Source organism: Mesorhizobium sp. AA23 (genome assembly GCF_001672435.1).
Taxonomy (GTDB): Bacteria; Pseudomonadota; Alphaproteobacteria; order Rhizobiales; family Rhizobiaceae; genus Mesorhizobium.
In genome coordinates this window covers 456761-514431 of record NZ_LYTP01000028.1, presented here as the reverse complement: position 1 = coordinate 514431, position 57671 = coordinate 456761, and the positions used below count along the sequence as shown (strand labels likewise).

49 protein-coding genes, 1 tRNA gene and 1 pseudogene (1 of these 51 cut by a window edge) are annotated in these 57671 nt (G+C 61.5%); 20 read left to right on the top strand and 31 right to left on the bottom strand.

Going from position 1 to position 57671, the window contains the following annotated elements; translation table 11 throughout:
- The 4 genes from A9K66_RS22170 to A9K66_RS22155 all read right to left on the bottom strand — a co-directional run.
- Positions 1 to 2061, bottom strand: partial view of a glycogen/starch/alpha-glucan phosphorylase gene (locus A9K66_RS22170; RefSeq protein WP_067327920.1) — the 5' portion only. 402 nt of this gene lie to the left of the window's left edge; 2061 of the gene's 2463 nt are visible here — the first part of the coding sequence; the start codon lies at positions 2059 to 2061; the stop codon falls past the left edge of the window.
- Between the two features lie 149 nt (positions 2062 to 2210).
- On the bottom strand, positions 2211 to 2993 hold the full coding sequence (locus A9K66_RS22165) for an ATP-binding cassette domain-containing protein (protein ID WP_066997791.1): 783 nt from the start codon (positions 2991 to 2993) through the stop codon (positions 2211 to 2213).
- Between the two features lie 2 nt (positions 2994 to 2995).
- On the bottom strand, positions 2996 to 4060 hold the full coding sequence (locus A9K66_RS22160) for an ABC transporter permease (protein WP_066997793.1): 1065 nt from the start codon (positions 4058 to 4060) through the stop codon (positions 2996 to 2998).
- 161 nt (positions 4061 to 4221) lie between these two features.
- Positions 4222 to 5256 (bottom strand): sugar ABC transporter substrate-binding protein, encoded by a 1035-nt coding sequence (locus A9K66_RS22155; protein ID WP_066998169.1) that lies wholly within the window; start codon positions 5254 to 5256, stop codon positions 4222 to 4224.
- 212 nt (positions 5257 to 5468) lie between these two features.
- Here A9K66_RS22155 and A9K66_RS22150 point away from each other — a divergent pair, with 212 nt between their 5' ends.
- From A9K66_RS22150 to A9K66_RS22135, 4 genes are all read left to right on the top strand, one after another.
- The gene (locus A9K66_RS22150) at positions 5469 to 6695 is read left to right on the top strand and encodes an ROK family transcriptional regulator (RefSeq protein WP_067327919.1); all 1227 of its coding nucleotides are present in this window, start codon (positions 5469 to 5471) and stop codon (positions 6693 to 6695) included.
- A 2-nt stretch (positions 6696 to 6697) separates the two neighbouring features.
- Entirely contained in the window at positions 6698 to 7144 is a 447-nt protein-coding gene (locus A9K66_RS22145) for an RbsD/FucU domain-containing protein (protein ID WP_067327918.1), read from the top strand.
- A complete protein-coding gene (locus tag A9K66_RS22140) occupies positions 7141 to 8064 on the top strand; it encodes a carbohydrate kinase (protein WP_067327917.1) in 924 nt (307 codons plus the stop codon). Before A9K66_RS22145 ends, A9K66_RS22140 begins: the two co-directional genes overlap by 4 nt.
- A gap of 251 nt (positions 8065 to 8315) precedes the next feature.
- The gene (locus tag A9K66_RS22135) at positions 8316 to 9458 is read left to right on the top strand and encodes a DegT/DnrJ/EryC1/StrS aminotransferase family protein (protein ID WP_067327916.1); all 1143 of its coding nucleotides are present in this window, start codon (positions 8316 to 8318) and stop codon (positions 9456 to 9458) included.
- A gap of 21 nt (positions 9459 to 9479) precedes the next feature.
- Here the strand turns inward: A9K66_RS22135 and cysQ are convergent, their stop codons facing one another.
- The 3 genes from cysQ to cysD are packed head-to-tail and all read right to left on the bottom strand — an operon-like array spanning position 9480 to position 13121.
- Positions 9480 to 10265: a 3'(2'),5'-bisphosphate nucleotidase CysQ gene (cysQ, locus tag A9K66_RS22130; protein ID WP_067328031.1), complete on the bottom strand. Its 786-nt coding sequence runs from the start codon at positions 10263 to 10265 to the stop codon at positions 9480 to 9482.
- A 10-nt stretch (positions 10266 to 10275) separates the two neighbouring features.
- Positions 10276 to 12213: a sulfate adenylyltransferase subunit CysN gene (gene cysN / locus A9K66_RS22125; protein ID WP_067327915.1), complete on the bottom strand. Its 1938-nt coding sequence runs from the start codon at positions 12211 to 12213 to the stop codon at positions 10276 to 10278.
- A 2-nt stretch (positions 12214 to 12215) separates the two neighbouring features.
- On the bottom strand, positions 12216 to 13121 hold the full coding sequence (cysD, locus tag A9K66_RS22120; RefSeq protein ID WP_066997810.1) for a sulfate adenylyltransferase subunit CysD: 906 nt from the start codon (positions 13119 to 13121) through the stop codon (positions 12216 to 12218).
- 455 nt (positions 13122 to 13576) lie between these two features.
- Here cysD and A9K66_RS22115 point away from each other — a divergent pair, with 455 nt between their 5' ends.
- Both A9K66_RS22115 and A9K66_RS22110 read left to right on the top strand, forming a co-directional pair.
- On the top strand, positions 13577 to 14866 hold the full coding sequence (locus A9K66_RS22115; protein WP_067327914.1) for an O-antigen ligase: 1290 nt from the start codon (positions 13577 to 13579) through the stop codon (positions 14864 to 14866).
- Positions 14863 to 15798, top strand: coding sequence for an NAD-dependent epimerase/dehydratase family protein (locus A9K66_RS22110; protein WP_067328030.1), 936 nt, complete (start codon positions 14863 to 14865; stop codon positions 15796 to 15798). Before A9K66_RS22115 ends, A9K66_RS22110 begins: the two co-directional genes overlap by 4 nt.
- Here the strand turns inward: A9K66_RS22110 and A9K66_RS22105 are convergent.
- The 12 genes from A9K66_RS22105 to A9K66_RS22050 form a co-directional block, all read right to left on the bottom strand.
- Positions 15786 to 16280, bottom strand: a complete 495-nt coding sequence (locus A9K66_RS22105) for a sugar transferase (RefSeq protein WP_067328028.1) — start codon at positions 16278 to 16280, stop codon at positions 15786 to 15788. The genes A9K66_RS22110 and A9K66_RS22105 overlap by 13 nt on opposite strands.
- Before the next feature lie 45 nt (positions 16281 to 16325).
- Positions 16326 to 17237 carry a glycosyltransferase family 2 protein gene (locus tag A9K66_RS22100; protein ID WP_245307638.1) on the bottom strand — a complete coding sequence of 304 codons (912 nt, stop codon included), beginning with the start codon at positions 17235 to 17237 and terminating at the stop codon, positions 16326 to 16328.
- 86 nt (positions 17238 to 17323) lie between these two features.
- Positions 17324 to 19360 (bottom strand): nucleoside-diphosphate sugar epimerase/dehydratase, encoded by a 2037-nt coding sequence (locus tag A9K66_RS22095; RefSeq protein WP_067327913.1) that lies wholly within the window; start codon positions 19358 to 19360, stop codon positions 17324 to 17326.
- A gap of 298 nt (positions 19361 to 19658) precedes the next feature.
- Positions 19659 to 21449, bottom strand: coding sequence for a sulfotransferase (locus A9K66_RS29770; RefSeq protein ID WP_082954014.1), 1791 nt, complete (start codon positions 21447 to 21449; stop codon positions 19659 to 19661).
- Positions 21450 to 21454: 5 nt separating this feature from the next.
- On the bottom strand, positions 21455 to 22942 hold the full coding sequence (locus A9K66_RS22085; protein ID WP_067327911.1) for an ABC transporter ATP-binding protein: 1488 nt from the start codon (positions 22940 to 22942) through the stop codon (positions 21455 to 21457).
- Positions 22932 to 23720, bottom strand: coding sequence for an ABC transporter permease (locus tag A9K66_RS22080; RefSeq protein WP_245307637.1), 789 nt, complete (start codon positions 23718 to 23720; stop codon positions 22932 to 22934). The genes A9K66_RS22085 and A9K66_RS22080 overlap by 11 nt, the downstream gene beginning before the upstream one ends.
- Before the next feature lie 106 nt (positions 23721 to 23826).
- The gene (locus A9K66_RS22075) at positions 23827 to 27495 is read right to left on the bottom strand and encodes a rhamnan synthesis F family protein (protein ID WP_067327909.1); all 3669 of its coding nucleotides are present in this window, start codon (positions 27493 to 27495) and stop codon (positions 23827 to 23829) included.
- On the bottom strand, positions 27492 to 28394 hold the full coding sequence (gene rfbD, locus A9K66_RS22070; protein WP_067327908.1) for a dTDP-4-dehydrorhamnose reductase: 903 nt from the start codon (positions 28392 to 28394) through the stop codon (positions 27492 to 27494). Before rfbD ends, A9K66_RS22075 begins: the two co-directional genes overlap by 4 nt.
- A complete protein-coding gene (gene rfbB / locus A9K66_RS22065; protein ID WP_245307636.1) occupies positions 28391 to 29557 on the bottom strand; it encodes a dTDP-glucose 4,6-dehydratase in 1167 nt (388 codons plus the stop codon). The genes rfbD and rfbB overlap by 4 nt, the downstream gene beginning before the upstream one ends.
- 14 nt (positions 29558 to 29571) lie before the next feature.
- Positions 29572 to 30126: a dTDP-4-dehydrorhamnose 3,5-epimerase gene (gene rfbC, locus A9K66_RS22060; protein ID WP_067327907.1), complete on the bottom strand. Its 555-nt coding sequence runs from the start codon at positions 30124 to 30126 to the stop codon at positions 29572 to 29574.
- A complete protein-coding gene (gene rfbA / locus A9K66_RS22055; protein ID WP_067327906.1) occupies positions 30119 to 31009 on the bottom strand; it encodes a glucose-1-phosphate thymidylyltransferase RfbA in 891 nt (296 codons plus the stop codon). The genes rfbC and rfbA overlap by 8 nt, the downstream gene beginning before the upstream one ends.
- 214 nt (positions 31010 to 31223) lie before the next feature.
- Positions 31224 to 31814: a biotin transporter BioY gene (locus A9K66_RS22050; RefSeq protein ID WP_067327905.1), complete on the bottom strand. Its 591-nt coding sequence runs from the start codon at positions 31812 to 31814 to the stop codon at positions 31224 to 31226.
- 201 nt (positions 31815 to 32015) lie between these two features.
- On the opposite strand from A9K66_RS22050, the gene A9K66_RS22045 reads away from it, so the two are divergent.
- Entirely contained in the window at positions 32016 to 32924 is a 909-nt protein-coding gene (locus A9K66_RS22045; protein WP_067327904.1) for an MBL fold metallo-hydrolase, read from the top strand.
- A gap of 1 nt (position 32925) precedes the next feature.
- On the opposite strand, the gene A9K66_RS22040 is transcribed toward A9K66_RS22045, so the two are convergent.
- Together A9K66_RS22040 and A9K66_RS22035 are read right to left on the bottom strand one after the other, a co-directional pair.
- Entirely contained in the window at positions 32926 to 33711 is a 786-nt protein-coding gene (locus tag A9K66_RS22040) for a DUF1499 domain-containing protein (RefSeq protein WP_067328027.1), read from the bottom strand.
- Between the two features lie 79 nt (positions 33712 to 33790).
- Positions 33791 to 35419, bottom strand: a complete 1629-nt coding sequence (locus A9K66_RS22035) for a fatty-acid--CoA ligase (RefSeq protein WP_067327903.1) — start codon at positions 35417 to 35419, stop codon at positions 33791 to 33793.
- Between the two features lie 196 nt (positions 35420 to 35615).
- Between A9K66_RS22035 and A9K66_RS22030 the strand changes: the two genes are divergently transcribed.
- Together A9K66_RS22030 and A9K66_RS22025 are read left to right on the top strand one after the other, a co-directional pair.
- Complete coding sequence (locus A9K66_RS22030) at positions 35616 to 35972, top strand: hypothetical protein (RefSeq protein WP_067327902.1); 357 nt, start codon at positions 35616 to 35618, stop codon at positions 35970 to 35972.
- Between the two features lie 159 nt (positions 35973 to 36131).
- Positions 36132 to 36522, top strand: a pseudogene (locus A9K66_RS22025) (DUF427 domain-containing protein).
- A 77-nt stretch (positions 36523 to 36599) separates the two neighbouring features.
- On the opposite strand, the gene A9K66_RS22020 reads toward A9K66_RS22025, so the two are convergent.
- The 3 genes from A9K66_RS22020 to ppdK all read right to left on the bottom strand — a co-directional run bounded on the left by A9K66_RS22020 (position 36600) and on the right by ppdK (position 41407).
- Complete coding sequence (locus A9K66_RS22020; protein ID WP_067327901.1) at positions 36600 to 37346, bottom strand: polysaccharide deacetylase family protein; 747 nt, start codon at positions 37344 to 37346, stop codon at positions 36600 to 36602.
- Between the two features lie 152 nt (positions 37347 to 37498).
- The gene (locus tag A9K66_RS22015; RefSeq protein ID WP_245307635.1) at positions 37499 to 38677 is read right to left on the bottom strand and encodes a glycosyltransferase family 9 protein; all 1179 of its coding nucleotides are present in this window, start codon (positions 38675 to 38677) and stop codon (positions 37499 to 37501) included.
- Positions 38678 to 38722: 45 nt separating this feature from the next.
- Positions 38723 to 41407: a pyruvate, phosphate dikinase gene (ppdK, locus tag A9K66_RS22010; protein WP_067327900.1), complete on the bottom strand. Its 2685-nt coding sequence runs from the start codon at positions 41405 to 41407 to the stop codon at positions 38723 to 38725.
- Between the two features lie 218 nt (positions 41408 to 41625).
- Here ppdK and A9K66_RS22005 point away from each other — a divergent pair, with 218 nt between their 5' ends.
- From A9K66_RS22005 to A9K66_RS21990, 4 genes are all read left to right on the top strand, one after another.
- Positions 41626 to 41970: a VOC family protein gene (locus A9K66_RS22005; protein ID WP_067327899.1), complete on the top strand. Its 345-nt coding sequence runs from the start codon at positions 41626 to 41628 to the stop codon at positions 41968 to 41970.
- A 171-nt stretch (positions 41971 to 42141) separates the two neighbouring features.
- A tRNA-Gln gene (locus tag A9K66_RS22000) sits at positions 42142 to 42216 on the top strand.
- A 255-nt stretch (positions 42217 to 42471) separates the two neighbouring features.
- Positions 42472 to 42978, top strand: coding sequence for a hypothetical protein (locus A9K66_RS31290; RefSeq protein WP_067327898.1), 507 nt, complete (start codon positions 42472 to 42474; stop codon positions 42976 to 42978).
- A 97-nt stretch (positions 42979 to 43075) separates the two neighbouring features.
- The gene (locus A9K66_RS21990; RefSeq protein ID WP_156751115.1) at positions 43076 to 43462 is read left to right on the top strand and encodes a hypothetical protein; all 387 of its coding nucleotides are present in this window, start codon (positions 43076 to 43078) and stop codon (positions 43460 to 43462) included.
- Between the two features lie 108 nt (positions 43463 to 43570).
- Here the strand turns inward: A9K66_RS21990 and A9K66_RS21985 are convergent, their stop codons facing one another.
- Positions 43571 to 44197, bottom strand: a complete 627-nt coding sequence (locus A9K66_RS21985; RefSeq protein WP_156751114.1) for a DUF1629 domain-containing protein — start codon at positions 44195 to 44197, stop codon at positions 43571 to 43573.
- A 1537-nt stretch (positions 44198 to 45734) separates the two neighbouring features.
- Here A9K66_RS21985 and A9K66_RS21980 point away from each other — a divergent pair.
- Together A9K66_RS21980 and A9K66_RS21975 are read left to right on the top strand one after the other, a co-directional pair.
- Complete coding sequence (locus A9K66_RS21980; protein WP_067327895.1) at positions 45735 to 46682, top strand: ABC transporter substrate-binding protein; 948 nt, start codon at positions 45735 to 45737, stop codon at positions 46680 to 46682.
- 131 nt (positions 46683 to 46813) lie between these two features.
- A complete protein-coding gene (locus A9K66_RS21975; RefSeq protein ID WP_066997878.1) occupies positions 46814 to 47449 on the top strand; it encodes a TetR/AcrR family transcriptional regulator in 636 nt (211 codons plus the stop codon).
- A gap of 61 nt (positions 47450 to 47510) precedes the next feature.
- Here the strand turns inward: A9K66_RS21975 and A9K66_RS21970 are convergent, their stop codons facing one another.
- Genes A9K66_RS21970 through A9K66_RS21960 form a run of 3 tightly spaced genes read right to left on the bottom strand, consistent with a single transcriptional unit; the run spans position 47511 to position 50357 of the window.
- A complete protein-coding gene (locus tag A9K66_RS21970) occupies positions 47511 to 48182 on the bottom strand; it encodes a 4-carboxy-4-hydroxy-2-oxoadipate aldolase/oxaloacetate decarboxylase (protein WP_067327894.1) in 672 nt (223 codons plus the stop codon).
- A gap of 35 nt (positions 48183 to 48217) precedes the next feature.
- A complete protein-coding gene (locus A9K66_RS21965; RefSeq protein ID WP_067327893.1) occupies positions 48218 to 49240 on the bottom strand; it encodes an amidohydrolase family protein in 1023 nt (340 codons plus the stop codon).
- 19 nt (positions 49241 to 49259) lie between these two features.
- Positions 49260 to 50357, bottom strand: coding sequence for an alcohol dehydrogenase catalytic domain-containing protein (locus A9K66_RS21960; RefSeq protein WP_067327892.1), 1098 nt, complete (start codon positions 50355 to 50357; stop codon positions 49260 to 49262).
- Between the two features lie 235 nt (positions 50358 to 50592).
- On the opposite strand from A9K66_RS21960, the gene A9K66_RS21955 reads away from it, so the two are divergent.
- Both A9K66_RS21955 and A9K66_RS21950 read left to right on the top strand, forming a co-directional pair.
- Positions 50593 to 50946, top strand: a complete 354-nt coding sequence (locus A9K66_RS21955) for a DoxX family membrane protein (RefSeq protein WP_066997887.1) — start codon at positions 50593 to 50595, stop codon at positions 50944 to 50946.
- A gap of 28 nt (positions 50947 to 50974) precedes the next feature.
- Positions 50975 to 51514, top strand: coding sequence for a cupin domain-containing protein (locus tag A9K66_RS21950; RefSeq protein ID WP_067327891.1), 540 nt, complete (start codon positions 50975 to 50977; stop codon positions 51512 to 51514).
- Between the two features lie 54 nt (positions 51515 to 51568).
- Here the strand turns inward: A9K66_RS21950 and A9K66_RS21945 are convergent, their stop codons facing one another.
- Positions 51569 to 52468, bottom strand: coding sequence for a LysR family transcriptional regulator (locus tag A9K66_RS21945; RefSeq protein ID WP_067327890.1), 900 nt, complete (start codon positions 52466 to 52468; stop codon positions 51569 to 51571).
- A 107-nt stretch (positions 52469 to 52575) separates the two neighbouring features.
- On the opposite strand from A9K66_RS21945, the gene A9K66_RS21940 reads away from it, so the two are divergent.
- The 3 genes from A9K66_RS21940 (at position 52576) to A9K66_RS21930 (ending at position 55861) form a co-directional block, all read left to right on the top strand.
- Positions 52576 to 53955 carry an aminomethyltransferase family protein gene (locus tag A9K66_RS21940; protein ID WP_067327889.1) on the top strand — a complete coding sequence of 460 codons (1380 nt, stop codon included), beginning with the start codon at positions 52576 to 52578 and terminating at the stop codon, positions 53953 to 53955.
- 156 nt (positions 53956 to 54111) lie between these two features.
- Positions 54112 to 54960 carry a formyltetrahydrofolate deformylase gene (purU, locus tag A9K66_RS21935; protein WP_067327888.1) on the top strand — a complete coding sequence of 283 codons (849 nt, stop codon included), beginning with the start codon at positions 54112 to 54114 and terminating at the stop codon, positions 54958 to 54960.
- A gap of 16 nt (positions 54961 to 54976) precedes the next feature.
- Complete coding sequence (locus A9K66_RS21930; protein ID WP_067327887.1) at positions 54977 to 55861, top strand: methylenetetrahydrofolate reductase; 885 nt, start codon at positions 54977 to 54979, stop codon at positions 55859 to 55861.
- Between the two features lie 183 nt (positions 55862 to 56044).
- Here A9K66_RS21930 and A9K66_RS21925 read toward each other — a convergent pair whose 3' ends face one another.
- Both A9K66_RS21925 and A9K66_RS21920 read right to left on the bottom strand, forming a co-directional pair.
- On the bottom strand, positions 56045 to 56629 hold the full coding sequence (locus tag A9K66_RS21925) for a YceI family protein (protein ID WP_067327886.1): 585 nt from the start codon (positions 56627 to 56629) through the stop codon (positions 56045 to 56047).
- A 34-nt stretch (positions 56630 to 56663) separates the two neighbouring features.
- Positions 56664 to 57491, bottom strand: a complete 828-nt coding sequence (locus A9K66_RS21920; protein WP_067327885.1) for a hypothetical protein — start codon at positions 57489 to 57491, stop codon at positions 56664 to 56666.
- Between the last annotated feature and the right edge of the window lie 180 nt (positions 57492 to 57671).

The following is a 57671-nucleotide window of genomic DNA, read 5'->3' as shown; positions in this document are numbered from 1 at the left end:
ATTGGCGCCGTCGAGCGTGCCGATGGTCAAGGCGCCGTTGAGGGCAAACTTCATGTTGCCGGTGCCGGAAGCCTCCATACCGGCGGTCGAGATCTGCTCGGAAAGATCGGCCGCCGGCATCATCACCTCGGCGAGGCTGACATTGTAGTTCGGCACGAACACAACCTTGAGCAGGCCGCGCGTCGAGGGATCGCCGTTGATCACCCGGGCGACGTCGTTGGCCAGTTTGATGATGAGCTTGGCGTTGTGGTAGCTCGGCGCCGCCTTGCCGCCGAAGAATTTAACCCGCGGCATCCAGTCCCGCTCGGGATGCGAGCGGATCTGGTCGTAGAGCGCGATCGCCTCCAGAATGTTGAGCAATTGGCGCTTGTATTCGTGGATGCGCTTGACCTGGATGTCGAACAGCGCTGAAGGATCGAGCCTGATGCCGAGCCGGTCGGCGACCAGGTTTGCAAGCCTCACCTTGTTCTGGCGCTTCACGGCGGCAAACTTCTCGCGGAAAGCGGAGTCGCCGGCAAGAGGATCGAGATCCTTGATCGCTTCGATGTCGTCCATGAAGCGGTTCCCGATCGCTTCGCGGGCAAGCGCGGTCAGGCCGGGATTGCACTGGATCAGCCAGCGCCTGGGCGTGATGCCGTTGGTCTTGTTGTTAATGCGGTCGGGATAGAGCTTGTGGAGATCGGCAAACACCGTCTCCTTCATCAGATCGGTGTGCAGCGCCGAGACGCCGTTGATCGAATGCGAGCCGACGAAAGCGAGATTGCCCATGCGCACGCGGCGGTCGCCATTTTCCTGGATCAGCGAGATGCGGGCGATCTGCTCGCCCGAGAATTTTCCGGTGGCCCGCGCCTCCAGGAGAACCTGGGCATTGATGGCGTAGACGATCTGCATGTGGCGCGGCAACAGACGCTCGAACAGCGGCACCGGCCAGCTTTCCAACGCCTCCGGTAGCAGCGTGTGGTTGGTGTAGGCGAAGGTGCGCTTGGTGATGTCCCAGGCAAGGTCGAAATCCATGCCGTGAACGTCCATCAGAAGCCGCATCAGCTCCGGCACGGCGACGGCCGGATGGGTGTCGTTCAGGTGGATCGCGGCCTTGTCGGGCAACGATCTCAGGTCGCCGTACTGGCTGAGATGCCGCTGGACGATGTCCTGCAGCGAAGCAGTCGAGAAGAAATATTCCTGGCGCAGCCGGAGCTCCTGCCCGGCCATGTGCGAGTCGGCCGGATAGAGAACGCGCGACAGCGCGTCCGCCTTGTTGCTTTCGGCGAGCGCGCCGATGTGGTCGCCGGCATTGAACTTGTCGAGCAGAATCGGGTCGATCGGCATGCCGGACCAGAGCCGCAGCGTGTTGACGCGCTTGGCGCGCCAGCCCGCCACCGGCGTGTCATAAGCGACTGCCAGCACATGCTCATTGGGCCTCCAGACATGGCGCTCCAGGCGGCCGTCCTTTGAGGTGATCGATTCCACGGAGCCGCCGAAGCCGACCTCGAAGGAACGTTCGCGCCGCTCGAACTCCCACGGGTTGCCGTGGTCGAGCCAGGTCTCCGGCAGCTCGACCTGCCAGCCGTCATGGATCTCCTGCCGGAACATGCCATTGGCGTAGCGGATGCCGTAGCCGTGGGCGGGAATATCGACCGTTGCCATGCTTTCCATGAAGCAGGCGGCGAGCCGGCCGAGACCGCCATTGCCGAGGGCTGCGTCCGGTTCAAGGCCGGCGATCAAGTCGAGATCCACGCCGAGCGATGCCAGCGCCTCGCGCATGTTCTCCATCAGGCCGAGATTGGAGAAGGCGTCGCGCATCAGGCGCCCGATGAGGAATTCGAGCGAGAGATAGTAGACGCGCTTTTCCTGCTGGTCGTAGGCTTCCTTGGTCGCCTGGATCCAGTGATCGACGACGCGGTCGCGCACCACCTTGATCGAGGCGGTCAGCCAGTCATATGGCGTTGCGACGGTGGTGTCCTTGCCGACCCGGTACTTGAGCGACATCAGGACTTCCTCGGCGAGCGTCCTGGGATCGGGGTGGTCGAGAGCGGGGGCTTCGATCGTCATGGCGGGTTTCATATCGCCTCTCGTTCGGTTGGCCTGATCATAGCGGCTTTCACCGTTTCTCCTACCCCAGTTTGCCGCGCTGCAGCATATATTGTTAAATCGATTTAGGACGGAGTGTCCATCCGATGCACCTGCGGCCAATTACCATGGTGGGGCGGAGATCAGGCCGCCAGCGCGTCCTCCGGCGGCTTCTTGGCGCCGGTCATGAGCGCGACGGCATCCGACATCGAAATCTGCTTCGGATCGACGACGCATAGACGCCGTCCAAGCCGGTGGATGTGGATGCGATCGGCGACCTCGAAGACATGCGGCATGTTGTGCGAGATGAGCACGATCGGCAGGCCGCGCTTCTTGACGTCGAGGATCAGCTCGAGGACGCGGCGACTTTCCTTGACACCGAGCGCCGCCGTCGGTTCGTCCATGATCACCACCTTCGATCCGAAAGCGGCGGCGCGAGCCACGGCGACGCCTTGGCGCTGGCCGCCCGAAAGCGTCTCCACCGCCTGGCTGATGTTCTGGATGGTCATCAGGCCGAGTTCGGTCAGCTTGTCGCGGGCGCGCTTTTCCATCGCCGGACGATCCAGCATGCGGAACCAGCTGCCGAGCGGACCCGGTTTGCGGATCTCGCGGCCGAGAAACATGTTGTCGGCGATCGACAGCGCCGGCGACAATGCCAGGTTCTGGTAGACGGTCTCGATCCCCGCCTCGCGGGCCTCGATGGGCGATTTGAACTGGACCTGCTTGCCGTCCAGCTCAATCACCCCTTCATCGGGATGCACGGCGCCGGAGATCGCCTTGATGAGCGTCGACTTGCCGGCGCCGTTGTCGCCGATCACGGCCAGGATTTCTCCCGGGTAGAGATCGAAGTCGCAGTTGTTGAGCGCGGTCACGCGGCCGTAGCGCTTGGTCAGACCGCGCGCGGTGAGAACAGCCTGCTGGGTCATGGTTACACCGAAACCTTTCTGATCCACTGGTCGATCGCCACGGCGCCGATAATCAGGACACCGGTGAGCAGCACTTTCCATTGCGGGTCAGCGCCCAGCATGTTGAGGCCCATCGAGACGACGCCGACGATCATGGCGCCGAACAGCGTGCCGAGGATGGAGCCGCGGCCGCCAAAGAGCGAGATGCCCCCGATCACGGTCGCGGTGATCGCTTGCAGATTATAGTCGGTGACGGCGGCGGACGGCGAGATCGAGCCGTTGCGGCCGATCGACACCCAGGCAGCGAAGGCGGCGATCAGACCGGCAAGCGTATAGACGGCCATCAGCACAGACTTGGTCTGGATACCGGAGAGTTTCGCCGCTTCCGGGTCGTCGCCGACGGCATAGACATGGCGGCCCCACGCCGTGTGGTTGAGCACATACCACAAGAGCAGCACCAACAGGACCATGGCGATGACGCCGGCCGTCAGCACGGCGGAGCCGACCCTGAAGCTCAGCGCGAAGAGATGCAGCAGCGGCGCCTGAGCGTCGACATCGGCGTCGCGGATCGTCTCATTGGCCGAGTAGATGAAATTGGTGGCCATGACGATGTTCCAGGTGCCCAGTGTCACGATGAAGGGCGGCAATTTCATATAGGCGACCAACAAGCCGTTGAGCATGCCGCAAACCGCGCCTGCGCCAAGCCCAAGCACCACGGCCAGGATTGTCGGCATGCCATAGGTGATGGCGCAGTTGCCCATGACCACCGCCGAGATGACCATCACCACGCCGATCGAAAGATCGATGCCGGCGGTCAGGATGACCAGCGTCTGGGCAGCGCCCAGGATGCCGACGATGGCGATCTGCTGCAGGATCAGCGTCAGCGTGTAGGACGAAAAGAAGCGGCCGCCGATGGCAACGCCAAAGATGATGACCGACAGCACCAGCACGATCAGCGGCACCGCCGCCGGCGTGGAGTGCAGGAAATGTTGGGCGCGCTTGACGAACGACTTGCCGTGCTCGTCGAAGGCCGCGACGCTGCTGTCGCTGCCCGAAAGTACCTTCTCGAATTCCTGAATCTGAGACATGTATCCTCCCGTATGCGCACAGCCTTCTCATTGCTGCGCGCGCCGTCGACGCCTCTTCCGGTCTGTCGCCAGGATTGTCCGCGCTTGACGAAGGCGCATCGTCCACCCGATGCGGCCGGGGATCAAGCCCCCAGCCGCAAGCTTTGTGAACCGTCAGAGCGTCAGCCCCAGCACTTGGCGAGGCCTTCCTTGGTGTCGATCGACTTGACGCCGTTGGCCGGCTTGTCGGTGACGAGATTGACGCCGGTGTCGAAGAAGTTCTTCCCTTCGGTCGGCTTCGGCTTCGTTCCGTCCTTGGCAAATTTGGCGATCGCCTCGATGCCGAGCGCCGCCATCTGCAGCGGGTACTGCTGCGAGGTGGCGCCGATAACGCCCTCGGCAACCGACTTGACGCCCGGGCAGCCGCCGTCGACCGAAACGATCAGCACCTGCTTTTCCAGACCGACGGCCTTGAGCGCCTGGTAGGCACCGACTGCGGCCGGCTCGTTGATGGTGTGGATGACGTTGATGGTGTTGTCCTTTTGCAGGAGGTTCTCCATCGCCTTGCGGCCGCCTTCCTCGTTGCCGTTGGTCACGTCGTGGCCGACGATGCGCGGATCGTCTTCGTCGCCGATCTTGTTGGGATCCTTCACGTCGATGCCGTAGCCCATCATGAAGCCCTGGTCGCGCAGAACGTCGACGGTCGGCTGGGAAGGAGTGAGGTCGAGGAAGCCGATCTTGGCGTCCTTGGCCTTGTCGCCGAGCGTGGCGGCGGCCCAGGCGCCGATCAGCTTGCCGGCCTCCAGATTGTCGGTGGCGAAGGTCGCATCGGCAGCGTCGATCGGATCGAGCGGCGTGTCGAGGGCGATCACCAGCAGGCCGGCGTCACGCGCCTTCTTCACCGTCGGCACGATGCCCTTGGTGTCAGAGGCGGTGATCAGGATGCCCTTGGCGCCGTCGGCAATGCAGCTCTCGATCGCCGCGACCTGGCTCTCGCTGTCGCCGTCGATCTTGCCGGCATAGGTCTTCAGGTCGACGCCGAGTTCCTTGGCCTTGGCGGTGGCGCCTTCCTTCATCTTCACGAAGAAGGGATTGGTGTCGGTCTTGGTGATCAGGCAGGCGCCGACGCCCGCAGCCGATGCGGACGAGGCGAATGCGAGCAGGCCCAGCCCGGCCGCCGCGAATACGGTGGACTTCAGCAGCGATTTCTTGGTCACGATTTCCTCCCAATGGAACCATTCCGGACGCCGGCCAACCCGGCGCCTCGAGCGCATCCAACCATTTTTCCCAGCGTGGACGCCACCCCAAAAGACACCAGTCCGCATCATCTGTCAATAATTAAATCACTCTTATTTATTATTGACAGACTTGCGCTGTTCACTCATTCTGAACGAAAAGCCAGTGTGGGGAAACCGACGGGAGGAACAGGGTGGAGACCGGCATTGCGAGGCACGGTTCGCCCGAGGCTCTGGAGAGCCGGCTGCATCGCGGCACGAACCAGAGCGGCATGCGCGACCACAATGAAAGGCTGGTGCTGTCACTGGTGCGCCAGCATGGCAGCCTCGCCAAATCCGACATCGCGCGCATGACCGGGCTGTCGGCCCAGACGGTATCCGTCATCATGCGGGAGCTGGAAGAGGACAAGCTGCTCGTGCGCCAGGCGCCGCTGCGCGGCAAGATCGGCCAGCCGTCGATCCCGATGGCGCTCAATCCGGAAGGAGCTTTCTTCATCGGTCTCAAGATCGGCCGCCGCAGCGCCGAGCTGGTGCTGATCGACTTCCTCGGCAATGTGCGATCGATGCTGCAGAATTCCTATCGTTATCCGGCGCCGCGCGAGACGGTGGAGTTCGTCGGCGCTGGGATCAAACAAATGCGCGGCGAGCTGACACCGGCGCAGGACAAGCGCATCGCCGGGCTCGGGATCGCCATGCCGTTCGAGCTTTGGAGCTGGGCCGACACAGCCGGCGCGCCGCGCGAGATCATGGATGAATGGCGCCATCGCGACATCCGCGCCGACATCCAGTCCCAATGCGACTTTCCGGTCTATCTGCAGAACGATGCCACGTCCGCTTGCGGGGCAGAGCTCGTCTTCGGCCAGGCAGGCGCGGCGCGCGACTTCGTCTATTTCTATATCGGCGCCTTTGCCGGCGGCGGCATCGTGCTCAACGGCCGCCTGTTCGGCGGGCCGACCGGCAATGCCGGCGCCCTGGGTTCGATGCCGGTGCCCGGGCCGGACGGCAAGCCGACACAGCTTATCGATGTCGCCTCGATCGCCATGCTGGAAAAGGCGCTGAGCGCCAAGGGCATCGACGGCTCCTATCTGTGGACCTCGCCGCAGGAATGGGGCGAGATCGGCGCCGAGCTCGACGACTGGATCGCAAGTGCTGCACAAGCGCTGGCCTATGCGATCGTTGCCGCCTCGTCGGTCATCGATTTCGAGGCCGCGGTGATCGACGGCTGGATGCCCCTCGACGTGCGGCGGAGGCTTGTCGATGCGGTGACGGACGCGATCAGCGGTATCGACGCCGAGGGGCTGAAGCTGCCGGTCGTACGCGAAGGAACAGTCGGCATCCATGCGCGGGCGCTTGGCGGCGCCAGCCTGCCGCTTTCCGAACGCTTCCTGATCGGACCGACGACGATTTCCAGGAGCGCCTGACCATGCTGATCGGCATTCCGTCGCTGCTCGGCCCGCAGCTTCTGGCGACGCTCAGGGCCATGGGCCATGGCGACGAGATCGCCATCGTCGACGGCAATTATCCGGCCGAGGAACAGGCGCGCAGGCTGATCCGCGCCGACGGCCATGCCGTCATTCCGGTGCTGGACGCCGTTTTGAGCGTGCTGCCGGTGGATGCGGCGGTGCCGGAGGCCCTGTTCCGCGCCTCGGTCAAAGGCGATCCGGCGCTCGCCGATCCCGTGCATCACGAGATGGAAGCGGTCTGCGCCAAACGCGCGCCGGGGCACAAGGTGATTGCGCTGGCGGGGGCCGACTTCTATGCACGCGTCAAGGCCGCGCATGCGATCGTCGCGACCAGCGAACCCAGGCTTTATGCCAACATCATCATCCGTAAGGGCGTGATCCATCCGCCGGAAACCGAGACACAATGATCCTCTGCTGTGGCGAAGCCCTGATCGACATGCTGCCGCGCACGACAGCGGAAGGCGAAGCGGCCTTCGCGCCTTATGTCGGCGGAGCGGTGTTCAACACGGCGGTCGCGCTCGGACGGCTGGGCGCTCCGGCAGGCTTCTTCTCAGGTCTCTCCTCCGACCTGTTCGGCGGCCAGCTCCGCGAGGCGCTGGGAGCCAGCAAGGTGAGCTCGACCTATGCGCACACCTCGCCCAAGCCGACCACGCTCGCCTTCGTGCGGCTCACCGATGGCCAGGCGAGCTATACGTTCTACGACGAGAACACCGCCGGGCGCATGCTCGCCATCGAGGACCTGCCGAAGCTCGGCGCCGAGATCGAGGCGATGCTGTTCGGCGCGATCAGCCTGATCTCGGAACCGGCGGGATCGGCCTATGAGGAGTTCATGCGGGGCGAGCACAACAGCCGGGTGATGATGCTCGACCCCAACATCCGGCCGAACTTCATTCCGGACAAGGCCAAGCATCTGAGGCGCATCCGCAAGATGATGGCGATGGCCGACATCGTCAAACTGTCGGACGAAGACCTCAACTGGTTCGACGAAGCGGGCTCGCACGAGGAGGTCGTGCGCAACTGGCTTGACCGCGGTCCCAGCCTGATCGTCGTCACCCATGGCAGCGAAGGCGCCGTCGGCTACAGCAGGGAGCACAAGGTCACGGTGGTGCCGCGGAAAGTGAAGGTGGTCGACACCGTCGGCGCGGGCGACACCTTCAATGCCGGCATCCTTGCCTCGCTGCACGAGCAGGGTCTGCTCACCAAAGCAGCGATCGGCGGCCTCTCGGAGGAAGCCATCCGCAGCGCGCTGGAGCTTGGCGCCAAGGCGGCGGCCGTGACGGTATCTCGGGCCGGCGCCAACCCGCCATGGCGGCACGAAATCGCCTGATCGGCTGACCGGTCCCGCCGGCGATCCGTGCCCGAGCGATCACTTTATGTTTCGAAGGGCCGGAACAGCGCGACAAGAGCCGCTTCGAATACGCTTGGAAGCCCGGATTTCCGGCTTCTTCTGGCAATGCGCAGGCAAAAACGGTAACAGGCTGCGACACTTGCGCAATTCGCCCTGGCCATGGGCGGCTTTTTCAGCCGTGGCAAGTCTGGTACCAGCGGGCCGGTTTACTGGCAGCTTCTGAGGCCGACATGCAGTTCATCGATCTTGGCGCGCAGCGCGAACGAATCCGCGACCGGCTGAAGGCCGCGATCGACACGGTGGTCGAAGACGGCCGTTACATCCTCGGCCCGCAAGTCGCAGAATTCGAGAACAAGCTCGCGGCTTACGTCGGCGTCAAGCATGTGGTGGCCTGCGCCAACGGCACCGATGCGCTGCTTCTGCCGCTGTTTGCGGCCGGCATCGGTCCGGGCGATGCCGTGTTCGTGCCAAGCTTCACCTTCGCCGCGACGGCCGAAGTGGTGGCGCTCGCCAAGGCCGAGCCTGTCTTCGTCGACGTCGATCCCGACACCTACAACATCGATATCGCCAGCCTCGAGGCGGCGATCGACATGATCAAGAAGCAAGGAAGGCTGAAGCCGAAGGCGATCATCCCGGTCGACCTGTTCGGACTTGCCGCCGACTACGAGGCGATCATGGCGATCGCAAAGCGCGAGAGCCTGCTGGTGATCGAGGACGCCGCCCAGTCGATGGGCGGCTCGGCCGACGGCACGATGTGCGGCGCCTTCGGCCATGTCGGCTCGACCAGCTTCTATCCGGCCAAGCCGCTCGGCTGCTACGGCGACGGCGGCGCGATGTTCACCAACGATGCTGCGCTCGCCGACAAGCTGCGCTCCTTCGCCTTCCACGGCAAGGGCGAGACGCAGTACGACAACATCCGCGTCGGCATCAATTCGCGCCTCGATACGCTGCAAGCGGCGATCCTGATCGAGAAGCTCGCCATCCTCGAGGAAGAGATGGTGGCCCGCCAGGCGGTCGCCGACCGTTACGCCAATGGGCTTGGCGACATCGTCAAGGCATCACGCAATCTCGGCCACGGCCGCTCGGCCTGGGCACAATATGCCATCGAGACGCCGAAACGCGACGGGTTGAAGGCGCATCTCAGCGAAAAAGGCATCCCGTCGGTCATCTATTACGTGAAGCCGCTGCACGAACAAATCGCCTACCGCGACTATCCGCGTACGCCGACCGGTCTTGCGGTTTCGGAGAAGCTGCCGAAGCAGATCCTCTGTCTGCCGATGCACGCCTATCTCAGCGAAGCCGACCAGGACAAGATCATCGAGACGATCCGCAATTATATCGGCTCCAACTCGGCGCAGGTCGCGGCTGCCTGATCTCGGCCCTTGAGCGGGAGATTAAACCTCCACGCCCTTCCCCGTCGCAATGAAATACGGGTTGGCAAAATCCGTGTCAGTGGCCTGGTTGCGTTTGCCGTAGACGAGCGGCTGGCCGTCCAGCGTGCGGGTCATGCCGCCGGCGGCGCGCAGCACCGCATCGCCAGCGGCCGTGTCCCACTCCATGGTGCGGCCGAAGCGCGGATAAACGTCAGCCTCGGCGGCGGCGAGCAGGCAGAATTTCAGCGACGAGCCTATCGAGACGATTTCGGTGGCGCCGAGATCGCGGATGAAGGCTTCGGTTTCCGGCGTGTTGTGCGAGCGGCTGGCGACGACGGCGAGCGGCGTGCCGCCTGCCCGCACGGTGATTGGCCGACGGCCGGCGATACGATAGTCGCCGTCGATGTCGATCGCTTCCGCCGTCCCCGCCCGACCGGAGAAGAAACGTCCTGTGCAAGGCGCGAACACGACGCCGACTTCCGGCACGCCGTGGCGGACCAGCGCAATGTTGACGGTGAAATCGGTGCGGCGGTTGACGAATTCCTTGGTGCCGTCGAGCGGATCGACGAGGAAGAAGGCACGGTCGAGGTCGGGCGTGGCAATACCCGCCGCAACCTCCTCCTCGGCGACGCAAGGGATGTCCGGATAAGCGGCGCGCAGGCCGGCCAGGATAATCTTTTCGCTTTCGCGATCGGCTTCCGTCACCGGCGAAGAGTCGGACTTGCTGTCGACGGCGCAGCCTTCGTGGAAAACGCGCATCACCGCGCGGCCGGCATCGAGCGCGAGGCGCTCGAACACGCCAAGCATTGCCGCGTCGTCAGATGCCGCCGCCATCGTCATACTGCTCTTCGGCAACGTCGCGCTCCGTCAGCCAGTGTTCCAGGGCTTCCGCCATCTCCTCGGGCGTCCTGCCGAGAGTCTTGAGGTGGATCTCGGGGTTCTCCGGCGTCTCGTAGGGAGAATCGACGCCGGTGAAGTTCTTGATCTCGCCGCTCAAGGCGCGGGCGTAAAGGCCCTTCGGGTCGCGGCGGGCGCATTCCTCGAACGGCGTGTCGACGAACACCTCTACGAATTCGCCCTCGCCCATCAGCTCGCGCGCCATGCGCCGCTCGGCGCTGAAGGGCGAAATGAACGAGACGATGACGATCAGGCCCGCATCGGCCATCAGCTTGGCCACTTCGGCGACGCGGCGGATGTTTTCGACGCGATCCGCGTCGGTGAAGCCGAGATCGCGGTTGAGGCCGTGGCGGACATTGTCGCCGTCGAGGATGTAGGTGTGGCGGCCGGACGCGAACAGCTTCCTCTCGAAACGATTTGCGATGGTCGACTTGCCGGAACCGGACAGACCGGTGAACCAGAACACCGCCGGGCGCTGGTTCTTGAGGTCAGAGCGGCCGCGCTTGCCGACGTCGAGCGATTGCCAATGGATGTTCTCGGCGCGGCGCAGCGAATGCAGGATCATCCCGGCGCCGACGGTGGCGTTGCTGATGCGGTCGATCAGGATGAAGGCGCCGGTCGTGCGGTTCTCGGCGAAGGGATCGAAGGCGATCGGCGCCCGGGTCGACAGGTTGCACACCCCGACCTCGTTGAGGTCGAGGGACTTCGCCGCTTCATGCGCGAAATCGTTGACGTTGACGCGGTATTTCAGATCGGTGACGGTCGCGCTCACCTGATCGGTTTCGGTGCGCAGGATATAGGACCGGCCGGGCAGCAGGGCCTGCTCGTCGAACCAGACCAGATTGGCGGCGAACTGGTCGGCGACCTGCGGACGTGCGGCCGGCGATACCAGCATGTTGCCGCGCGAAACCTCGACCTCGTCCTCGAGGACGAGCGTGATGGCCTGGCCGGCAACAGCCTGCTCAAGGTCGCCGCCATGCGCGACGATGCGCTTGACCCGGGAGGCCCTACCCGACTTGGCGACCACGACCTCGTCGCCTTTGGAAACGGAACCGGATGCAATGGTTCCGGCAAAGCCGCGAAAATCGAGATTGGGACGGTTCACATACTGGACGGGAAAGCGGAACGGCAATTCGATCGCCGCCTCGTCGACGGACACGGTTTCCAGATGCTCGATAAGCGACGGCCCGGAATACCAGGGCGTGCGCTCCGAGCGGCTGGTGACATTGTCGCCGAAGCGCGCCGACATCGGAATCGGCACGATACTGTTGAAGCCCAGGCTTTGCGCGAATTCGCCGTAGTCGGCGACGATCCGGTCGAACACGGTCTTGTCGAAGCCGACGAGGTCGATCTTGTTGACGGCAAGAACGATGTGGCGGATGCCAAGCAGCGACGCGATGATCGAATGGCGCCGGGTCTGGCGCAGCACGCCCTGGCGCGCATCGATGAGCACGATGGCGAGGTCGGCGGTCGAAGCGCCCGTCGCCATGTTGCGCGTGTATTGCTCATGGCCGGGCGTGTCGGCGACGATGAACTTGCGCTTCGGGGTGGCGAAGAAGCGGTAGGCGACGTCGATTGTGATGCCCTGCTCGCGCTCGGCCTCCAGCCCGTCGACGAGCAGCGCGAAGTCGATGTCGTCGCCGGTGGTGCCGTGCTTGCGAGAATCGTTCTCCAACGCGGCGAGCTGGTCCTCGAAAATCTGCTTGGTATCGGACAGCAGCCGGCCGATCAGCGTCGACTTGCCGTCGTCGACCGAGCCGCAGGTGAGAAAGCGCAGCAGCGATTTCTTTTCCTGCGCGGCCATGTAGTCGCGGATCGAATCGGTCGGGGCGAGGCTCGTGGCCAGGATGTGGCGCATGCTCAGAAATACCCCTCGCGCTTCTTCTTTTCCATGGAACCTGCCTCGTCGCGGTCGATGAGGCGGCCCTGGCGCTCGGAGGTGCGGGCGGTCAGCATCTCGCCGACGATGGCTTCGAGCGTGTCGGCATCCGATTCTATGGCGCCCGTCAGCGGATAGCAGCCCAGCGTGCGGAAGCGCACGAGACGGTTCTCGATTTTCTCGCCGGGGCGCAGTTGCATGCGGTCATCGTCCTTCATGATGAGCATGCCGTCGCGTTCGACGACCGGCCGCTCCTTGGCGAAATAGAGCGGCACGATGGGGATGTTCTCCTGCAAGATATACTGCCAGATGTCGAGCTCGGTCCAATTGGACAGGGGAAAGACGCGGATCGATTCACCCGGCGCGATCCGGGTGTTGAAGATCTTCCACATTTCCGGCCGCTGGTTCTTGGGGTCCCAAGCATGCTGGGCATTGCGGAAGGAAAAGATGCGCTCCTTGGCGCGCGACTTCTCCTCGTCGCGACGGGCGCCGCCGAAGGCCGCGTCGAAGCCGTATTTGTCGAGCGCCTGGCGCAGCGCCACCGTCTTCATGACATGGGTGTGGGTGTTCGAGCCGTGATCGAAGGGGTTGATGCCGTCGCGCACGCCGTCTTCGTTGACATGGACAAGCAGGTCGAAGCCGAGCTTCTGCGCCATCTGATCGCGAAAGGCGATCATCTCACGGAATTTCCAGGTCGTGTCGACATGCAGGAAGGGAAATGGCGGCTTGGCGGGATAGAAGGCCTTCATCGCCAAATGCATCAGCACCGAGGAATCCTTGCCGACCGAATAGAGCATCACCGGCTTGGCGAAAGAGGCCGCAACCTCACGGAAGATGTGGATGGATTCGGCCTCTAGCCGCTGCAGATGGGTAAGCGCGATATTCATAAGCTATTGAGCGTTCTTTCGTGCCGGCCAGGCCTTGCAGCAGGCGATTGGCGCGGTTTGCTAAAACAGCCCGTCAAGCCCTGGACACTTGTCGCGGGCGTTCTAGCAGATCGCCATCGCCCATAACAATGCAAGACCCGCGCCGGGCACAGCGCTTTGGGAATGAATTTTCCAAGTGAGCTTGATAAGTCGGAAAATTCTCCCAGACAAGCCGAGCAATTGAAAGGGGCCGAACAAACCTATTTGCTTCGATCGGCTAGGTTGACTTCCAAGAGCTTTCGTCCACGCCGCCGATTTTTGGCTGGACATCCTTCGGTCGCCCTATCGCAGGTCGGAGCCAGTCGCTATACCGGCGCGGGAACTTGGCGAGGCTCGGCAGAACGGGATCGGTCAAGGCCAATTGTTCGGCACCCCGGCGGGTCTGCGCACAACCTGGAAGATAGCGAAGCAAGGCATTGAACCCGTTTACATCGCTTCGGCGGCATCTCACGCCGACACAGATCAACATCTATTTCTCGATCGTCTGCTTCTTCTCGCCGCCGGTGCTGGGGTCGGTGGTCAGCTTCGTTTTCAACGGCGGCGCGCTCTGGTCCGTGGTTCTGCTCGCCATCAAACGGCGGCGGTTCAACATCGACCGGCCGATGCTTGCCATGACGGTGGCGATCTGCGCCTATTGCGCGGCCATCGTCCTTGCTTCGATCGTCAACGGCACGCTGGCGGCGGATCTGCGGTTGTTCCTGCCGCTGATCACTTTCCTCTTCTTTCCGATCTCCTATTCGACCTGGAGCATCACGGAAAAGACCGTGCTTGTACGCATCGTCGTGCTGGCGAGCGCCGCGGCATGTTTCGGCGCGCTGCTGCTCGCCGTCGTTCAGTATTACTGGATCGGCACCAGGGCCGAAGGCGGTGCCGGGAATGCCATCGTATTCGCGACGGTGACCTGCCTGGCCGCGGCGATGAGCCTCGCAGGCGCGCTGTCGGGGATCGAGAAGCGCTGGAAGCTGCTGACTCTCGCTGCGCTGTCGGGCAGCTTGGCGGTGCTTTATTCGGGCTCCCGCATCATCTGGCTGGCGCTGCTGCTGGCGGGCATCGCCGTGCTCTCGATCAACCGGCGCCGGCTCAGCGGGTTGAAACTCGCGCGCATTGCGCTGATTGCCGGCGGCGCCTGCCTGCTGCTCGCCGTGATCGCGTTTCCCGTCATTGCCAATCGCGCTGACTTCCTTTTCAGCGACTTGGATGCGCTCACCACCAAGAACGACCATACGACGGCGCTTGGACTGCGGGTGGCGATGTGGGAGATCGGCACGAAGGCGTTTCACGAGGCTCCGATTTTCGGACATGGCATCACAGGCAGCCGGGCGCTGATGAAACAGGGTTTTCACGATCAATTTGGCATGGACGCAGGCTACAACCATTACCATAGCGGTTTTCTGACCGCGGCGGTGCAGGCCGGTTTGTTAGGGGCGTTCGCCTTGGCGGCGATCTTCGTCGTCGCGGCCTGGAACGCGGCAAGAGCGCTGCTCCGCAGCGCCGGCCCAGCGGAACGGTTCGGCGCAACGATGATCATCGTCACGGTCGTCACCTATCTCATAGGCGGGCTGACGGGTATCCTGGTCGGTCAGGACCTTCTCGATTCGACGCTGATGGTGTTCCTGGTTTCGGGAACCTATCTGGCTTGCGGACGAACGGTGCCGCCGACCGGCAAGAGCGCAGCCATTCCTTCGGCCGCCGGCCGGCGAACATGAAGGTCCTGGTCACCGGGGCGACGGGACTGATCGGACGCCAGGTGACCGGCCGGCTGCGTCAGGCCGGCTTCGACATGCGCATTGCGTCCCGCCGGCCGGAACGACTGCAGGCTGCGGGCGAGGTCTTTGCGCTGCCCGGCGCCGATGCGCCGGACGACGCCTTCCTGGCATTGATGCGCGAGGCGAGCCATGTCGTCCACTGCGCGGCGCTGAACAACGATCGGACTTTCAGCGACGCCGACCACCAGGCCGCCAATGCGACGCTGACCGCGCGGCTGGCCAAGGCCGCGGCTGCAGGTTGCGGCGGGCGCTTCATCTATCTTTCCTCGATCCGGGCCGTGGCGGGTCCCGGCTTCAGCGGCACGATCAACGAGGCGATGGCCCCTGCCCCGCAATGCGCCTATGGCCGCTCCAAGCGGGAAGGCGAGATCAGGATGATCGAGGCTTACGCCGGACGCCCGGATGCCACGGCACTGCGCCTGCCGCCCGTCTATGGCGAGAGCATGAGGGGCAACATGGCAGCGCTGATGCGGCTTGCCGACACCGCCCTGCCGCTGCCGACCGGCGTGCTGGCGGGTGTGCGCTCTCTGATCGCGTCCGACACCGCGGCGGGCGCGGTGCTGCACCTTGTCAGCCGTCCGGGACCGCTCCACCCGGCCTATGTCGCGGGCAACGCCGCCCCTCTTGCGACGTCCGAAATCATTGCCGCGTTCCGGCGTGGTTTCGGCCGTCCGCCGCGGCTTTTTCCCATGCCTGGGATGCCGCTGCAGCTGGCGGCAAGGCTGCTCGGCAGGCAGGCATCATGGCAAGCCTTGACCGCGACCCAGGTCTGCGATCCGTCACTGCTGGCCGGGGAAGGTTGGATGCCGGAAACCGATACGCTCGGCCGGCTTGAGGAACTGGCGCGAAAGAAAGCCGCTCAGGCCCGGTAGAATGTCCCCAGCAATATTTTGAGGTCGAGGCCGATCGAAGCGGCCTTCAGATAGGCAGCGTCGGTTTCGGCGCAGAGTTTCGGATCGGACATGTCGATGCCCTTGATCTGCGCCAGCCCGGTGATGCCCGGAAGCGCCGAAAGCACGCCCAGCCGGCGCCGGTGGCCGATCAGCTCCGTTTGCGTCGGCAGGCACGGACGGGGACCGACAAGGCTCATCTCGCCCTTGAGCACATTCCAGAGCTGCGGCAGCTCGTCGATCTTGGTCGCGCGCAGCACCCTGCCCACCGCGGTGACCGACCCGGCAGGCGCCTCGTGCGTGGGCAAGGACGGAGTGTTGCGATGCATGGTGCGCAGCTTGTGGCAGGCAAAGACAGCGCCGCCGCGCCCGACGCGCGGCTGCGAAAAAATGGCCGGTCCGGGCGATGTCGCCCTGACCGCCAGCATGGCGATCAGCACAACAGGCGACGTAACCGCCAGCATGACGGCCGCGATAGTCAGGTCGAAAGCCCGCTTTGCCGTCACGGCTCAGATCCGCCGCCAAAGAAAGGCAAGGTAGAGGCCGAGCGTGCCCATCAGGGTCTGCCGGTAGACGCCGCTTTTGCCGAGCAGGCTGAAGCGCCTGAGAGCACTGCCCTTGCGCGCCCTGATGAACAGGCGAAGGCAACGTGCTGCATCGCGTGTGACGAGGTCGCGGTTGGCGGCAAGGCCTCTGAGATTGCTGTCCGTCCAGGTGGCGAACTGGCCCTGGAACAGCCGCCCGAGCCTCGAAAGCCTTGCCCTCCAGGAGACGTTGGCGCCGACCAGGTTCGCCCCGTGCTGCCGGTACCTGACCAGCGGCCGCGGCTCGTAGCGGACCTTGCCGCCGGCAGCGGTCACGACGAGATAGGCCCACCAGTCATGGCTGACGAATTCGGTTCTTGCCGATGCCTTCGCCAGGAGGTCGCGCGCCGCGCGGTTGAAGAGCATGGTGTTGCCGCCGGCGATGCTCTGCACCAGGGCGTTGCGGAAGGATGGCGGGCGGTGGAACAGCGGCGAATGGCCGGCCGGGACGCCGGTCTCGGAAATGGTCGCCGTGCGCGAGCAGAACAGGAGCGGCATTGCCATATCCTGTGTCTCCATCCAGCGAATGGCGCTCTCCAGCCGGTCCGGCTCCCAGACATCGTCCTGGTCGCAAAAGGCGTAGTAATCGGCATCGACGCGCGGCTCGATGATCATCGAGCGGAAGTTGGCGGCGAAGCCGTTTCGCGGGCCCTGCACCAGCGTAAGGGAGCCCTTGTTCCAGCGGGACCGCCACGCATCGAGGATCGCGAGCGTGGCGTCCGTCGAGCCGTCGTCGGAAACCCAGAGATCGACATGGGGCCATGATTGGTCGAGCAAGGATTGCAACTGATCGCCGATATAGGCGGCGCCATCCCTCGTGCCCATGAGAACGGCCACGCGCTGATCTTTTCCGGTCACTGCTTCAGAACCCGCAGGGCATTCGAACAGGCTTCAATAGCCAATTGCGGGAGGGCGGCACAGGGCTAACCGATCTGTCCGGCCGCTTTCGGCACCGCCCGCTGGGGCGCGCCGCCAATGCCTTGCCCTGCCCGGTAGAGCCCGGCCAGGATCGCGAGCGCCGCGGCCTTGTCCTGGTCCCGTATGGCGGCCACCAGCGCCGGCAGCGCGGCCTCGATCCTCGGCCACTCGACGACGTCGGTCCTGAGGCCGAAGATCTTGGCGATGTCGAGCTTGACGACCTCCTCGCTTTCGCCATGCAGAGCCTCGTGCAGCTTCTCGCCGGGCCTGATGCCGGTGAAGCGGATCGGAATGTCGGTATAGGGGCTTTTGCCCGCCATGCGGATCATGGTTTCGGCAACTTCGAGGATCGGCACGGGCTTGCCCATGTCGAGCATGTAGATGGCGTAGTCGTCCCTGCCCTTGCGCCGCTCGGCATCGGCGGCCGACATGATGACGAGATCGACGGCCTCGGCCACCGTCATGAAATAGCGCGTCATGCGCCGGTCGGTGATGGTGACAGGCCCGCCTGCCTCGATCTGCGCCTGGAAGATGGTCGCCACCGAGCCGTTGGAGCCGAAGACATTGCCGAAGCGCACGGCGATGAATTTGGTGCCGGGACGACGCACAGTTGAGGTGCCGGCATGGCGGCCGCTCAGCCCGCCGGCAGGGAAAGGCGACGGCGCGGCGTGCGTTTCATGCAGCGAGGAGACGATCTGCTCGGCCGCGCGCTTGGTGACGCCAAGCACCGAGCTCGGGTCGACGGCCTTGTCGCTGGAAATGAGCAGGAACTGCGGCACCCCGCATTCGGCCGCGACCTCGGCGCAGGCGAGCGTGCCGAAGACATTGGTCTCGATCGCCGCTTCCCAGTTCTCTTCCAGAAGCGGCACATGCTTCAGCGCCGCGGCGTGAAAGATGATCGCGGGTTTGAACTCGCTGACGAGGCGCATCATGTGCGGCCGGTCGGTGACATCGACGATGCGGCTGGCCAGCCGGTCGCGGTCTTTCTCGTCGATGATCTGATCGAGCTGGAAGATGCCGAACTCGGAATTGTCGGCCACCAGCACCGCCTCGGCGCCGAGCTCCAGCGCGCGCTTGACCAGCACACGGCCGATGGAGCCGGCCCCGCCGGTGACCAGCACGCGCTTGCCGCCGACGAAGGCACCGATGCGCGCGATGTCGGTGGCGACCGCCGAACGGCGCATGATGGTTTCCATCTCGACGGCATCGAGAACCAGCTTGCCGCCCTGCCCCAGTTCCGAAAGACCGGAGAACTGGACGACCGCGATGCCGCTGTGGCGGGCGACGCGCACCAGCTCGGCATAGTCCTCGATCTCGCGCTCGACCCCCTTGCCGAAGATCAGGAGGTCGAGGTTTTCCGTGCCCTTGACATATTCTTCCAGCACCTCGACCAGACGCGGCCGCAGCGCCACGACCGGAACGCCCTGGATCTGCGTGCCGAGCGGCGCGCCGGCCTCCGTGGCCATGATGCCGGCAATGGCATATTCGGCCGGCACCGCCGTGCGGGTGAAGCGGACGATCACGTCGGCCTCGCTCAGCCGGCCGATGAACAGCGCCTGCTTGATCGACGCATCGCCGGCGGCGCGGCGCAGGATGCGCCAGGACGCGCCGTCGCGCAGGAAGCGATAGTAGAGCCTGGGTGCCGAAATGATGGTGAAGGAGACCAGGAAGAAGACGATGAACTGGCGCTCGTTGAGGCCGGCGACCGGCTGGAAAAAGGAGCGGTAGGCAATCGAAGCCAGATAGAGAACCACCGTTAGGCTGCCGCAGCCCTTCAGGATGTTGAAAAAGTCGGGCGTTGAGGCAAAGCGCCAGACGGTGCTGTAGAGGCCGCAGGTGCGAAACAGGAGATGGGCAAGGAGCACGATCAGCGCCCAGCAGGCCAGCCCGCCGGAGGAGAACGCATCGAAGGAAAGCCGCGACTGCGAGAGCGTGAGGCTGAGCGCCACCGCGATCAGGACCATGACGAGGTCCTGGACCATGATGATGGCGCGCCGCATCTTCGGTCGCAGGCCCGATACGGCTTCTACATAGGCGGTCATTGGGTAGTACTGAACTCCAGGCGCGGGAATACTATCAGAGCGGCGCGGGACAGAACACCGTCCACCGCCACTCCAGATTGCAAATCCCCAACCCCGTCACCCTGTTATCGCATTAGCGCGGACTTGGGGGGAGAGCTAGGGTTTTTTTGGGGAGTGCGAGAGGGTCTCGATCGACATCCTAGACAACAGTACTGCGTAGCCGGAAATAACTTCGCGCAGGGATGCCTGTGTCCTCTGCCGCTGCAATTTATCGCAGCTTCATTTCCAATTCCATTTGTCCTGGTCCGCGACTCGAGCTTTAACTGCATTCCCAAACGCCCAATTCTGCGGCCACATCGGCGCAAATTGTAGATACCGCAATAAGATCCTCCTCATCCAAAACATGACGTTTGGAGCGCGCACGCCCAGACGTGATGGGTTGACTTGGCGTACCAGCATCCCAGTTACCGAGGATCCGGCGTAACTGTGCCGGGGGATCGACAACCAAATCCTCGTACTTCACCAGCACATGATTTCCACGATCTTCGAGTACGCGTTCAGCAAGGTAGCGCCACAGCATGGCACGCCTGTTGGCCAAATTCTGAGTCTCCGCGATCGAACGCAGTTCCGCACTGCGGGCTGGCGAAATCCATGGATCGTTTGCATTTCCAACCGGTCGTACACTGGTGTCTGCATTAAGCAAATGCGGGAAGCTGGCCTTCCAAGACGCTATAGTGTCGATCGGATTGCGAACGCACACCGCGATGCGAGCCTCGGGCAGAACGCGGCGGATACGTGGCAAACTGGAAAGAAAGGCAAATGTATTCTTGGCAGCGAGAGTGAAATCCTCGCTGTCCACGGGGGGGATGTACGTTGAAAGCTCGTCGCGCACTGCCGTGTCGTTAATGACGCTTCCATTCCATACCTTGTTGGTTATAGGCAGCCCTTCAGCAACCAATCTGCGGATTCGTCGCAAATAGGTGGCAAGACCCCAGGCGGGTCCCTGACCTAGCAGACTGGTCACCAATTCTGGCGTTTCGTTCAACGCCATGGCATTACTTAAGGTATCAACGAGTTGGCACAGATAGCTGGTGCCGCTCCTCGAAATTCCTGTTATGAGCAAGGTGTTGGGTTGAACATTCTCTCTGCCACCAGTACGTTTTCTCGATCCTAGAATCCCTGACCACTCAGAGTTGGCCTCAATCACCTTACGGACCTCAGCAGACGCGCCAACATAATACTTCAATTCGGCAACTAACTTGGGTTCCTCCCGCAAAACCGTCGGCCAATGATAATGTGATAGTCGAACGTCTGGAAACAGCGATAACGGCATTAGATGCGTTGGATGGTTTTGTCTAAAATCCATCACTTGTGGTTTGATACCGAGGTTTTGAAAGGCGACGGCAAGGCCGAGCTGATCACTCCACAGGCGCCTATCCGGAAGGTTGCCCGCCAATCTTATTACGGCACTCAGGCGCTCCCATTCGTCGGCAAGTTTCTTCGCAAACGAACTCTCGACAACCATCACTCCGCTATTAAAAAATGGCAACGTATACTGAGACGTTGCAGTCATTGGATATCGATAATCCGGAAAATCTACCCCGCAAACCGCATATATCCTCTTCCATACCTCGACATCATTCTCAAAAGGCGCGGCATCGGCTAACTTGATTCGTATACGATCCTTTCCTGGATGGCTAAAATCCGGTTCACCCAGACACAAAATGTCAGAGTCTAAAAATGCTATAATGGGACGAGCCACCGGCACACGCAGACAACTTATTTTATTAGCATGAGAAAATTCCCTCCCCCAGGCATTGACGATCGACTGCTGCCGAACTCCTAAGAGCTTCAGTTGGAGTTTCGTCTCGGCACTTAGCTCACCCCACACCTCCGTCGGTCCTGGAACGCAGGCAATGAGTTCTATCGCATTTCCGCACCACCGGCGGAGCGACGCTGCGAGCAGCAATGCCTTAATTTCCCACTCACCGGCCTGACAGACGAATACGACCGAGACGTTCTCGTAATTTTGCGTTCCCGCTTGCGTCACCGGGCGCGTTTCTGAGAAGCTTTGACCAGAGCGAAGCCGTTTAAAAAAAGTTTCGAGCATCTTAGCTATGCTTTTGCACCAAATTCGCTCTCAGCCGAAACTGTCAACATAGGGTCAATATTAAAAAAGCCGGTGCCAATCATATTCGGCTCCGCTGCGACACGAAAAAGTTCTGCATCTATAATTCTATGCATAACAAAGCCATCTCCGGCCACAGAACCAGTCACGCCACAATTTACCGCATAGGCACCAGGAAGAAATCCACACCCGAACTCGTACCGAACACGGCGAATGGAACCTCTTGATACCGATTTTATTTGTAGACCGATATCGCTCTTGGAATTGGCCCCCCCCAATCCGGTGCCATTCAAAGTCTTAACAAACATCCCAAATCCGACATTGTTGGCATCGACCGAGAAGCTAACAAGATACTCAAAAATGTAACGCTTTCCCAGTTGCAGCACGTTCACTCGCTCGCCGGACATGGTCAAAATGCGAGCGTCTTCAATGCGAGCACCCCGCTCCTCCAAATACACCGTCGATTGCGGAGTCAGTGCCGGATCGAAGTAATCAGCGTATTTCAGAACTCCTGTTGTCCTATCCTGGTGACGGTCGATACGCTCTCCGCTTGTGACTTCGCCAACTCCTGCTTCAGTCCCCGATCCTCCGGAGATTGCAGCCCTATTGAGTTCTTGATTCTGGTCGGACGCCCTCAGGATCCCAGCCGCCTCGACTATACCCGTTCGGATCTCGCTGGCGGCCTCTGGGCTCGCGTTGACTAGGCGCTGATACTGCGCCACTATCGTTTTAGGTCGGCCCTGCAGAATGAGTTCTCCTGCATCCATTAGAATCGCCCTCGAGCACAGTTGCACGATGGTCTGGGCCCCGTGGCTCACGAAGAGGATAGTGCCGCCGTTATCCTTGATCTGCTCGATACGAGCAAAGCATTTGCGCTGAAAGGCTTCGTCGCCCACTGCAAGCGCTTCATCCACGACCAAGATGTCCGGGTCGACATTGATCGCCGTAGCAAATGCCAGCCGCACATACATGCCCGACGAATAGGTCTTGACCGGCTGGTCGATGAAGGAGCCAATGTCGGCAAAGCGCGCGATATCGTCGAAACGCCACTCCATCTCCTTGCGTGGGACACCAAGGATTGAGGCGTTGAGAAAAACGTTCTCGCGACCGGTGAACTCCGGATTGAAGCCAGCGCCGAGTTCCAGTAAAGCGGCGATGCGGCCATTGACCTCGACAGAGCCGCTGGTCGGCTGCAGCGTACCGCAGATGATCTGCAACAGCGTCGACTTCCCAGACCCGTTGCGGCCGATGATGCCGACCGTCTCGCCACGTCCGATCTCCAACGAAACACCCGATAGAGCGGCGAAATCGCGAAAATAGCGGCGAGGCGGTCGGCCAATCAGGCGCTCAAGACGCGGCACTACCATCTGCTTGAAACGATCCTCCGGCCGCTCGAACATGACGTAATGTTTCGAGACGTCGCGCACGCGGACGGCAACGCCCGAACCCCGGACGCCGGCCCTATCAGAGGACATCGGCAAAGCCCCTGCGGGTCTTCTGGAAGAATTGATAACCAAGCAAGGCAACTGCGATCGCCACAAGGGAATAATAACCCAGCGCCGGCCAATCCGGCGCGACGCCAAAGAGAACCACGTTGCGGAAACTCTCTACCGGGATTGCAAGAGGGTTGAGCGAAAGCCAAGGCCGTAGCCAAGACGGCAGAGCAGTCCTCTGGAAGAAAACCGGAGAGAGAAACATCGTCGCCGTCACCAACGGCGACACGATCTGGCTCATATCGCGGAAGTAGACACCGATTGATGCCAACGTCCACGCTATACCGATCACCATCACGACAAACGGCGCGAACACCACAGGTGCAAGAAACACCGTAAGCGGAACACTACCGAAAACCACATAGGCGAAGACAAGCAGCACCACCAGACTAACAGCCGCATGAAACAACGCCGCACCCGCCGAAACCACGGGAAGTATTTGAATTGGGAAGACAATCTTCTTCACGTAGTTTGAATTGGCAACGATCAGTCCGGGCGACAACGAAATTACCTCGGCGAAGAATTGAAAGACGATTAGTCCGCAGAAGAGGATGACGGCAAACTCACCAGTAGAATGCGTGGCGTTGTGTTGATCCGGCATCGTCCAACGCGACTTCATCACCACGCCGAAAACGAAGGTGTATACAGCCAACATGAACAGCGGATTGAGGAGTGACCACAACAACCCAAGCGCAGAGCCACGATAACGGCCTGCGATTTCTCGGCTGATTAGAGAGAATATTAATTCCCGCAAGCGCAACCCCGGTAGTATTCCTCAGTCGACACCACGCACGATCCGACGCGTGGAGCCCGGTACGACTCAATACAAGGATCTCCGGAATTTAGGCGCGCTCGCATGGGTCGCATCATGTCGACGTGTGCAACCTGGCCGCAAGTGCGCCAGGTTCGTACTTACTTCCCACGAATGGGATCTTCCGAATTTCTTTTTGAACGACGAAGCGACCAATATTCTCTTCCGCGAGTTTGACGCTATTTTCCAAAGCGGCAGCGACTTCATCAGGCGTTACCTGCTGAAGCCCCACCAAGTGATCGCTTCTCTGCGAGATGTTCTTTGAGTCATAATTGTTGGAAATAGTAATAAGGCCGGCGTGAGCCATTTCCAGTGGCGGATAGCTGGGGTGGGGGGAAATCATTAGAGAAATGCCGACGCTCGCTCGGCTCAAATATCTCGCATATTCCTCAAGACTCACTTTACCAGGAACGGTGCAATTCTGAACAGGCCATGCTTTTGCCGGATCGAAGTTTTCCCCTAAAAAGACCACCTGCCATTTGATTGCTTCGATTGGATTTCTCTGCTGCCACAATGACAGCGCGTCAACAATTATCTCAAAGCAATTCCTGGCAGCGGTAGGCCTCCCGTAACACAGAATAATCCGTTCCTTGGGTACTCTTTCGATCGACCGCTCGATTGTTTTGTTAACTTGAAAAGTAACTACATTTTGGCCGGAAATATCAAACCGGTCTTTCAAGAAAGTCGAGAGCTCTTCCGAATTCACGAGCGGGATTACGCCTTCGCCCAGATCGTAAGTTGACTCCGCAATTGCCCACCGCGAGGACCACTGCACGAAATTCGACTCATAATCTTGTATAAAATAGACCGCGCTCGAACTGCGGCCGAATGCCTTCTCTTGAAAGCGGGCGATCGACCTTCGCAGAAACTCAGACCACCAAGCCGTTGAGATGTAGACGTCGTCCTCGCGTACATCCAAACCACGCGCTCGATTAAAGGCTTCGAAAACCACCGCACGACTCGTGGTTGAGTTCAAAGCGTACCCAGGAAAATTCCGCAGGTGGCTCCTCTCTATGGGAGAATCCAGTACGACAATCCTCTTATCAAAATCCGGCAATTCAGCGGCTACTTCGTCGAAGACCTTTATCGCAGTTGATATTCCTCCAAATATCCAAAGCGGGTCTATCGTGGGGAGAAGTAGATTGATCCTTGGCCGCTTACTGTTCGACCGAGTCATTTTTAGCGGGCGGAGTTCGCCATAGTCTCGGCTAAGCGAAAGCTCGAAGCGCCCCGGCTCCTCGAAAAGCGGCACGTAAGCCTTCTCCCCCAACCTGGCATCGCCTGGTTGCTCCAAAGCCAGTAATGTCGACGAAGGAGGCTCGGCAGTCTTTTGAATCTTGAGCCAATAGAACCCGGCACATTCTGCAAAATGCAGATAGCTGCGCTCGATGGCGTGGGCCAAGGTGCCGTCGACCTGACCAGACTCATCCGGGAAGTCGCCGAACGATAGTTCCAGGTCGAGAAGAGGCTTCAGAGCAGCCGACCGCCCCCAAAACATCGAGCCCGAAGGAAACTCCAGGACACTGTCTTTGCTGAGGTCCCAATTGGCCCGCCGCAGCAGGTCCTTTGCCATATTGAAATCGAAACCCCAATTCAACATTGGCCGGACGGGAGCGTAGTGCTGCGGATAAATTATGCCGACCTTTGGATTCGACATAAAAATCGAAAGTATTGACTCAACTATCTCCTTTGACCCAATTAGGCTGTCGACCAGATATGACCTCCAACCCTCAAGAGCAGACAAATGAGGAGATTTTTTTGTGTGCAGATGCAGAAAGAATTCATGCTTATCATATATATCGCGAAATCCTACAATCTTTGGCGCAATGTCCCGCCCTCTATTCTCGAATACTCTGATTTCGACGCACTCGAAACCTTTGTCTTCGCACATGCTACTTATAACAGCAGCCTTGCCAGCGTCGGTAGTCGATATGTACAACTTGACGTCTTTTCCAACATTTCTAAGCGCATCAAGTATTTCAGAAAATACTTCTGTGTAAAAAACATGAATGAGGACCGCGATGTCTTTCGGTAAGGATATATTTGAGACTCCAGGTAAAGGTATGCGAACGGCTACGTCATGCTCGGGCGACAGGCGCCTTGCGTTCGTCGCGCCGTCATCACGAACAAGGGAAAACGAAGAAAAACTGGTATGACTATTTAGGGTAAGGCTTGGGAGAACATGCCGTTTCCTGGCGGCGAACCGTTTTGCCCTTTCGAACGTTACCCGAAATCCTTCGCTTCTAATAAGCTTCAACGTGTGATCTGCGAGATATATGACCCTTTTTGCAGCAGACTTTCCTACGGCAACACAACGAATAACTGAACTGACCAGTCCCTCACCAAATCCAAACAGAGCAACACTCCGAGCGATTGTCTTCGCAGCGCGCATTTGACGCGCAAGTTCCCAAGAAAAACTGTTTTTTATGGCAGAGAGCGTCTCCAAAGCATGAAGAAGCCTCTTTTTTTCTGCTCCGACGGCCGAGTCTTTTTCGTTCAATTGGGCGCGCAACTTGGCGATCGTTGTTTCTAGAACTCCGGCATCCGCTGCTCGCCGGTCAATAACCGCCTGAAATTTTAGCTTCGCCTCCTCTAGATCACTCGCGAATTTGGCGTCACGGTCCGCCGCCTCCGCACGCATCTTTGCGACTGTCCCCCCCAGCTCTTGTAGTTCGACGAAATGGCTTTCAGCCACCCTCGCGGTTTCGGCTTGAACTTCCGACATCACCTTTATGCGAACGTTCATTTCGGGGAAGCACGCATCCCCGAAGATCGAACTCGCTCTATCGAAAGGCAAACTCACCGCATCAATTCGCGCCAAAGCGGGTTCGTCATGGGCGTTCTTCTCGAGCGCCGTCAGAGCCGCATAAGCATCCTTGACCCAGCCAGCGATGTGTGGGGCCGCGTCGAGCAAATCGGTGCTGGCTGTAAAGTGCTGATTGTCGGCCGAAAAATGCGTGGCCAACAAAGACTGCCACTTCATTTTCGGCTGTGGCCAATCAATCCCGAGGCTGTCCGAAATGCCTTCGATACCCCGCCGCCAATCGTCCAGCAAACCTTCATAGGACAAGAAGATGCGGGGCTGTCCCCGGGTCGCGCGCTCGGCATCCAGTTCATGGCGAAGCCAAAGAAGAGAACTGAAGCCTGCCGTAAATCCGTCCCGGTTCTTCAGTGAGGCGATCACGGCCAGCGGATTGCGCAAGACCAGCGTGTAGCGAACATCGATATGCATTCGTTCGAGAACTTCCGCATAGAGCGGCACGAAGCGCGAAATACGAGGTTCCTTCAGGACGAAAAGCGAGGCGCTGCCATATTCCTCGTCGACTATCCTAGCGATCTCGGCCTTGTAGAATTGCAGGCGCGCAGTCCCAAGGTCGTTGACGTCGAACGAGCGCCAATCGTCCCAACTACTACCGACCTCGGCGAGCATCTGGTCGTGCAGTTCGATCAGGCGTTGCGGCTCCCAATGTCCGGCGGGATTTGACGGATTCGCCCCCAGCAAATTCTTCGGCAGTTCCGCCCCCAGCAGGCTGATCGCCCTCGTCAGCGCGCTCGTGCCCGAACGATGCATGCCGAGCACCATGATGCAGGTGCGCTCTGCCGGCTTGGCCTTCGCTGACTTGGTATTCGCCGGTTTGCCGCCCGCGCGCTTCTTCGGCGCGACTTGATCGGCCGGCTGCGGCTTCGCGCCGTGCAATTGTTTCGGGGGCGGATTTTCGTTCATGCACTCAATGCCTGTTTCGTCTCGCCGCCCCCCAGCCGGCGAACCACGCTTTCCACCGCGACCCGCCACTCCGGCGCCTGCCACCCAAACACGTCCGCAAACTTCACGCTCGACAGCCGCGAATTGGCCGGCCGCCTTGCCTTGGTCGGATAATCCACTGTCGCGATATCGCGCACGCGCGCGTACGGGCCACCAAACGCCCGGCTTGTGTCGAGGATGTGGCGGGCAAAGCCGCTCCAGTTGGTCTCGCCGCTGCCTGTCAGATGGTAGATACCAAAGGCGGCGAAATTCTTGTCGTCCCGCAGCCTCGCCGCCGCATGCAGGATGGCGTCGGCGATGTCGAGCGCCGAAGTCGGATTGCCCCATTGGTCGGCGACGACCGAAATCTCGTCGCGGTCGCTAGCCAGCCTGAGCATGGTCTTGACGAAATTCCTGCCGAACGGGCTGTAGACCCAAGCGGTGCGCAGGATGAGGTGGCGCGGATTGGCGGCCGCCACGTCCTTTTCGCCGGCGAGTTTGGAGGCGCCGTAGACGCCGAGCGGGGCGGTCGCGTCGGTCTCGACATAGGCGCTGTCCTTGGCGCCGTCGAAGACATAGTCGGTCGACAAATGGATGACGGGGACGCCGAGGCCTGCTGCCGCCTGAGCCACCTCGCCGGCGCCGGTGGCGTTGACCGCGAAGGCCAATTCCTTCTCGTCCTCGGCCTGGTCGACATTCGTATAGGCCGCGGCCGAAACCACGATGTCGGGCCTTGCCTCTGCCAGCGCCGCAAACACCGTCTCGGGGCGCGCCAGATCGAGCGCCGGCCGGCCGACGGGAACGACCTCGACATCCTTGCTGCCCCGCTCTATCAGGCTGGCGGCAACCTGGCCCTCGCGTCCGGTGACGGCAAGCCTCACGCGGCGCCCTCCCTGGTCTGGGCCTGCCCGTTTCCGACCTTGCTGGCCGGGCTGTTTTCGATCGCCGCGTCTTCCATCGCGCCGTTCTCGATCGGGCGGTTTCCCATTGGACCCTGGCCCAGCCGCTCGCCATTGTAGCGCTGCTCGCGGATCGGGGCCCACCACCATTTGTTGTCGAGATACCAATCGACCGTCCTCGCCAGGCCGCTGTCGAAATTCTCCCGCGGCGCCCAGCCGAGATCGCGCGCGATCTTGGAGGCGTCGATCGCATAGCGGCGGTCATGACCAGGGCGGTCGGTGACGAAGGTGATCAGGTCGCGGTAGCTCATGCCGCCGGCGCGCGGGCGCCTCAGGTCGAGCAGATCGCAGATCGTCTCGACGACGCCGAGATTGGTGCGCTCGGAATTGCCGCCGACATTGTAGCTCTCGCCCGGCCGCCCTTTCGTCGCCACCAGTTCCAGCGCGCGGGCGTGGTCCTCGACGAACAGCCAGTCGCGCACATTGGCGCCGGCGCCGTAAACCGGCAGCGGCTTCTCGTCGAGCGCGTTGAGGATAACAAGCGGGATCAGCTTTTCGGGGAAATGGTAAGGGCCGTAATTGTTCGAACAGTTGGAGAGCACCACCGGCAGGCCGTAGGTCTCATGCCAGGCGCGCACCAGATGGTCGGAAGCGGCTTTGGACGCCGAATAGGGCGAGGACGGCGCATAGGGCGTCTCCTCGACGAACATGCCGCCTTCGAAGGGCAAGTCGCCGAACACCTCGTCGGTCGAGACATGATGGAAGCGGAAGCCGGCCTTGCGCTCCCCCGACAGCCCGCGCCAGTAGTCGAGCGCGGCGTTCAGGATGCGGTAGGTGCCAACGATGTTGGTCTCGATGAAGGCGCCGGGGCCGTCGATCGAGCGGTCGACATGGCTCTCGGCGGCGAGGTTCATGACGATGTCGATGTCGTCGCGGCGCAGAATCTCAAGCACCGCTCGCTCGTCGCAGATATCGGCCTGCTCGAAACGGTAATTATGCGCATTCTCGATCAGCCTGAGCGAAGCGAGGTTGCCGGCATAGGTCAGCTTGTCGAGATTGGTGACGCGGTGGGCCGGGTTGGCGCACAGATGCCGGCAGACGGCCGAGCCGATGAAGCCGGCGCCACCGGTGACCAGGAAATTCATGCCGCCCTCTCTCCTCACGCAAACACCTCCGCCGTGGCGAGCAGAGGCGCCTTGCGATCCTTGTCCGAAAGCTGGAATCCCCCTGGGATCGCCGGCCATTCGATGCCGATTTCGGGATCGTCGAAGCGGATCGACCGATCATGCCCGGGCGAATAGGTATCGGTCACCTTGTACAGCACCTCCGTGTGCGGCACGAGCGTGACGAAGCCGTGCGCAAACCCTTTCGGCACCAGGATCTGGTTGCCCTTCTCAGCCGATATTTCCAGCGCCACCCACTTGCCGAACGTCGCCGAGGAACGGCGGATGTCGACCGCGACATCGAAGACGCTGCCGCTTATCACGCGCAGCAGCTTATCCTGGGCGCGCGGCAGCAACTGGTAGTGCAGTCCGCGCAGCACGCCGGCGGCCGCGGAATAGGAGTGGTTGTCCTGCACGAAGGCGAGATCGATGCCGGCCTCGGCGAAACGCCCGGCATTCCAGGTCTCGCTGAAAAAACCGCGCGCGTCGCCGTGCCGCTTGGGCACGATCTCCAGCACGCCGTCGAGGCCAAGCGGCCTGACCTCAAGCAAACCGTTCCTCCGTCAGGTCGGCGGCCCGCTTGCGCAGATAGGCAGCGTATTCATTCTTGCCCAGCCGCGCGGCGCGCTCCAGAACCTTTTCAGCGTCGAGCCAACCCTGCTCCAGCGCTATCTCCTCCGGGCAGGCGATCTTGATGCCTTGGCGATGCTCGATGGTGCGCACGAAAGACGCTGCTTCGAGCAGGCTGTCATGCGTGCCGGTGTCCAGCCAGGCGTAACCCCTTCCGAGGCGGCGGACATGCAATTCACCACGCTCGAGATAGACATTGTTGATCGCCGTGATCTCGAGCTCGCCGCGCGCCGAAGGGCGGATCGTGGAGGCAATGTCGACGACATCATTGTCGTAGAAATATAGACCGGTCACGGCCCAGTTGGACTTCGGCTTTTGCGGCTTCTCCTCGATCGTCAAGGCCTTGCCGGTGACCTTGTCGAAGGAGACCACGCCATAACGCTCCGGATCGTCGACATAGTAGGCGAAGACCGAGGCGCCGCCATCGCGCGTCGCTGCCTCGCGGCAGAGTTGCGACAGGCCGCCGCCAAAATAGATGTTGTCGCCGAGGATCATCGACACACTGTCCCTGCCGATGAAGTCGCGGCCGATGATGAAAGCCTCGGCTAGACCATTCGGCTGAGGCTGCTCGGCATAGGAAAGCTCCACACCGAATTCGGAACCGTCGCCCAGCAAAGCCTGAAAGACCGGCAAGTCACGCGGAGTTGATATGACCAGAATCTGGCGGATTCCCGCTAGCATCAGCACGCTCAGCGGGTAGTAGATCATGGGCTTGTCGTAGATCGGCAGTATTTGCTTAGAAACCGCTAATGTTAGGGGATAGAGGCGTGTTCCGCTGCCGCCGGCAAGGATAATTCCTTTCAACAAGCTCTCCTTGAACTACCGCGGCCCCCGCCTCGACGCCAAGTTGCCCGTGCTTATGTTTCGGGCACTGGCTTGTCAATTGTCGGCTTGATTTCTTCCCGACGCTATTTCACTGCTTTCTACATCCGGCATGCGGCGATTTCGAGCGAATCCGGCTGTGCCGCAAAAGGGGCCGGCGCCAAGCGCCCACCGGCCCTTTGTCATTTGGTCGCGATCAGGAGCGCTTGAGCAGCGCCCAGACCGCCGGCACGAGGCTCGCGGCCAGCGCCACCTTGATCAGGTCGCCGGCGATGAACGGCGCGACGCCGAACTGCCAGGACTTTTCCGGTCCGATGAGCGCCGCCAGCCAGGCAAAGCCCATCGTCATCATGACGATCTCGGCGGCAAGCATGGCGCCGAACAGCTTGAAGGGGTGGCGGTCCCAGCCGCGGTCGGCGGCCCAGCCGGCGATCGCCGCCATCACCACGAAGCCGGCAAGGTAGCCGCCGGTGGAGCCCATCATATAAGCGATGCCGAGGCCCTTTTCCGGCGTGCCCTGGAACACCGGCAAACCAAAAGCGCCCTCGGCGAGGTAGAGAAGGAGCGTCGCGACGGCAAGACGCATGCCGAAGGCCGAGGCGATCAGCAGCACCGCAAGCGTCTGCAGCGAGATGTCGACCGGACCCAACACCACTTTCGTCTTCGCCGACAGGGTGAGCAGGAGGGTTCCTGCAAGCGCCAGAAAGAGCTGGCTGGCAAGCCGGGCCGCGCCCTGGTCGGGCAGAGCGAGAGAAACGAGCGGGCGCATCGTGGTTGCAGTTGCCATGGTCTTCCCCATCGTGGCTGATTTGCTGTGTTTGAGGCGCGTCGCGGAGAAACGAGTTCAGGCGGCGCGCTTCAAGATTTCGTCCTGATGCGTGTCGTTCTCCCAAGACTGCTGCGCAGTTTTGGGCGACATGCATTGATTTTCCTATATTGGCTTCGGCAGGATGCGGCAATCATTTTGCCGCGAGCAGCAGGACCCGGCATGACACTTGAATTCGACGCACGCTTCGATCCTGCCTATGGCCAGGCGGTCACGGTCGCTCCGGACGTCCAGCGCGTCACGGCCAGGAACCCGAGCCCGTTCACCTTCCACGGCACCAACAGCTACCTCGTCGGCCGCGACACGCTGGCAGTGATCGATCCAGGTCCGGACGACGATGAGCATCTCGGAACGCTGCTCACGGCAATAGGCGGCAGGCCGGTCAGCCATATCTTCGTCAGCCATACCCACCGCGATCATTCGCGGCTCGCGGCGCGGCTGAAAGAACGCACGGGCGCTCCCGTGCTCGCCGAGGGCCCGCATCGGCCGGCGCGGCGGCTGCGCATCGGCGAGATCAATCCGCTGGACGCCAGTGCCGATTTGGGCTTCGTGCCCGACATTGCGCTGGCGGACGGCAGCCTTACCCATGGCGACGGCTGGGCGATCCGCACCGTGCTGACGCCAGGGCATACCGCCAACCACGCGGCCTTTGCGCTGGAGGGGACAGGCATCCTGTTTTCGGCCGACCATGTCATGGCCTGGGCCACATCCATCGTGGCGCCGCCCGACGGGGCGATGGCCGACTATATGAAATCGCTCGACCGGCTGATCGAGCGCGACGACCGCCTGCTGTTGCCCGGCCATGGCGGACCGGTGACCGCGCCGCGCAGCTTCATGCGCGGGCTGAAGACTCATCGCAAGATACGCGAGCAGGCGATCCTAGAACGCATCCTGAGCGGCGACCGAACCATCAAGGAGATGGTCGCGGCGATCTATCGCGACACCGACCCGCGGCTGCACGGAGCAGCCGGCCTTTCGGTTCTCGCGCATCTCGAGGACCTGGTGGCCCGCGGTCTCGTCGCCAGCGAAGGCGACCCGGCGATCGACGGGATTTTCAGGCCTGCCGGTTGACTCACTCGGCCGGCGCCGCGCCGACCTGGCCGGCGACCTCCTGATCGAGCTCGGCGAGGAAATCGGTGATACGGTCGGCATTGTCGCCCAAGTCATGACGCCCGTAGCGCGAGGCCGAACGCATGTCGACGACGACCGAATCGCCGTCGTCGGCGACGCGGATGGCCACATCTGCCGGCAGGCCGAGCACCAAGCCCCTGGCGACCGCGGTGATCGTCGCCTCGCTCTGGCCGTTGATGTCGGGATAGGGCGCGGTCAGCTGCCAGTCCCGCCGGTCGAGCACGGTCTCGACAGCATCGACCACGGTTTCGAAGGGCAGGTTGTAGCTCCGCCCGCTAACCAGCGGATATGCTTCCGCCTGCAGGCTCTGCTCGCCGGGCGTCGGCGGTGACAGCGCGTTCATGTCGCTTGTCCGGTCGCTGGTGTCGAGCGCCGGCGGGTCGTCGACGTCGGTCGAAATGTCGCGCAGCGGCGGATAGATGGTCGCCCAGTAGGCGGCGACACCGAAAGGCGCAAGCACCAGCACTGCCAGCAGGGCGCCGACGCTGAGATCGCGGCCGCCGCGGTCGCCGAAATTCCACAGCCTCGACAGTGCAAGCCCGGCGAGCAGCAGCGCGAGCGCCGCAAGCAGCGCAACGAGCGCCAGCACCCACAGGAAAGGCGGGGTGTCGACAAGGTCGAGGCGGTAGCCGGCAACGACGGTCAGCAAAAGGACGAGCGAGAATGCCCCGATCCGCCGCGACCAGCCGGCCGCCCTCGACGTCTGCCGTTCAGGAATTGTAGCCATCGTCTGCCGCATTACCCCAGTCCGCATCGAGACTTAGAGCTTTTTGCGCCAGCCTTGAAGCCGAAAGATTTAACAATCCTCAATCCGTCGGCAGCCGATACTCCTTGAATTGCTGGCGCAAGGTGGTCTTCTGGATCTTGCCCGTCGCCGTGTGGGGAATCTCGCCGACGAAGGCGACGTCGTCGGGCATCCACCACTTGGCCACCTTGCCGCTCATGAAGGTCAGGATATCGCTCTTGCTCGGCTCCTTGCCCGGCTTGCACACGACCACCAGCAGAGGGCGCTCGCCCCATTTGGAGTGCGGCACGCCGATGGCCGCCGCCTCCGCCACATCGGAATGCCCGACGGCCAGGTTCTCCAGATCAATGGTGGAGATCCACTCGCCGCCCGATTTGATGACATCCTTGGCGCGGTCGGTGATCTGCATATAGCCGCTGGCGTCGATATGGGCGACGTCGCCGGTGTCGAACCAGCCGTCGGCGTCGAACTGCTCGGCGCCGACGCCGCCGTAATAGGCGCGCGCGACCGCCGGGCCGCGAACTTTCAGTCGCCCGAAGGTCTTGCCGTCCCAGGGCAGCGCGTTGTTCTCGTCGTCTGTCACCTTCATTTCAACGCCGAAGGGCGGGTGGCCCTGCTTGCCCTGGATATCGAGCCTGGCATCGCCGGTCAGCCCTTCATATTCCGGCTTCATGGTGCACAACGTGCCGAGTGGCGACATTTCGGTCATGCCCCAGGCATGCACCACCTCAACCGCGTATTTGTCCTGGAACTTGGCGGTGATGGCGCGCGGGCAGGAGGAACCGCCGATGACGACCTTGTTGAGATAAGGCAGCTTTTTGCCGGTCTCCTCGAGATATTGCAGCAGCATCATCCATACCGTCGGCACAGCGGCGCTGAAAGTTACCTTCTCGGTGTCGAGCAATTCGTAGATCGAGGCGCCATCCATCTTGCAGCCTGGCATCACCAGCTTGGCCCCGATCATCGGCGCGGCCTGACCGAGTCCCCAGGCATTGGCATGGAACATCGGCACCACGGGCAGGACGACGTCGCGCGTCGAAACGCCCATGGCGTCGGGCATGGCGGCCATCATGGCGTGCAGCACGTTCGAGCGATGGCTGTAGACGACGCCCTTCGGATCGCCGGTCGTGCCCGACGTGTAGCACATCCCAGCAGCCGTGTTCTCGTCGAATGTCTTCCAGGCGAAGGCGCCGTCGGCCTCGGCAAGCCATTCCTCATAGGCGACAGCGTTCGGCAACGAGGTTTGCGGCATATGGGCCTGGTCGGTCAGCACGATCACCTGCCTGAGCGACCTGATCTGGCTGGCGATCTTTTCCAGCAGCGGCACGAAGGTCAGGTCGACGAAGATCGCCTTGTCCTCGGCGTCGTTCATGATCCAAGCGATCTGTTCGGGAAACAGGCGCGGATTGAGCGTGTGGTAGATCGCGCCGATCCCCATGATGCCGTACCAGGCCTCGATGTGGCGGGCGGTGTTCCAGGCAAGCGTTGCGATGCGGTCGCCGAGCCCGAAGCCGTCAAGCTCCAACCGCTGCGCCGCTTTGAGCGCCCGATGACGGATGTCGGCAAAGGTGGTGCGCACGATCGGGCCTTCGATCGAACGCGACACGATCTCGCGCCCGCCGTGCTGGCGTTCGGCGTGATCGATCAGCTTATGGCAGAGCAGCGGCCATTCCTGCATCAGTCCGAGCATCTCGGCTCCTCCCCTTTTTTTCGCGCTTCCGCGTCATGTTTCACGCATTGTGGAATGATCCGGCGGATTGTCCAGCCACCATAAGTCCAAGGCGGTCGGATGGGCGGAGGACCCCTGAAACCCGCCATAATCCGGCCATCGTCGCCGTTAAGATTCATTAATGGGCTGGGTGAGATTGGCGAATGGAGAGATTCGCATGGACGTGCAGCTCGATGAAAAAGCCCTCGAAAGCACGCTTGCCGAAAGTCTGGACGATCTGACGCCGGACTCCAAAACCGTTTCCGACGATGAATTTGCCGAAGTCGTCGGCGGCGCGCTGGAGGCCGTCGGCGGAACGCTGCTGTTCAAGATGTGCGTCGAGAATGATGGAGAAGGCCAGTATGTCGCCGCCGCAAGCGTCGGCGACGGCGGTAACCGCCAGTTCCTGCTGCTCACGCTGCCGACCGCCGGCGGCGCGCTGAAGGTCGAGACAGCGGCGAGAAGCAGCAATCCGGTCGCCGGCATCGCTGCCGCCTATGCCGGCCTCATGGACGCATTCCAGGCCGCCGCCTGACTGTCGGCGCCGGTTAGAACATTATTTCGCCTGCACGCTATTTTGCGTCATCGCGCCGCCTTGCGCGAGGCGTCGGGCCGATCCACCTTTGACGGACGAGAGCGGTTCCGAACGGAAAAACCGCCACGCACCTTCCTCAAACTGCCGAGGAGACCCGTCTTGGACAAGCGTGCCAACCCCGCCCCCGGCTTTCAGCGCAATCCCGACAAGGTGATAACGATCGAGCCTTATCGCGGCACCGTCACGGTCAGCGCCGGCGACGTCGTCATCGCCCGGTCTACCCGGGCCAGGCTCTTGTCGGAACCGCCCTACCCGGCGGTTTTCTATATTCCCTTCGACGATATCGATCTCAGCAAGCTCGCCAGGACCGAGCATTCGACGCATTGTCCCTACAAGGGCAACGCGAGCTATCGGAGCGTGCTGCCGGCCGGCGACAGCGGCAGGGACGCGATGTGGGCCTATGAGCAGGCCTTTCGACGAAGTGGTCGAAATCCGCGATCACGGCGCGTTCTATACGGGCAAGGTGACGGTCGAGACTAAGCCGGAGTGATAGACTGCGGCGGAAAGCATCGCGGATCTCCGAGGTCGCTGAGCCTCCCAGCCGTCGTCATCAACCTCCGCCACGGATTAATCCGTGGTGCCGTCGTTGCCGACGTCGTCGGCGTCGTCCAGCCGAACGAAGGTCAGGCCCTTCTGCTTCAGGGCGAGCAGGCCCTGGACGACACCCTCGCCCGCGGCATGGGTCGGCTGGTTGATGTGAGCGATGATGACGTCGCCATCCTTGGCAGCGGCGATGCGCCGGGCGGTTTCCCTGGCGCCGAGCAGTGAGCCGCCGTCGCCATTGACGGAAAAGCCCGCGACCTTGAAGCCCAGCTTGCGGATCATGGCGATCGCCGACGGGCTGTATTCGGCGGTGGCGCCGCGAAACCATTTCGGCGGCGGGCCGCCAGCGCTCGCAAGCGCCGCGGCACCCGACTCGACCTCGGCCTGAACGGCATCTGGACTGCCGGCACTGCTGATGCCGTAGATCTTGCGGGGCGTGTCGACCGCCGGGATATGGCGGCCACCGTGGTTTTCCAGTTCGAACAGATCAGGATGCGCGCGCATGATCCCGACAGCGGCGGCGTTGCGCTTCAGCCAGATGCCGGTGACGAAGATAGTCGCGGGAACTTTGTTTTCTACCAGGGCCGAAAGAATGCGCGTATCGGTCTTCCCGCCGCAGGCGTCCAGCGTGAGCGCGACACGGCCACCGCCGCCTTGCGGCGTCAGATGCAACGTCGGTTCGACCAGCGTCCCGGCATTGCCAGCCGAGAGCACGACAAGCGATAGCGCGATCGCGCAAAGAGATTTTTGAAGCAAACCCGTCATTCCCATGCCCGGCCCGTCAAGCCGCTCAACCGCAAGATGTCGTCAACAAGACGCGCATCTAGGCGAAAATCGGAACGGTTCGCATCCGAAAAGCCACCGCGCGACAATTTGCATGGAGAGTAGCTGTAAAAGCTCAACACGCCTTTAGCAGACTTGAGCTAGACCGCCTGCTCAAGCGCCACGTCGGTACGCGCCAAAAGTTCGCGCACCGCCTCGACCACGGAATCCACTTCAAGGCGCCAGACACAGCATGCCTTGCTCGAATCGGTCCGACGGCACAGGTCGCCGCCGACGCAATCGCAGGGCATGGAGGGGCGCAACGAGATGCTGGGGACCCCGACCGGGCCCCATCGAACCGGATTGGTCCGGCCGAACAGACCAACGACCGGAGTGCCGGCTGCGGCCGCCATATGCATCGGGCCACTCTCATTGCCGAGGAATAACCTGGCCTCCTTGAGCAGCGCCAGCAACGTTTCGAGCGAGAGCGTGCCGACCAGATTGACGACCGGCGTTTTCGCTGCCGCCACGATCTTGTCCGCCGCCTCGTGCTCATCAGGGCCGCCGATCAGCACAGCGTCCAGGCCAGTTTCGGACGATATCCGTTCGATCGCGGCCGCAAAGCGCTCCGGCTGCCAGCGACGCCCGATGAAGCTCGCCCCCGCATGCACCGCCACGAAGGCATTTGGCCGCAAATGATGCTTGCTCAGCAAGGCGAGCGCTTGCGTCGTTTCGAAGGGCAGCGGACGGATAGCCGGTGCCCTGACGCGCAGGTCGACGCCGAGCACCTCGAGCGGCGACAAATAGCGGAAGAGATAATGTTTTTCGCCGAATCCGTACGGCTTCATCCTGACATTGGCAGGCTGGCGCTCAAGCCAGCGCAGAGGTCGCTCCGTCGGATAGTGGCCGACACGAATCGGGGCACGGACCAATCCGGACACCAGCCGCGAAGTCTTGGAATCGGTGATGTCGATGACCATGTCGAAGCGGTGCCGCCGCAAAGTTCGCACAACCCGGACAAGCTCGCGCCCGCGCTGGAGCGGCGTGCCGCGCATGCCGGCACGGCTGAACGAAACGACCTCCGCTGCGATGCCATGCGCTGTTAGAAATCCAGCAAACCTGGCATCGCACAGGAACACGACCTTCACACCTGGATATTCGAGCTGAAGGTTCTTCGCCAAGGCAGAGGCAAGCACGATGTCGCCTATGAACTTGGTCTGCATGATCAGGATCGATCGGAAAGAGGTGGGGGAAATCTGCAACATCTGTTTCACGCCCCGAGTAATGAGAACCAGAAACTGCCCAGGAACGATGTCGAGATTGAGAACCAGCGCGCGCACGTTCGCGTGAGTTTCCATACGAAATCGTAAGATGGAGCGCGCCGTTCAGGCGCGCTTGGCTCTTCCCTTCGCGGCCTCCACGGCCGCCTGGGCCGCAGCCAGCCGGGCAATCGGTACACGGTAAGGCGAGCATGACACATAGTCGAGGCCGACCTCTTCGCAGAAGCGGATCGAGGCCGGGTCGCCGCCATGCTCGCCGCAAATGCCGAGCTTGATGTCGGGTCGTGTTCCCTTGCCCTTTTCCGCCGCAATCCGCACCAGTTCGCCGACACCGTCGATGTCCAGCGAAACGAACGGATCCTGTTCGATGATACCTTTCTGCCGGTAGGTTTCAAGGAAGGAGGCCGCATCGTCGCGCGAGATGCCGAAAGTCGTCTGGGTCAGATCGTTGGTGCCGAAGGAGAAGAACTCGGCCGCTTCGGCAATGACATGGGCGCGGATGGCTGCGCGCGGCAGCTCGATCATGGTGCCGGTAAGATAGTCGATCTTGGTGCCGGTCTCCTGCATGACGCTTTGCGCGACGGCATCGATGCGCGCCTTGACGTATTGCAGCTCCTTCACGAGGCCGACCAGCGGCACCATGATTTCGGGCACCACCAGCGCGCCGGCCTTGTGGCCGGCCTGAACCGCCGCCTCGAAAATGGCGCGTGCCTGCATCTCGGCGATCTCGGGATAGGAGACCGCCAGACGGCAGCCGCGATGCCCGAGCATCGGATTGAACTCATGCAGCGCCTCGGTACGCTGCCTGAGCTTGTCCGCCGGCACATTCATGGCGGTCGCGACCTCGGCGAGCTCGGCGTCGGTCTTGGGCAGGAATTCGTGCAACGGCGGGTCCAGCAGGCGGATCGTCACCGGCAAGCCCGCCATGATCTCGAACAGCTCGAGGAAATCCGAACGCTGCATCGGCAGAAGCTTGTCGAGCGCCGAGCGCCTGTCCTTCTCGGTGTCGGCCAGGATCGTCTCGCGCATGGCGATAATGCGGTCACCTTCGAAGAACATGTGCTCGGTGCGGCAAAGGCCAATGCCTTCGGCGCCGAAGGAGCGCGCCATGCGCGCGTCGAGCGGCGTCTCGGCATTGGTGCGCACCTTCATGCGGCGCGCGGCATCGGCCCATTCCATGATGGCGGCGAAGTCACCGGACAGCTCCGGCTGCAGCATGGCGACGGCGCCCTTCAGCACCTGGCCGTTGCCGCCGTCGATGGTGATGATGTCACCCTTGCGGAAGGTCTGGCCCATCGAGATCAGCGTGCCGGCCTTGTAGTCGACTCGCAGCGAGCCGGCGCCCGAGACGCAGGGCTTGCCCATGCCGCGCGCCACCACGGCGGCATGACTGGTCATGCCGCCGCGCGTGGTGAGGATGCCTTCGGCGGCATGCATGCCGTGGATGTCCTCCGGGCTGGTCTCGACGCGCACGAGAATGACCTTGCGGCCTTGCGCCTTGGCATCCTCGGCCTCACCGGAGGAGAAGACGATCTCGCCGGTGGCCGCGCCCGGCGAGGCCGGCAGGCCGACGCCGATGACGTCGCGCGCCGCCTTGGGATCGATGGTCGGATGCAGGAGCTGGTCGAGCGAGGCCGGATCGATGCGGGCAACCGCCTCCTCTTTCGTGATCAGCCCGTCTTTCGCCATCTCGACGGCAATCCTGAGCGCCGCCTTGGCGGTACGCTTGCCGGAGCGGGTCTGCAGCATCCACAATTTGCCGCGCTCGATGGTGAATTCGAGGTCCTGCATGTCGCGGTAATGCTTCTCCAGCCGGTCGGAAATATCGACGAAGGACTGGAAAGCTTCCGGCATCAGTTTCTGCAGCGAGGGCTTGTCAGAGCCCGCAGCGATGCGCGCGGCCTCGGTTATGTTCTGCGGCGTGCGGATGCCGGCCACCACGTCCTCGCCCTGCGCATTGACCAGGAATTCGCCATAGAGCTGCTTTTCGCCGGTCGAGGGATTGCGGGTGAAGGCAACGCCGGTGGCGGAGGTGTCGCCCATATTGCCGAACACCATGGCCTGGACGTTGACCGCCGTGCCCCAGCTTTCCGGGATGTCGTGCAGGCGACGGTAGGTGATGGCGCGGTTGTTCATCCAGCTCGAAAACACGGCGCCGATGGCGCCCCAGAGCTGCTCGCGCGGGTCCTGCGGGAACGGCTTGCCGAGCTCCTCCTCGACCTTGGCCTTGTAGAGCGCGATCACACCCTGCCATTCGATGGCCGTCAGCTCGGTGTCGAGCTCATGGCCGAGGCTCGCCTTCTGGTCCTCGAGAATTTCCTCGAAAACCTCGTGATCGAGGCCCATGACGACGTCGGAATACATCTGGATGAAGCGGCGGTAACTGTCATAGGCAAAGCGGGCATCGCCGGAATCGGCGGCAAGCGCCTCGACCGTCTCGTCGTTGAGGCCGAGATTGAGCACGGTATCCATCATGCCTGGCATCGAAGCGCGGGCGCCGGAGCGCACCGAGACCAGAAGCAGCTTCGACGGATCGCCGAAATTGCGGCCGGTGAGCCTGCCGATATGGTCGAGCGCCGCAAGGACATCCGCTTCAAGCGATGTCGGATAGGTGCGGCCGTTGGCGTAATAGGCATTGCAGACTTCAGTGGTGATGGTGAAGCCCGGCGGCACCGGCAGGCCGAGGCTGCACATCTCGGCAAGGTTGGCGCCCTTGCCGCCGAGCAGGTTGCGATCACCGGCTCGGCCTTCAGCGGCACCGTCGCCGAAGGTGTAAACCCACTTGGTCATGCATGCCCTCCAGGTCCCTTGGAAGATAGACAACACCCGGGCCAAGGCCCCGGTCCCCGCCCTTCCGATCCGAGCGATAAGATGCTGCATTGCGAAAGGCAAGCGCCGGCAAAGCAAGCGCCGCGACTACAATCGATTAAGCAAAAGCTGCGTCAAAAAGACTTGCCGGTGTGAGTTGCGCGAGATAGAACACAACAAGAACAAAGTGGAGTAGCGCGATGAAACTCGAGGGAAAACTCGACTATCTGGAACTTCCGGCCACCGGCGGCACGCTGGACAGCGTCAAATCCTTCTACAGCGCGGCGTTTTCCTGGTCTTTCACCGATTACGGGCCAACTTACTCCGCTTTTGCCGAGGGGCTCGACGGCGGCTTCCAGGCCGCTGCGGGCGAAGCGCCCGCCAGACCGCTGCCCGTGCTCTATTCCGAAAACCTGGAGGAGACGCTGGAGGCCGTTGAGAATGCCGGAGGCAGCATCATCAGGCCGATCTTTTCCTTCCCAGGCGGCAGGCGGTTCCACTTCACCGACCCGGCCGGCAACGAGTTGGCCGTGTGGGGCGAATAGCCCGCAATTCCGGTCGCCGGATCGATCTCCCCTCCAGATTACGCCCGAACGCGGCGGCAATCCGCCGGCGCAGACATGCGGCAAGATTACTTTGGATGTCAGCGGTCCAAGCATTGAGCTTTCGACCGGCTCGTCCTATAAGGCCGCGCGCAGCGGGCACCGCCCGGCTGCTGGGGCGTCGCCAAGTGGTAAGGCATCGGTTTTTGGTACCGACATTCCCAGGTTCGAATCCTGGCGCCCCAGCCAAACTGGACTCCCTGTTGGTATAGCGGTCTGCTCAGCGCCTATGGCTGCTCCAGACGCGACCGTTTCCGCAAGTAGATCAAACGGTTGCCTGAAGACAGCGTGAACCTCGCCTTGGTCCCATTGGCAGTTCGACAGTACAAGATTCAAGAGCCGTTTTTTTTCATGCACGGGCTGTTTCGCAAACAGTCGGCTGGCGTTGCGCGCCAATTCCAACAGCCGGATGCCATCCTCCATGTATGATTCCTCGGCGCTGCCATGGCGCTCTATCTCGCGAAGCAGCCGCGTCTGTTCGGTTCGCCACTGTGCCGACATCCGGTCGTAGAAGGCGTTGTCGACGCGGCCATCGAGCTTGTCGAGATACATGGCGTGCAACCGATCCTCGAGCCGCTTGTGCTCGACCTGGCATCGATGGATCGCCTGTTCATGCTCGCGGCGCTCGTCGGCATGGCTGGCCATGAGGGCTGCCTTTACCCATTCCAGTATCTCTTCGTCGAAGTGCAACCGGTCGAGCAGGTTGGCGAATGCCCGATCGAGCACTTCCTCCCGGACATATTTGCGACGGCAATCACCGTATCCGCCCCGGCCTTTGTTGGTATGCCCCGTGCAGTGATAATAGACGTATTTGCCCTTCTTGATCTCCGCCACGATGGCGCAGCCGCATTCGGTGCAGGTCATCAGGCCGGTGAAGGCGAACTCGTTTCCTATCGGATGGGTCGGCACCGCATTGCGGCCCGTCAGGACGCCCTGGACCCGCTCCCATAGTTCGATCGATACGAGAGGTTCGTGCTTGCCCTGATGCAATTTGCCGTTCCACTGGAACAGTCCCGTGTAGAGGCGGTTGCGCAGGATCATATGGACGGTGCTGACCGGCCAAGTTATCATAAGCGTCGGCGAGAGTGTCCGCATAGACCGCAGTGCCCGCTACGCCCAAAGTCTGGCCTTCGAAGGTGACAAGCCCCTGACTCACTTGTGTCGCGAAGTAATGGAGTTTGTATACTTCCGATATCTTCTGATCATTTGTCAGATTAGATTCAAGAACTTCAAAAATACTGCGGGTGAGAAACTCGGTATAGCCCGGGTGATCGCCTGTGTGAATTACGCTGCCAAAACCGCTGTCGTAGTAGACATTGCTTCCGTCTGCATTCGTGAGCGCCCGCACATAGGCCGCAACTTCGGGGTCGCTGAAGAGCGCAATCTCGTTGCCAGCCATATCCATTGTGAAGTTAGTGCCAGTTACAGCAAGTAACTGCTGCAGAGATTCTGCAATTCGTGGGTCATCAAACAATTTTGTTGGAAAAATATGGTGTATCTGGAACGCAAAAGGTATCGCCATGACATGCCCCCTTGGACGATATCAGTCAGTTTCAACAATACGGCAGGTGCGAAAACCGAAAACTCTTCCCATTTTTGCCGCCCGTAGTGCTTGGGTTAGCCGGTCGCTCAGAAAGAAAATGCGGATCAAGGGCGGACTTACCCACAGATCAGGGCCATCGAGCGCAGCCGGGCTGACCGCCACATCATCGTCGGGAAGATAGGATCGCACGAGTAGTTTCCCGGATCCGAGTTTAGTGACCTCTCGTGAAGACTCAGCCAGAAAAGCATCTTTGCGCTCGCCGATATTGAGGCAAAAATACTCGCCCTCCACAGGCGTCTTGCGGTCATGCTGGAGGAGCTTGATCGGATAGAGCGAGGAATGACCGAGATCGAATTGCCGCAGCACATCGGCACAGGCCGCCGAAATCACCACCGCGCCTGCGGCAAGAACTAGATCCGCCTGCTTGCCTTCTTTCTTGTCCGGATACTTGGCGAATATCTCCTTCGGGAAATGATCGGCCGACATCCGTTCGCCGGTTTCGTTCAACTCCGCCATCTGACCGAGACGCATTCCGGTCGGCAAAGGATCCGCCGTGAACCCTTTGATCCGCGTCGAGTCCATGAAGGCGCGACTGGCCCAGACTCTTGGGCTATGAAGCTTCGTCATCGTGGCAATATCTCCCTGACCTATGTCTTCGCACCTACGCATAGCTCAATCCTGAATACGGCCAAGGCAAATTAGTCCCCGTGCCTACTCACCAGCGGCACAAGGTAGTGGGTATTGTCTTTTCGAAGGACATCGCGAAACCCGCGCCATCCTAGGTCTTGAGGTGATCGTCTGCGGCGCTATCCCGATAAGTCTCGCACCCCAAACACGCTTGATAGTTCACAGCAGACGCTGTGATTGACGCTTGCCACGTCGCGGCACCCCCGTGACGTGCACCAGCCACCTAGCGTCAGGCAAATTGCCAGACACTATGAAATTTTGCCGCCGTAGTTTGGTCGCAGATTTCGCCCCGCCACTCTACACCAAACCGGTAACATATTCGTGATCGCTTGTTAAGTGTTTTGTGAAGGGAAAGAGCTAAAATCATCTTTTCTTTTGGAATGGCACGATTGGCATACACGGTTATATACTACTTCCATATATTACTTATCTGCTAATTTAACCATGACAGACGTTGACTTCCCTCGCAATTTCTCTCGAAGAACCTCTGAGTATCTCTAACAACGTTTCTTGACGGTTGGCCTTCCAAGCCAAATGTGATGAGATTGCGAAATGGCAGCCAGCAATATCGAACAACTTGCCGCGCCCCCCAATCGTGCTTGCTGAAGAGAACCCGTACAACAGAACTAGAGTGATCGTTCTGCTTGGAGAGTGCCAGGGTCGACGTCACCCGCGCGGCGCTTCTTGCTCGCCGGGTCCTAAGACCCAGCACCGCAACGATCTAGGAATTCTAGGAGTATGTGAGATACCGTTGGAAACATTCGCGGCCACGACAGATAGACGGAGCCTGTAGTCCCGGTCCTATCAAGGCGAACCTTTCAATTGTGTTCCTGAGGGGCGGACGATCATCGCAGACACAATCGACGCGCTGCGTCAGTCGGACGCGCGTCGCCGCGAAACTTCTTCTAGAGCAGCATGGTTGCTTAATGCCAAGCTTCTAAACACCAAGGATTGCCACCGAACTTGGCGAGGCACTGTGGAATCCGTCCCACGTTCGGGACGGCTTGCCAAGCGGGACTCTCTATCTACCCCGGCTCCTCGCTCTCACTGCCGATAAGCACCCGCAATTCCGGCTGAGGCGCGACCCAGAAAGTTCGAAAAGCTTCCAGGAACCCCAGCCAACCATTTTTATCTTTTATTCAATGATTTAGCTCAATCGATCAGGTCTTCGTCTAGGGCACTCGGCTAGGGCCTTGGATGCGTGGACCGGCAGCAAGAATCTGGCGTCCGGAACTGGACTTAAGAGAAGCGGCGCCGTTTAGGACCGCTTCGAATTCACGATAGCATGTGCGGTATGGTGCCAAGGGCCGTAGCCCCTGTTGGCCGCTTTTCGCGATCGAGAGCACGCGGACCATTGTTCACGGTAGCTCAGTCAGCCGGGCTGCGAGGAAAAAAGCGTGGCCGATTGACATACCGATTGGAATTCCAATACCTATAGTATTTAGACGCCCAGTGCTGAATACGGCGGGAGGAGCCAATGGCCGAAAACACGACAGCTGATCCTTCCACGCCTGCCCAGCTTCGCCTCGCGGGCGGAGCGCAGGGGTTCAATTGGCTTCCGGTCTTCCTTGCAGACGAGTTGGGATTATTCGGCAAGCACGGCATTGCCATCAAATACAAGCGCTTCGGCAGCGTCGACAAGGCAACGGGAGCTGTCCTTGAGAGTGAGGCCGACCTTGCGATTACGCCGCCAGAAGGAGCAGTCGCGGACTTCGTGAACGGTGGAGAACTGCGCATTGTTGCGGCCAATGCAGTGCGGCTGCCGATGTCTCTCGTGGCGCGGCCAGAAATCGCCACCCTGGCGGACCTTCGAGGAAAGAGGATCGGCACGTCCTCGCTCACCGAGGGTACTGCGATTTACACGCAGATTGTGCTGGCTTCCCAAGGACTGCACTACCCCGCCGACTACGAATTCGTACTTGCGGGTATTCATACTAAACGGTGGGAGGCGCTGCAGGCCGGGCAAGCCGACTGTGCTCCCCAGCCCGCGCCGTGGAACTTCCTGGCCGAGGACCAAGGCTACAAGCTGATCGGCGAGGTCAATGAGTTCATACCCGAGATCCTCTTCACCGCGGTCATCGGCCGATCATCGTGGCTGCAAGCCAATCGAGATGTGGTCATACGCTTCATCAACGCCCTGATTGAGGCCCATGCGATCACCAATGAACCGGCGCGGCAGGACGTAACATTGCCGATCTTCCAACGCATCACCACGCCGGAAAGCTCCACCCTGGCCAATCGTGCTCTAGGATACATGCGTGACATGGGCATGTGGCCGGACAAGCTGGCCGTGCCGGCAAACGCGTTGCGCACGACGATCGACCTGATGATCCGCGCGCATTTGCTCGATGAGGCCCTTCGGAGCCAAGCGCTGCACGCCTTCGATGCTTCTTACCTCGACGCCGCTTGCACCACAGTCGGCTGAACCCATCCTGCCGTGCACCAAAGCAATCCCGCAACTGACCCCTCACCTTCGCTTGCCCTTGGAGGTCGACGACCCTAAGTTGCTTGCTCAGATACGCTAGGTATCCCGATACGTTCATTGGATGATCAAAGATGGCGCGACTGACCCGTGAACAAAGCCAAGCCTTGACGCGCGAAAAGCTTTTGGCTTCGGCCAGCGAGATGGTGGCCCGAGACGGCTATTCCGGCGCATCGATCGAGCGGATCGCAGAGGAGGCCGGCTTCTCGAAGGGGGCCTTCTACTCCAATTTCACGAACAAGGAAGACATCTTCCTGCAACTGCTGGAGCGCAACGCCGGCGGAGATGTGGTCGAACTGACCGAAAGGCTTCGCAGCGTTGACGAGCCGAAGGATGTCATCGAATCCATTTGCGAATGGGCCAACCAACGCGCCAAGGACAAGCGCTGGGGAACGCTGGCCATCGACCTGCTGCGCATCGCGCGCCGCGACAACACGCTGGAGGATCGGCACCTGCGCCTGTTCAGGGACCAGTGGGAAGGGCTGGGCAGGCTGTTGTCTGAGAAGCTGTTTCCGTATGGGGATGCGGAACCCCGGCCACTCTATGTCGGCGGTATCGTCCTCGAACTCGTCTATGGCGGCATGTCGAGCTTTATGGACGACAGGGCGCCCGGCGAAATGGTGCGGGTCGCGCTGACGTCGATGCACGAGGCTCATCTTTTTAGGCATAAGAACGGAAAGGCCGTGCGCAAGCGGACTGCAGCGTCCTGACGCGAACTATGCCACGCCACGTTGGAAGGCCGACCGATTCTCCTTCGTGGACGTCGGGTGCCTATTCGTAGACAAGTCCCTTCAAGCGCAGCCGTTCGCGCATTGAGTTGACGTCTAGGCTGAGCTTGCCTGCAGCGTAGAGGCGACGTTTGTCTTCCTCGGCCGCCTCCCGCTCTCGTGCCGTTCTCGCAACCAACTCGGCATTGGCACGGGGCACCACGCAGACGCCATCATCATCGGCGACGATCACGTCGCCAGGGCAGATGCGGGCACCGGCGCAGATGATCGGAACCTGGCAATCGCACGGCGTCTCCTTTACCGTTCCCTGAGCGAAGATCGCCTTCGACCAGACCGGGAACTTCATCGCTCGCAAAGCAGCCACATCGCGCACGCCGGCATCGATCACGAGGCCTCGGATGCCGAGCGCCATCGCCGATTCAGCCAGAAGGTCGCCGAAAAATCCGTCTTCGCATGGAGAGATCGGAGTCACGACGAGCACATCGCCCGGCCGCGCCTGCTCCAATGCAACATGAATGGTCCAGTTGTCGCCCGGCGCCACCTCGCAGGTAAGCGCATTGCCGCCGATCCTGGCGCCGTCATAGATGGGACGCAGCCGCGAGGCCAGCAGCCCCTTGCGTCCCTGGGCCTCGTGAACGGTTGCCACCCCCAGCGCGCCCAGTGCGTCGCACACTTCGATCGGCGTACGTTCGGTGTTTGTCACGACTTTTGCCATTGATATCTCCAGAGATTCGTGCCGGCCGGACCTCGCTAGCGACCCTGTCGCTTGAGCCTCTCGTCCAGCCGCGGGTAGACTTTGCGCGCATTGCCCTCGAACACCGCCGCGCGGTCGGCTTCGTCGAGGCCCAAAGCATCGATGTAACGGCGCGTGTCGTCGAAGTTGAAGCCGGTCAGCGGGTCAACCGCCTTGACCGCGCCCAGCAGTTCCGAGCCGAAGAGGATGTGGTCCGGACCGATCACGCGAAACAGCGTGTCGATCCCCGCCTGGTGGTAGACGCAGGTGTCGAAATAGACGTTGCGCATCAGGTGCGTGGCGAGATCCGGCTTTTCCATCATGATTGCCAGCCCGCGATAGCGGCCCCAGTGATAGGGAACCGCGCCGCCGCCGTGGGGAATGATTAGCTTGAGGTCTGGGAAAGCGCGAAACAGGTCGCCCTGGATCAACTGCATGAACACCGTGGTGTCGGCATTGATGTAGTGCGCACCGGTGGTGTGCAGGCAGTCCGAGCACGCGCCCGAGACATGGATCATGGCCGGCACCTGGAGCTCGACCATCCTCTCGAAGAGCGGATACCAGTAGCGGTCATAGATTGGCGGCGCGGACCAGAAGCCGCCGGACGGATCGGGGTTGAGATTGCAGCCGACGAAGCCGAGCTCGTCCACACAGCGCTCGAGTTCAGCCAGCACAGGAGCGAGGTCACCGCTCATCGACTGCGGCAGCTGGCAGACACCGGCAAAGTTCAGCGGGAACAGGTCCACGATGCGCGCAATGAGATCATTGGAGACACGGGACCATTCGGCATTCAGCGCAGCGCTGCCGACATGATGACCCATGCCCGAGGCCCGGGGCGACAAAATTGTCACGTCCGAGCCGCGCTCCTGCTGAAGACGAAGCTGGTTTTCTTCGACGGTCGCGCGAAGCGTCTCGTCGCTTATGGCGGGATAGACCGGACCTGCGTCGCGCTGGCCCTCGGCAAACGCCACCTGGGCCTTGCGATAGGCATGATGCGCCGGGGGCTCGGTGGTGTAGTGACCGTGGCAGTCGATTATCATGGCATTCTCCAACCGCAGCTCAGGGCTCCAGCACATAGTTGGTGAAGCCACCGTCGCCCGAGGCTACGCCGTTGATCGCCTCATTGATCTGGTCCAGCGGATAGGTGCGGGCTTCCAGCACGGACAGGTCGACCGCGCCAGACCGGACCAGCTCCGCTATCTCGATGCCCTCCGCGGTGCTGAGCCAGGCCGAACCGGTGAGCACCATCGAATTGTCCATCCACCATTTGGTGTTGAACAGCATGTCGGCGCCCGTACCGCCGATGTTGACGATGGTGCCGCCGCGTTTGACGCCCATCATCGCGTCCCTCATGGCGTTGACGTCGGCCACCGCGCCAAGGCTGTCGAGCATGAGATCCGCGCCGGAGTGGTGCTTGGAGCGCACCCAGTCCGCGACCTTGCCGTCCAGGCTGGAAAAAATCTCGATCCGGTTCGGCGCGAGGCACTTCAGCTTTTCCAGCAATGGCTTGCCGCGCGCGACCGCGTAGATGGTGGATATCCCCATGGCGAGCGCGAACATGGTGGCGCCGACACCCAGCGTCCCGGTCGCGCCGTTGATGATCAGCGACTTGCCCGCAAGGTTGCCCAGCTTCTTGAGCGCCGAATAGGACGTGCCGAGATAGCCCATGCGGGCAGCCTGCGGAAACGTCATATTGTCGGGTATCTTGACGATGGCGCTCTGGGGCGCGCGCATGAATTGAGCGAAGCCGCCGCCGGGATAGCGCTTGTAGATTTCCAGGCTGTTGCGATTGAACCCGAAATATCCGGCGAAGGTGAAGTAGTCGCACTTCATCTGGTTGCCGCTGGCGCAGGCGTGGCAGGCACCGCACGAACGCAACGGATTGACGTAGACACGGTCTCCGGGCTTCAAGGCAACGACCTGCTCGCCCACTTCGTGCACGATGCCGGCGGGGTCAAGGCCAAACGTCGCGGGCTTGGGAGGCAGCGGCTGGTGAGGATACCAGTTCTCCCAGTTGTTCAGCACGTTGGCGAGGTTCGGGACCATACCGCAGGCTTTGACCTCGACCACGACATCTGTTCCGCACGCTCGAGGCTTGGCGATCTCCTCGATCCGCATTGGTTCGTTTACCGCATGCAACCGTGCGGCGCGCATCATCACTGTCACGATGTTCCTCCTCAAATACCGCCAACCGGATCGAGTTGACATTCCGATTTGACTGTGGATACCGTACAGTATCTGGATTGGGAGACGCAAGACCCGATTTGCGGTGCCGGTACCAACCATCGCTGCTGCCCTCGGGCCTACGCTCGATTTCGCAGGGTGGCTGGCGGCCAAAACCGGGCCCGCTCACAACGACTGCAGCCGTCACGCTGCTGGGAGGAGACGTACAATGCCGTTCGAGTTGCAGCCTCAGGACTGCCTGAGGATCCTATGTGGAGTCTGGTTCCTGCCGCATCTGATCGGGAAGGTCAGGAACTTCGATAAGGCGCCGGTCACATTTGAGAAGGCCGGTCTGAAGCCTGGCAAGGCATTCCTTGTCCTGACAATCGTCCTCGAGGTGCTTGCCGCGCTCGGCATGATTTTCAACGTCTATTCGAAAGCAGCAACCGGTTGCGCGATCGTCGTGCTGCTCGGAGCAGCCTACGCAGTGGTGAAGATCAACGGCGCCAAATGGCGCTGGCAGCAGATGGGACCGGAATTCCCGCTTTTTTGGGCGCTCGCTTGCCTCATCTCGGCACTGTGACTTTGAACATCTACCTGGGAGGTTTGATATGCAGGTTCGGCGCATCGTCACTGGCAGGGACAACGCCGGTAAGTCAGTGGTCGTCAGTGACGGTCCCTCCCCTGGGGAAATGGTCCTGCGCCACACGCCAGGTTTCGTATCGTCGCCACAGTGGAAAATCGAGGAGGCGCCAGAGCTGCGGAGCATCGACAACAAGGACCCCATGGAGACGACCGGCACCATGGTCATGCCGGCAGGCGGATCATCGTTCTGGATCATTACTTTCCCTCCCGACAGCGTCTACATGTCATCGGAATGGAACCCCGCGGTAGCTGGTCCCGAACTCATCGAGGCGTCACCTGGCATTGCCGAGCGGATGGAGCCGGACAGCCCTGGCATGCACCAGACCCCGACCGTCGACTACGTCACGGTGGTCAAGGGCAGACTGATCCTGGAACTCGATGACGGCAGGACTGTCGAGCTAAATGCCGGCGACACCGTAGTCCAGCAGGGCACTCGTCACGCATGGCGCAATCCAGGCGACCAGCCGGCGACGATCTCCGTGATCATGCTCGGCGCCACTGTCTGACGCGGCGGTTACCATCCCAGAGACCACACCAGCCTCGGCTGGGCTTCGGACCGCTCAGATCGTTGCCGCCACGTCGGCGAGGATCTGGCGCGTCCACGCATGCAGGCCCGAATAGTGAGAACGCTCGGTCCAATACATGTCGATCTGGATCAGCACCTCGAGAGGGAAAGGTTTTAACGTCAACTTGTCCGAAAGCCGGCGGGCCAGGCGATAGGGAATGGTCGCGACCAGCTCCGTGCCCCGGATCAATGCTTCAAGATTGTCGTGGCTCGGCACGATCACGCTCGGCGTAATCCTGACGTCGATTGCCCGAAGCGCCGCGAAGTACAACGCCTCCCACTGGCCATTGTGGGTCACGGCGATATGCCGCGTCTGCCGGTAGCGATCCATCGTCAGTTCGCCGGCCGCAAGCGGATGGCTGGAATCCATGATGCAAGCGTAGCGGTCGGTGAAGAGTTTGCGCCGGTAGTAGATATCGCCGAAAATCGCCACCGGGCCAAGCACGATATCGCAGATGTTTTCCTTGAGCTGCTGCCTGCCGTGCACCGCGGATTCAAAAATGTTGACTGCGATCTGGGGCGCCTGCTGCTGGACCTGGCGCACGAAGGCCGGCATCAGGAACATACGCTCGTGATGGTTACAGGAGATCGTCACGCTGCCCGTGGACGTAGCGGGATCAAAACCTTGCAGAGAGGACAACGCCTGCATGCGCTCGAGGACATCGCGCGCTTCCTGGGCGAGCTGACGGCATTTGTCGGTCGACAGGATCGAGTTGCCCTGGCGAACGAACATCGGGTCGTTGAAGGCCTTTCGAAGCCGCTTGATCGAATAGCTGATCGTCGACTGATTGACGCCGAGGCGCTCCGACGCCTCTGAAAAGGACCGGCAGTCGCTGACCATGACCAATGCCTGCAAGGCATTCAGGTCGATCTGGGCAAGTTCCTCCGACAGCATGGCGCCTACTCTCTATGCAAAATTTCGATCACCTGTATCGAACCTATTGGGTTGTTAGATGTCTTGCAAGGGCTTAGCCGGAAAGGAGCTGCACAGGAGGATTGAAAATGGCTGCTAATCTCGAACAGAAGATCGCTGACGCTGGAAGCGCCCAAACCATGCTCTGGGAATCGCAGAGCCCGCCGATCGTCAGCACGCCGGTGACGCCGGAATTCACCAACTGGCGCGACGAACAGCTCGCTTGGCGCAGCAACGCCGTGCTCTATGACCAGTCGCACCATCTCGCCGACCTAAACATCCGCGGCAAGGATGCGCTGAAGCTCATCCGCGACACGGCGATCAACAGCGTTGAATACTTTCCCGTCAACGCCGCGAAGCAGTATGTAGCGGTCAACGACGAGGGCCAGCTCATCGGCGACAACATCCTGTTCCGCTATGAGGAAGACGAATTCCAGGCGGTGGGCATTCCGCCGACGATCAACTGGCTTCAGTATCATGCCGAGACCGGCGGTTACGACGTCGAGCTTGTGCGGGACAATCCGTCCTATGCCCGCAAGGGAAATCCGCTGTGCTACCGCTACGAGATCCAGGGACCTGGCGCGTTCAACGTGATCCGGGAACTCATCGGCGGCGAGCCGCCGGATGTGAAGTTCTTCCACGGCACCCGCTTCACGATCGCCGGCAAGATGGTCCGCGCGCTTCGCCACGGCATGGCGGGCGAACCAGGCTTCGAGTTCGTCGGGCCCTGGGCCGATCATGAGGTCGTTCGGGCCGCTCTGCTCGAGGCGGGCAAAAAGCACAACATGATTCAGGTCGGCGGCCGGGCTTACCTGACCAACTCGCTCGAGTCCGGATGGCTTCCGCGCCCGTTGCCGGCGTTCTACTCGGGCAAGAGCACGGCGGGCTTCCGCAAGTGGCTTAGCGCGGACGAGATCGATGCCAATGTGTCTCTAGGCGGAAGCTTCTTTTCCGAAAACATCGAGGACTATTACTTCTCGCCCTACGACGTGGGCTACGGAAAGATCGTCAAATTCGACCACGACTTCATCGGCCGCAAGGCCCTCGAGGCCCAGGTCGCCGACGGCCAGACCACGGCCAACCGCAAGGTGACGCTGCAGTGGAACGGCGACGACGTCGCCAAGGCGTGGGCCTCGATGTACCAGCCAGGTGTCGGAGCGAAGTTCATCAACCTTCCGATCGCCCACTACGCGACCTATCACTACGACCGGGTCGAGGCGCCAAACGGAAGCTTGGCCGGGCGTTCGCTTCATACCGGATACTCGGCCAACTACCGTTCGATGATGTCGATCGCGGTCGTGGATGCGGCAGTGGCAGAGCCTGGCACCGAACTGGTGGTGGTCTGGGGCGAGCCCAAGCCATCCTCCAAGGTGCAGGTTGAAGACCACGTGCAGTTCAAGATCCGCGCCACCGTCCACCCGGCGCCGATCGACGCGCACGCACGCACCAGCTATCGCAAGAACGCCTAAGCCGCACGCCTGAACCGAGGGCGGCATCACGGCCGCCCTCTCCTCACGGCAACCGCACCCGACGACAACAGACTGGCGGGACCTCCTGCCGGTGTCGCCTTGCGACGCGAGAAACCGCCTTGCCCTTCAGCTCGGCCGTCAACCCGGAGACCGGGTATGGAAAAGTCCTATCTGCTTACGCTCCAATGCAAGAACCGGCCGGGCATCGTCGCCGGCGTGGCGAGCCGTTTGGCAGCACATGGCGCCAACATCACCGCGGCCCAGCAATTCGACGACTCCGAGACGGATCGGTTCTTCATGAGGGTAGCGTTCGATTTGCCTTCGCCCCTCGATGATCTCGCCGGGCGTTTTTCCGAGGAGGTCAACCGCTTCGGCCTGCAATGGACATTGCGGCCCCAGAACCTGCCCCGCAAGGTTCTGCTGCTTGTCTCGAAATTCGACCACTGCCTGGTAGACCTGCTTTACCGCCAACGACTGGGCGAGTTGCCCATGCAGGTTGTCGCCATCGTCTCCAACCATCCGCGAGAAGGTCTCAACCTAACCTCCGACGACACCATTCCCTTCCACCACTTCCCGATCAGCCATGAGACCAAGGCCACCCAGGAGGCGAAGATCAAGCGCGTGATCGAAGATAGCGGCGCCGAGCTTATCGTGCTGGCCCGCTATATGCAGATCCTATCCGACGACTTCTCAGCCTATCTCTCCGGCCGCTGCATCAACATCCACCATTCTTTCCTGCCGGGTTTCAAGGGCGCCAAGCCCTATCACCAGGCGCATGAGCGCGGCGTGAAGATGATCGGAGCAACGGCGCACTACGTCACCGAAGACTTGGACGAGGGTCCGATCATCGCCCAGGACGTCGAACATGTGACCCATGCCGACACGCCCGAGGACCTCGTTCGCAAGGGTCGGGACATCGAACGCCGCGTGCTGGCCCGCGCGGTCGCCTTCCACCTTCAGGATCGGGTCTTGCTCAATGGACGCAAGACCGTCGTCTTCGCCTAACAACGGAGCCACGCGCATGGAAAAAGCTGCTATCCGCCCCTCCTCTATCGACGCCTCGATCGAGATGGCGCCAAGCCAGGTGATCGACTCCCCTGACCTGCCGGGCCTTTTCCCGTCGGGGGTCCGGGTCTACATCACCGATATCGGCCTGGCGGACACGCCGACCCTGGTCAAGGCAGCGCGTCGCGTCGCGGACCTTGGCTACACCGCGGTTCCCCATATGGCCGCTCGCCGACTGACCACGCGCCAAGCGCTGGAAACGCGGGTGAAGGCTTTGGCTGAGGAAGCGGGTGTCCGCGACTTGCTCATCATCGGCGGCGACGTGGCTACCCCAGCCGGTTCATTTTCCTCCTCTTTCGAGGTGCTCCAGACTGGTTTCGTTGACAAGTACGGCATCACCGAGGTTGGTATAGCCGGCCATCCGGAAGGCAGTCGCGACTTTGGCGACGAGGCGGCGATTGCAGCGCTCCGGATGAAGAGCGCCTGGGCCGAGCGGACCGGGGCAAAGATGCGTGTCGTCACCCAATTTGGCTTCGACGCGGACAAGTTCATCGCCTGGGCGGACGGCCTGGCGGTTTCCGGGGTGGACCTGCCGATCCATCTTGGCGTGGCCGGTCCTGCCAAGATCACGACCTTGCTAAAATACGCCGCCTTGTGCGGCGTCGGCAATTCGCTGAATTTCTTGAAAAAGCGCAGCGCCTCGCTTGCCGCCCTTGCCACCAGTCACTCGCCGGAGAGCTTCGTCGGCCCGATCGAGCACCATCTGCGGGCAAAGCCGGAGTCGGCAATCGCGCAGCTGCATGTCTTTCCGTTTGGCGGCATCAAGAATACGGCCAGGTGGCTCTACGAGCGTGGCTCGTGGCAAGGCCTCGAAGCCGACGATCGCTCGTCGATCGCTTAAGCGCGCAGCCACCTCCCGAGAGCCGAGCCAGACCATGGCGCGCCGATCGTCGGCGCGCCATGGTCTCTCGTTGCCGCTACATGGGCGAATGTTGCGGCACGATTGCCACGCGCAGCCTATCAGTCAGCACCGCCGGACATCCGCGAGGACGTCCGGCGCGCTCAGGACAACGCGAAGCCGCCGTCAGCTGCGGCCGCGCCCCTCCGTTTCGATGCGCAGCGTGACCTCGTCCCCGATCAGGGGAAGATTGGCCGTCATGCCGAAGTCGCTGCGCTTCAACTTGGCAGTCGCGCTGAAGCCGGCCTCAAGACTGCCGTCCCACGGGTTCTTGCCCTGGCCGTTGAAGGTCACGTCGAGCGTCACCGGCTTGGTCACACCGGCGATGGTGAGATCGCCCGTGATGGTGCCCTGCTTGTCGCTGGACTTGGTGAATTTGGCGCCGACGAAGGTGATCTCCGGAAACTCGGTGGCATTGAACCAGTCGGCGCCCTGGATGTCGCTGTCGCGCTGGGCATTGTTGGTGGAGATGCTGGACACCTTGACCTTGGCCTGCAGCTTGCTGGCCTCAGGCGCGTCCTTGTCGAAGGTGAATTCCCCGGAGAACTCTTTTGCGACGCCGATGACGTTGGAGAAGCCGAGATGATTGATGAAGAACACTATGCCGGAATGAACCGGATCGATGTCGAACGTGATCGGCTGTGCGGTTGCCGGCCCGATTGGCGCCGTTGCGAGTGCAGCTAGCAAAGCTAGTTTCAGTCTGTAGTTCATTCCATCCTCCTTTGTTGATGCACGAAAAGCGAATTCACAGCGGAAGGCTGAACCCCTTCCGGGCCAGCATGACTGCGACTGCCGCGACGGCCGGCACCAGGCAAAACCCTGCGAAGACGAACGTGGCGAGTGCAGGGGTTTTCTGATCGAGACGATCGAGGATCACGCGGCAGGCCGAAGAGACCAGGAAAAGCAGCAGGAGCACCGCAAGGGCGAGAAGGTCGATCTTGCGGGTGATCAGCGCGACGGTCTGCGCCACAGCCATCATGCCCGCCGCTCCGCCGAGCAAGGATGCCCATCCGAAGCGGTAATTCGGCCGGGACAGGTGCCCAACCACGATGCCGGCGATGCCAAAGGCGACGCCAAGAGACAGTTGCAGGCTGGATGATGAAGCCCCCATGAATGCAATGGGAGCAAAGCCTGCGCTGGCAACCGCGAGCATGATCGCAGGGCGCAGGCCTGATCCCTCATCGGGATAGTCAGCTTCCCGATGAAGTGCATATAGCGCTGCCGCTCCGGCCAGAGCGGCGACAACCAGGTCGAAAGGCTGCGCCAGGGCAATCGTATCGCCGATGTAAGCTGCTGAGGCGACCGGCATTGCCGCCAACAGCAACTGTCCGAGCCTGCGGCTGCCTGTCCATTCCGTCGCCACGCCCAGGATCGATCCAACCGCCGCCAGGTAGAACACCTTGTTGACGGCGCCGACCGGAGGGAAGGACGGAAGGCGATTGTAGGTCAACCAGTAGGACAGGAAGAAGCCGAGCGGGATCAAGAGATCGTACCAACGGAGATCGACGCGCCCCCATCGCATCAGGCCGCTCAAGGCGAACGACAAAAGGCCGCAAATGGCGACCGCCAGCATAACGGCCTCCTGCGGCGATCGGGCAACGCCAATCACGTCGCATTACCGTTGTTGGCTATAGGATAGCGGGCACACGCTCGCGGCACCTTGCGGCAGGATGAAGTCACACCGTCCTCCCCGGTCTGAGTTCTCCATGACCGGCCCCTTCCGGATACCGGTCAGATTTCAAATACCAAAGCG

Coding starts and splice junctions, on each gene's coding strand:
- A9K66_RS22165 (WP_066997791.1), bottom strand. CDS start 2,993: ATGACCCAGCAGGCTGTTCTCACCGCGCGCGGTCTGACCAAGCGCTAC.
- A9K66_RS22160 (WP_066997793.1), bottom strand. CDS start 4,060: ATGTCTCAGATTCAGGAATTCGAGAAGGTACTTTCGGGCAGCGACAGC.
- A9K66_RS22145 (WP_067327918.1), top strand. CDS start 6,698: ATGCTGATCGGCATTCCGTCGCTGCTCGGCCCGCAGCTTCTGGCGACG.
- A9K66_RS22140 (WP_067327917.1), top strand. CDS start 7,141: ATGATCCTCTGCTGTGGCGAAGCCCTGATCGACATGCTGCCGCGCACG.
- A9K66_RS22135 (WP_067327916.1), top strand. CDS start 8,316: ATGCAGTTCATCGATCTTGGCGCGCAGCGCGAACGAATCCGCGACCGG.
- cysQ (WP_067328031.1), bottom strand. CDS start 10,265: ATGCTTGGCGTGTTCGAGCGCCTCGCGCTCGATGCCGGCCGCGCGGTG.
- cysN (WP_067327915.1), bottom strand. CDS start 12,213: ATGCGCCACATCCTGGCCACGAGCCTCGCCCCGACCGATTCGATCCGC.
- cysD (WP_066997810.1), bottom strand. CDS start 13,121: ATGAATATCGCGCTTACCCATCTGCAGCGGCTAGAGGCCGAATCCATC.
- A9K66_RS22110 (WP_067328030.1), top strand. CDS start 14,863: ATGAAGGTCCTGGTCACCGGGGCGACGGGACTGATCGGACGCCAGGTG.
- A9K66_RS22105 (WP_067328028.1), bottom strand. CDS start 16,280: ATGCTGGCGGTTACGTCGCCTGTTGTGCTGATCGCCATGCTGGCGGTC.
- A9K66_RS22095 (WP_067327913.1), bottom strand. CDS start 19,360: ATGACCGCCTATGTAGAAGCCGTATCGGGCCTGCGACCGAAGATGCGG.
- A9K66_RS29770 (WP_082954014.1), bottom strand. CDS start 21,449: ATGCTCGAAACTTTTTTTAAACGGCTTCGCTCTGGTCAAAGCTTCTCA.
- A9K66_RS22085 (WP_067327911.1), bottom strand. CDS start 22,942: ATGTCCTCTGATAGGGCCGGCGTCCGGGGTTCGGGCGTTGCCGTCCGC.
- A9K66_RS22075 (WP_067327909.1), bottom strand. CDS start 27,495: ATGAACGAAAATCCGCCCCCGAAACAATTGCACGGCGCGAAGCCGCAG.
- rfbB (WP_245307636.1), bottom strand. CDS start 29,557: ATGAATTTCCTGGTCACCGGTGGCGCCGGCTTCATCGGCTCGGCCGTC.
- A9K66_RS22050 (WP_067327905.1), bottom strand. CDS start 31,814: ATGGCAACTGCAACCACGATGCGCCCGCTCGTTTCTCTCGCTCTGCCC.
- A9K66_RS22045 (WP_067327904.1), top strand. CDS start 32,016: ATGACACTTGAATTCGACGCACGCTTCGATCCTGCCTATGGCCAGGCG.
- A9K66_RS22040 (WP_067328027.1), bottom strand. CDS start 33,711: ATGGCTACAATTCCTGAACGGCAGACGTCGAGGGCGGCCGGCTGGTCG.
- A9K66_RS22035 (WP_067327903.1), bottom strand. CDS start 35,419: ATGCTCGGACTGATGCAGGAATGGCCGCTGCTCTGCCATAAGCTGATC.
- A9K66_RS22030 (WP_067327902.1), top strand. CDS start 35,616: ATGGACGTGCAGCTCGATGAAAAAGCCCTCGAAAGCACGCTTGCCGAA.
- A9K66_RS22020 (WP_067327901.1), bottom strand. CDS start 37,346: ATGGGAATGACGGGTTTGCTTCAAAAATCTCTTTGCGCGATCGCGCTA.
- ppdK (WP_067327900.1), bottom strand. CDS start 41,407: ATGACCAAGTGGGTTTACACCTTCGGCGACGGTGCCGCTGAAGGCCGA.
- A9K66_RS22005 (WP_067327899.1), top strand. CDS start 41,626: ATGAAACTCGAGGGAAAACTCGACTATCTGGAACTTCCGGCCACCGGC.
- A9K66_RS31290 (WP_067327898.1), top strand. CDS start 42,472: ATGGCGCTCTATCTCGCGAAGCAGCCGCGTCTGTTCGGTTCGCCACTG.
- A9K66_RS21985 (WP_156751114.1), bottom strand. CDS start 44,197: ATGACGAAGCTTCATAGCCCAAGAGTCTGGGCCAGTCGCGCCTTCATG.
- A9K66_RS21980 (WP_067327895.1), top strand. CDS start 45,735: ATGGCCGAAAACACGACAGCTGATCCTTCCACGCCTGCCCAGCTTCGC.
- A9K66_RS21975 (WP_066997878.1), top strand. CDS start 46,814: ATGGCGCGACTGACCCGTGAACAAAGCCAAGCCTTGACGCGCGAAAAG.
- A9K66_RS21970 (WP_067327894.1), bottom strand. CDS start 48,182: ATGGCAAAAGTCGTGACAAACACCGAACGTACGCCGATCGAAGTGTGC.
- A9K66_RS21965 (WP_067327893.1), bottom strand. CDS start 49,240: ATGATAATCGACTGCCACGGTCACTACACCACCGAGCCCCCGGCGCAT.
- A9K66_RS21960 (WP_067327892.1), bottom strand. CDS start 50,357: ATGATGCGCGCCGCACGGTTGCATGCGGTAAACGAACCAATGCGGATC.
- A9K66_RS21955 (WP_066997887.1), top strand. CDS start 50,593: ATGCCGTTCGAGTTGCAGCCTCAGGACTGCCTGAGGATCCTATGTGGA.
- A9K66_RS21950 (WP_067327891.1), top strand. CDS start 50,975: ATGCAGGTTCGGCGCATCGTCACTGGCAGGGACAACGCCGGTAAGTCA.
- A9K66_RS21945 (WP_067327890.1), bottom strand. CDS start 52,468: ATGCTGTCGGAGGAACTTGCCCAGATCGACCTGAATGCCTTGCAGGCA.
- A9K66_RS21940 (WP_067327889.1), top strand. CDS start 52,576: ATGGCTGCTAATCTCGAACAGAAGATCGCTGACGCTGGAAGCGCCCAA.
- purU (WP_067327888.1), top strand. CDS start 54,112: ATGGAAAAGTCCTATCTGCTTACGCTCCAATGCAAGAACCGGCCGGGC.
- A9K66_RS21930 (WP_067327887.1), top strand. CDS start 54,977: ATGGAAAAAGCTGCTATCCGCCCCTCCTCTATCGACGCCTCGATCGAG.
- A9K66_RS21925 (WP_067327886.1), bottom strand. CDS start 56,629: ATGAACTACAGACTGAAACTAGCTTTGCTAGCTGCACTCGCAACGGCG.
- A9K66_RS21920 (WP_067327885.1), bottom strand. CDS start 57,491: ATGCTGGCGGTCGCCATTTGCGGCCTTTTGTCGTTCGCCTTGAGCGGC.